This is a genomic window from Calidifontibacillus erzurumensis (assembly GCF_013303125.1).
Lineage (GTDB): Bacteria > Bacillota > Bacilli > Bacillales > Bacillaceae_J > Calidifontibacillus > Calidifontibacillus erzurumensis.
In genome coordinates this window covers 1-57,671 of sequence record NZ_JABTTE010000020.1, presented here as the reverse complement: position 1 = coordinate 57,671, position 57,671 = coordinate 1, and the positions used below count along the sequence as shown (strand labels likewise).

At 34.7% G+C, this 57,671-nt stretch carries 42 protein-coding genes and 1 pseudogene (1 of these 43 running past the window's edge); 20 read left to right on the top strand and 23 right to left on the bottom strand.

The window, feature by feature from the left end; translation table 11 throughout:
- Positions 1–781, bottom strand: a protein-coding gene (locus tag HR057_RS13305) for an IS3 family transposase (RefSeq protein ID WP_407926128.1) whose coding sequence is annotated in 2 segments (ribosomal slippage) — positions 1–547 and positions 547–781 — 1,137 coding nt in all (it extends 355 nt beyond the left edge of the window). Because the reading frame shifts where the segments join, the coding sequence is not laid out codon by codon here.
- 171 nt (positions 782–952) lie between these two features.
- Here HR057_RS13305 and HR057_RS13300 point away from each other — a divergent pair.
- The 6 genes from HR057_RS13300 (at position 953) to HR057_RS13275 (ending at position 7,014) form a co-directional block, all read left to right on the top strand.
- Positions 953–1,993: a glycosyltransferase gene (locus HR057_RS13300; protein WP_173731932.1), complete on the top strand. Its 1,041-nt coding sequence runs from the start codon at positions 953–955 to the stop codon at positions 1,991–1,993.
- A gap of 76 nt (positions 1,994–2,069) precedes the next feature.
- Positions 2,070–3,206, top strand: a complete 1,137-nt coding sequence (locus tag HR057_RS13295) for a polysaccharide pyruvyl transferase family protein (RefSeq protein WP_173731931.1) — start codon at positions 2,070–2,072, stop codon at positions 3,204–3,206.
- Between the two features lie 48 nt (positions 3,207–3,254).
- On the top strand, positions 3,255–4,793 hold the full coding sequence (locus HR057_RS13290) for an oligosaccharide flippase family protein (protein ID WP_173731930.1): 1,539 nt from the start codon (positions 3,255–3,257) through the stop codon (positions 4,791–4,793).
- A 25-nt stretch (positions 4,794–4,818) separates the two neighbouring features.
- On the top strand, positions 4,819–6,228 hold the full coding sequence (locus HR057_RS13285; RefSeq protein ID WP_173731929.1) for a Coenzyme F420 hydrogenase/dehydrogenase, beta subunit C-terminal domain: 1,410 nt from the start codon (positions 4,819–4,821) through the stop codon (positions 6,226–6,228).
- A gap of 250 nt (positions 6,229–6,478) precedes the next feature.
- The gene (locus HR057_RS13280; RefSeq protein WP_173731928.1) at positions 6,479–6,616 is read left to right on the top strand and encodes a hypothetical protein; all 138 of its coding nucleotides are present in this window, start codon (positions 6,479–6,481) and stop codon (positions 6,614–6,616) included.
- A gap of 2 nt (positions 6,617–6,618) precedes the next feature.
- Positions 6,619–7,014, top strand: coding sequence for a type II toxin-antitoxin system death-on-curing family toxin (locus HR057_RS13275; RefSeq protein ID WP_173731927.1), 396 nt, complete (start codon positions 6,619–6,621; stop codon positions 7,012–7,014).
- A gap of 146 nt (positions 7,015–7,160) precedes the next feature.
- On the opposite strand, the gene HR057_RS13270 is transcribed toward HR057_RS13275, so the two are convergent.
- A complete protein-coding gene (locus HR057_RS13270; RefSeq protein WP_173731926.1) occupies positions 7,161–8,516 on the bottom strand; it encodes a hypothetical protein in 1,356 nt (451 codons plus the stop codon).
- Between the two features lie 488 nt (positions 8,517–9,004).
- Between HR057_RS13270 and HR057_RS13265 the strand changes: the two genes are divergently transcribed.
- The gene (locus tag HR057_RS13265) at positions 9,005–9,589 is read left to right on the top strand and encodes a hypothetical protein (protein WP_173731925.1); all 585 of its coding nucleotides are present in this window, start codon (positions 9,005–9,007) and stop codon (positions 9,587–9,589) included.
- A 3,233-nt stretch (positions 9,590–12,822) separates the two neighbouring features.
- On the opposite strand, the gene HR057_RS13260 is transcribed toward HR057_RS13265, so the two are convergent.
- The 3 genes from HR057_RS13260 to HR057_RS13250 form a co-directional block, all read right to left on the bottom strand.
- Entirely contained in the window at positions 12,823–13,578 is a 756-nt protein-coding gene (locus HR057_RS13260; protein WP_173731924.1) for a methyl-accepting chemotaxis protein, read from the bottom strand.
- Between the two features lie 117 nt (positions 13,579–13,695).
- On the bottom strand, positions 13,696–14,511 hold the full coding sequence (locus tag HR057_RS13255; RefSeq protein WP_173731923.1) for a HAMP domain-containing protein: 816 nt from the start codon (positions 14,509–14,511) through the stop codon (positions 13,696–13,698).
- A 222-nt stretch (positions 14,512–14,733) separates the two neighbouring features.
- Positions 14,734–15,318: a MerR family transcriptional regulator gene (locus HR057_RS13250; protein WP_173731922.1), complete on the bottom strand. Its 585-nt coding sequence runs from the start codon at positions 15,316–15,318 to the stop codon at positions 14,734–14,736.
- Positions 15,319–16,554: 1,236 nt separating this feature from the next.
- Between HR057_RS13250 and HR057_RS17135 the strand changes: the two genes are divergently transcribed.
- The 5 genes and pseudogenes from HR057_RS17135 to HR057_RS17115 all read left to right on the top strand — a co-directional run bounded on the left by HR057_RS17135 (position 16,555) and on the right by HR057_RS17115 (position 22,944).
- Positions 16,555–17,961, top strand: a complete 1,407-nt coding sequence (locus HR057_RS17135) for a PAS domain S-box protein (protein ID WP_230474448.1) — start codon at positions 16,555–16,557, stop codon at positions 17,959–17,961.
- Entirely contained in the window at positions 17,961–19,211 is a 1,251-nt protein-coding gene (locus HR057_RS17130) for a putative bifunctional diguanylate cyclase/phosphodiesterase (RefSeq protein WP_230474451.1), read from the top strand. Before HR057_RS17135 ends, HR057_RS17130 begins: the two co-directional genes overlap by 1 nt.
- Before the next feature lie 258 nt (positions 19,212–19,469).
- Positions 19,470–21,392, top strand: coding sequence for a FapA family protein (locus HR057_RS13240; RefSeq protein WP_173731921.1), 1,923 nt, complete (start codon positions 19,470–19,472; stop codon positions 21,390–21,392).
- Between the two features lie 640 nt (positions 21,393–22,032).
- A pseudogene (locus tag HR057_RS17400) lies at positions 22,033–22,734 on the top strand (stalk domain-containing protein); the annotation flags it as partial.
- Positions 22,729–22,944, top strand: a complete 216-nt coding sequence (locus HR057_RS17115) for an excalibur calcium-binding domain-containing protein (RefSeq protein ID WP_230474450.1) — start codon at positions 22,729–22,731, stop codon at positions 22,942–22,944. The pseudogene HR057_RS17400 and the gene HR057_RS17115, both read left to right, overlap by 6 nt.
- A 254-nt stretch (positions 22,945–23,198) precedes the next feature.
- On the opposite strand, the gene HR057_RS13225 is transcribed toward HR057_RS17115, so the two are convergent.
- The 7 genes from HR057_RS13225 to HR057_RS13195 form a co-directional block, all read right to left on the bottom strand.
- Positions 23,199–23,681: a competence protein ComK gene (locus HR057_RS13225; RefSeq protein WP_173731920.1), complete on the bottom strand. Its 483-nt coding sequence runs from the start codon at positions 23,679–23,681 to the stop codon at positions 23,199–23,201.
- Between the two features lie 122 nt (positions 23,682–23,803).
- Positions 23,804–24,085, bottom strand: a complete 282-nt coding sequence (locus HR057_RS13220) for a helix-turn-helix domain-containing protein (protein ID WP_173731919.1) — start codon at positions 24,083–24,085, stop codon at positions 23,804–23,806.
- 957 nt (positions 24,086–25,042) lie between these two features.
- On the bottom strand, positions 25,043–25,669 hold the full coding sequence (locus HR057_RS13215; RefSeq protein WP_173731918.1) for a response regulator transcription factor: 627 nt from the start codon (positions 25,667–25,669) through the stop codon (positions 25,043–25,045).
- A 919-nt stretch (positions 25,670–26,588) separates the two neighbouring features.
- A complete protein-coding gene (locus tag HR057_RS13210; RefSeq protein WP_173731917.1) occupies positions 26,589–26,732 on the bottom strand; it encodes a YvrJ family protein in 144 nt (47 codons plus the stop codon).
- A 213-nt stretch (positions 26,733–26,945) separates the two neighbouring features.
- Positions 26,946–27,167: a DUF2922 domain-containing protein gene (locus HR057_RS13205; RefSeq protein ID WP_173731916.1), complete on the bottom strand. Its 222-nt coding sequence runs from the start codon at positions 27,165–27,167 to the stop codon at positions 26,946–26,948.
- Positions 27,168–27,223: 56 nt separating this feature from the next.
- Positions 27,224–27,445 carry a DUF1659 domain-containing protein gene (locus HR057_RS13200; RefSeq protein WP_173731915.1) on the bottom strand — a complete coding sequence of 74 codons (222 nt, stop codon included), beginning with the start codon at positions 27,443–27,445 and terminating at the stop codon, positions 27,224–27,226.
- Between the two features lie 245 nt (positions 27,446–27,690).
- The gene (locus HR057_RS13195; protein ID WP_173731914.1) at positions 27,691–28,908 is read right to left on the bottom strand and encodes a hypothetical protein; all 1,218 of its coding nucleotides are present in this window, start codon (positions 28,906–28,908) and stop codon (positions 27,691–27,693) included.
- A gap of 259 nt (positions 28,909–29,167) precedes the next feature.
- Here HR057_RS13195 and HR057_RS13190 point away from each other — a divergent pair, with 259 nt between their 5' ends.
- From HR057_RS13190 to galE, 3 genes are all read left to right on the top strand, one after another.
- Positions 29,168–29,683, top strand: a complete 516-nt coding sequence (locus tag HR057_RS13190; protein WP_173731913.1) for a sigma-70 family RNA polymerase sigma factor — start codon at positions 29,168–29,170, stop codon at positions 29,681–29,683.
- Between the two features lie 598 nt (positions 29,684–30,281).
- Positions 30,282–31,163, top strand: a complete 882-nt coding sequence (locus HR057_RS13180) for a stalk domain-containing protein (RefSeq protein WP_329955886.1) — start codon at positions 30,282–30,284, stop codon at positions 31,161–31,163.
- A gap of 434 nt (positions 31,164–31,597) precedes the next feature.
- The gene (gene galE / locus HR057_RS13175) at positions 31,598–32,623 is read left to right on the top strand and encodes a UDP-glucose 4-epimerase GalE (protein WP_173731912.1); all 1,026 of its coding nucleotides are present in this window, start codon (positions 31,598–31,600) and stop codon (positions 32,621–32,623) included.
- Positions 32,624–32,998: 375 nt separating this feature from the next.
- Here galE and HR057_RS13170 read toward each other — a convergent pair whose 3' ends face one another.
- Positions 32,999–35,260, bottom strand: a complete 2,262-nt coding sequence (locus HR057_RS13170; protein WP_173731911.1) for an S-layer homology domain-containing protein — start codon at positions 35,258–35,260, stop codon at positions 32,999–33,001.
- A 320-nt stretch (positions 35,261–35,580) separates the two neighbouring features.
- On the bottom strand, positions 35,581–37,479 hold the full coding sequence (locus tag HR057_RS13165; RefSeq protein ID WP_173731910.1) for an S-layer homology domain-containing protein: 1,899 nt from the start codon (positions 37,477–37,479) through the stop codon (positions 35,581–35,583).
- Positions 37,480–38,226: 747 nt separating this feature from the next.
- On the opposite strand from HR057_RS13165, the gene HR057_RS13160 reads away from it, so the two are divergent.
- The gene (locus HR057_RS13160) at positions 38,227–38,853 is read left to right on the top strand and encodes a hypothetical protein (protein ID WP_173731909.1); all 627 of its coding nucleotides are present in this window, start codon (positions 38,227–38,229) and stop codon (positions 38,851–38,853) included.
- Between the two features lie 202 nt (positions 38,854–39,055).
- Here HR057_RS13160 and HR057_RS13155 read toward each other — a convergent pair whose 3' ends face one another.
- The 3 genes from HR057_RS13155 to HR057_RS13140 form a co-directional block, all read right to left on the bottom strand.
- The gene (locus HR057_RS13155; protein ID WP_173731908.1) at positions 39,056–39,463 is read right to left on the bottom strand and encodes a carboxymuconolactone decarboxylase family protein; all 408 of its coding nucleotides are present in this window, start codon (positions 39,461–39,463) and stop codon (positions 39,056–39,058) included.
- A 262-nt stretch (positions 39,464–39,725) separates the two neighbouring features.
- A complete protein-coding gene (locus tag HR057_RS17110) occupies positions 39,726–41,750 on the bottom strand; it encodes a thiamine pyrophosphate-binding protein (protein ID WP_230474447.1) in 2,025 nt (674 codons plus the stop codon).
- A gap of 28 nt (positions 41,751–41,778) precedes the next feature.
- Complete coding sequence (locus HR057_RS13140) at positions 41,779–43,395, bottom strand: ATP-binding protein (protein ID WP_173731907.1); 1,617 nt, start codon at positions 43,393–43,395, stop codon at positions 41,779–41,781.
- Between the two features lie 748 nt (positions 43,396–44,143).
- Here HR057_RS13140 and HR057_RS13135 point away from each other — a divergent pair.
- Complete coding sequence (locus HR057_RS13135; RefSeq protein WP_173731906.1) at positions 44,144–44,818, top strand: uracil-DNA glycosylase; 675 nt, start codon at positions 44,144–44,146, stop codon at positions 44,816–44,818.
- A gap of 175 nt (positions 44,819–44,993) precedes the next feature.
- Here the strand turns inward: HR057_RS13135 and HR057_RS13130 are convergent, their stop codons facing one another.
- Positions 44,994–45,215, bottom strand: coding sequence for a YgaP-like transmembrane domain (locus HR057_RS13130; RefSeq protein ID WP_173731905.1), 222 nt, complete (start codon positions 45,213–45,215; stop codon positions 44,994–44,996).
- Positions 45,216–46,236: 1,021 nt separating this feature from the next.
- Between HR057_RS13130 and HR057_RS13125 the strand changes: the two genes are divergently transcribed.
- Positions 46,237–47,922 carry a putative bifunctional diguanylate cyclase/phosphodiesterase gene (locus HR057_RS13125; RefSeq protein WP_173731904.1) on the top strand — a complete coding sequence of 562 codons (1,686 nt, stop codon included), beginning with the start codon at positions 46,237–46,239 and terminating at the stop codon, positions 47,920–47,922.
- A 1,040-nt stretch (positions 47,923–48,962) separates the two neighbouring features.
- Here HR057_RS13125 and HR057_RS13120 read toward each other — a convergent pair.
- Entirely contained in the window at positions 48,963–49,466 is a 504-nt protein-coding gene (locus tag HR057_RS13120) for a DinB family protein (protein WP_173731903.1), read from the bottom strand.
- A 528-nt stretch (positions 49,467–49,994) separates the two neighbouring features.
- On the opposite strand from HR057_RS13120, the gene HR057_RS13115 reads away from it, so the two are divergent.
- Positions 49,995–51,392, top strand: coding sequence for an L-cystine transporter (locus HR057_RS13115; RefSeq protein WP_173731902.1), 1,398 nt, complete (start codon positions 49,995–49,997; stop codon positions 51,390–51,392).
- Positions 51,393–51,641: 249 nt separating this feature from the next.
- Here the strand turns inward: HR057_RS13115 and HR057_RS13110 are convergent, their stop codons facing one another.
- The 4 genes from HR057_RS13110 to HR057_RS13095 all read right to left on the bottom strand — a co-directional run bounded on the left by HR057_RS13110 (position 51,642) and on the right by HR057_RS13095 (position 56,413).
- On the bottom strand, positions 51,642–51,968 hold the full coding sequence (locus tag HR057_RS13110; protein ID WP_173731901.1) for a Zn-ribbon domain-containing OB-fold protein: 327 nt from the start codon (positions 51,966–51,968) through the stop codon (positions 51,642–51,644).
- Entirely contained in the window at positions 51,969–53,102 is a 1,134-nt protein-coding gene (locus HR057_RS13105; RefSeq protein WP_173731900.1) for a thiolase domain-containing protein, read from the bottom strand.
- Positions 53,103–53,235: 133 nt separating this feature from the next.
- Positions 53,236–54,543, bottom strand: coding sequence for an MFS transporter (locus HR057_RS13100; RefSeq protein WP_173731899.1), 1,308 nt, complete (start codon positions 54,541–54,543; stop codon positions 53,236–53,238).
- A 298-nt stretch (positions 54,544–54,841) separates the two neighbouring features.
- A complete protein-coding gene (locus HR057_RS13095) occupies positions 54,842–56,413 on the bottom strand; it encodes an AMP-binding protein (RefSeq protein ID WP_173731898.1) in 1,572 nt (523 codons plus the stop codon).
- A gap of 329 nt (positions 56,414–56,742) precedes the next feature.
- Between HR057_RS13095 and HR057_RS13090 the strand changes: the two genes are divergently transcribed.
- Positions 56,743–57,351: a TetR/AcrR family transcriptional regulator gene (locus tag HR057_RS13090; RefSeq protein ID WP_173731897.1), complete on the top strand. Its 609-nt coding sequence runs from the start codon at positions 56,743–56,745 to the stop codon at positions 57,349–57,351.
- Positions 57,352–57,671 lie beyond the last annotated feature (320 nt).

Sequence of the window (57,671 nt, the reverse complement as noted above, 5' to 3'; positions counted from 1 at the left end):
ACAATTTCTGTTGTCATGGTACGAGAGAATTTATATCCGACCACTTTTTTTGTATGTAAATCAAGAACGGACGCTAGATAACACCAACCATCACGAAGCGTATGGACATATGTAATATCAGCTACCCATTTTTCGTTGATTGTTGTTGTACTGAAATCTTGATTTAATACATTTTCTCGTTCTTCTACGGGTTTTTGTGTTGGTGTTGGGCGGAATTTTTTTACAATACATGATTGGATGCCTGCTTGTTTCATCAAACGTTGAACTCGATTGATACTGCCTGTATAGCCTTCTTTTTTAAGTATTTCAAAGATTTTAGGGGCCCCATAACGACCCTTACTTTCTTTATGGATTGCTCGAATTCGTTCAAGCAGTTGTTCGTTGGAGACATGATAGCTATTCGGCTTCTTGTGAAACGATTGATAATACGTACTTTTAGGCATCTTTAAAACACGACACATCATTTGGATTGGATGATGTTCGCTTTCTTTTGTAATCAAGTCAATCAGTTCTTGCTCATCTATTTTCTCGCGAATATGGTCATAGCCTTTTTTAAGATTTCGATCTCCTGTTTTAATCGAAGATTTTCCTTTTGAATGGCTTCTATATCAGCCAAAGTTAATTCCTGTTCACATTCAATTGGAGAGAGTTGCTTAATCCATTTATAAATCGTTACTTCTGAAACACCATATTCGCTAGAGAGTTGACTGACTGGAGTGCCTGAGCGATAAAGCTCAACTACTGTTTGTTTAAATTCTTGATTATACCGTTTTTGACTCATGATTCGGACACAACCTTTCGTTAGTTTAATATTAATGACTTAACCAAGTTGTGTCCATAAATCTATACTACATCTAATTTTTCTAAAAGTTTACTATTGAAAATAATCAAATTTGTTAATATCATAAATTATTTTAAACTTAAACATAAATAATAAAAATAGGAGATTATTATGACTAAAATTAGTATTATAGTCCCTATCTACAATGTTGAAAAGTACCTTAGACGCTGTATCGAAAGTATTCAAAAGCAAACACTAAAAGATATTCAGATCATCTTAGTCAATGATGGATCAAAAGATAATAGTTTAGCAATTTGTAAGGAATATGGGGCAGTAGACGAACGAATTGTAGTAATTGATCAACCAAACGGTGGAGTTTCTTCTGCTAGAAATGCTGGCTTGGAAGTTGCTAAAGGTGAATATATAGGGTTTATTGATCCTGATGATTGGATTGAAGCTAATATGTATGAAAGTCTTTACAAGCAAGCAAAAAATATTGATGCAGATGTATGTATGTGTGATTACATTATTGAAAAAAACGGGAAGTCAGTACCTATTAAAATGAATATAAATAAAGATAATCTAGAAGGGGAAGAAATTATTAAAAAAATAATTGCCAATATGATTGGAAGTTCCAATTTAAATAGTGGAAGCCAAACAATCATGGGAAGCGTGTGGAGGATCATTGCAAAAAGAGACCTTCTAGAGAAGAATCAATTAAAATTTAAAGTTGGTATTCCGCTTATGGAAGACCTTTTATTTTGTATAGAAATATTACTAAAAAGCAAAAAAGTAGGAGTTAATAGAGGAGCATATTACCACTATTTACAGCATGGTCATTCAGCTGTTGCTTCCTATAGGAAGAATATGTTGGAACTTCAATTAAAAGTGTATTATTTTATACAGGAAATATTGAGCAAAGAAAATATATATCCTATTGTTAAAGAAAGAATGGATGTTAGGTATGTTAGTATGTATTTAACTGCTATCGCAAATGAAGCAAGAAAAGAAAATAAAAAAAATATAATTGATAAAGTTGCATATATAAAAGAATTGTGCAAAGATCCGTTATTAAAAAATATTTTAAAAGAAATTAATACAAATGGATACACTTTTAGAAAAAAATTGATATTAAAGGCAATAAAAAATGAGTTTTCTTGGTTTTTATACTTCTATTATAGTGCATTACTGAGGCTTTTGAAAAAACAATAAAATCAAATTCTAAGACAAAAAGCGAAAAAAGCTTCCTTTTATGGGTCAAATTTAGAAAGATTAAGGAAGGTAAAGCATGAAAAAAGTTGCGATATTAACGATAAATGATTATTCCAACTACGGAAATAGACTACAAAATTATGCCACACAAGAAATATTAAAATCAATTGGATTTTCCGTTGAGACAATTATTCATGAAGTTGTTAAACCGAATCCTTGGCATAACGTAAATAAATTTTCTAGATTGAACAAAATCAAAGAAATGTCAGTGGCAGAAATTTTATCAAAAACAACAATAAAATTATCGAATTATTTTAACAAAAGGAAACTTTCTAATCTCAGAGAGAATAGAATTCAAAGTTTTAAGGAATTTACAAATACCTTTATTAAAGAAACAAATTTCTCAATTTCGGATAAGAAACTTCCAAATGACTTATCCAATCAGTATGACTTCTTTATTACAGGAAGTGACCAAGTGTGGAATCCTTATTTTCGTTATGGTTCATCCATTGATTTTTTAGCCTTTGCACCTCAAGATAAGCGAATTGCATATGCACCTAGTTTTGGGATTTCACAAATTCCGCCAGAATATGTAGACCGCTATAAACAATGGTTGTCTGATATTCCTTATTTGTCAGTAAGAGAACATGCAGGTGCGAAAATTATTAAAGATTTAACTGGACGAGATGCAGTAGTTTTGGTTGATCCTACATTGATGTTGACAAAGGAAAAGTGGCTTTCCATTGCAAAGCCTGCTAAAACAAAGCCTAAGAAAAAATACTTATTGACCTATTTTCTAGGTGGAATACCGAAAGAGTACAACAAAAAAATAGATCGCATTGCGAAAGAAAATGAATTGCAAATAATTAATTTAGTTGATATAAAAGACCCGGAAACTTATATAACAGGCCCAAGTGAATTTATCGATTTTATTCATTCGGCGAGCATTTTTTGTACGGATTCATTTCATGGTGTCGTGTTTTCAATATTAATGGAAACTCCATTTATTGTTTTTGAGAGAGCAGGGGATTTGCCATCAATGAATTCCAGAATTGAAACGATATTATCAACTTTTAAATTAGAAGCAAGGCATGTGCAAAACATTCGCAAGGAGGAGATTTTTGAAGCGGATTACACACATGTGTGGCCCATTTTGGAAGCTGAGAGAAAGAAGGCTTTTGATTATTTAAAAGAGGCTTTAAATGTACATTAAAAATTGTTAGAATACACCACATTTTTAGTAGAAGGAAGTTGTTGTAATGTGAGTCAACTGAAAGCGGGGGCAATTCTATCCTACGTTTCCACTTTTATAACGATAGGGATTGCTCTTTTATATACACCAATTATGATACGATTACTGGGCCAATCGGAGTACGGTTTATACGCGATGATTGGCTCTATTTCTGCTTACCTTAGTATTATGGATTTAGGTCTAGGCAATGCTATCGTTCGTTATGTTGCAAGGAATAGAGCGATTGGAGATAAGGAATCGGAAGCAAGGCTCAATGGAATGTTTTTATTTTTATATTCGATTATAGGTGTCTTGACGATACTTGTTGGTGTTGTTCTTTATCATACAGTTCAAAAAATATTTGGAGAAAGTCTAACCGCAGCTGAACTAGAAAAAGCAAAGCTTATGGTTGTCATCTTAATTATAAATTTTGCCCTTTCTTTCCCTTTATCGATATTTGGCTCTATTATGCAAGCATATGAAAGATTTATTGTAGTAAAGGTTGCAAGTATTGTTCGGCACTTATTGAATCCTTTATTAACCTTGCCTTTATTATATTGGGGATATGGTGCTGTAATGATGGTTTTAGTGACTACGGTTATCAATATCTCAATTCTTTTTTATAATGTTTTTTACTGTTTTAAATATATAAAAATAAAGATTCATTTTGGTAAATTAGATTTTCAATTGTTGAAAGAAATTCTTGGTTATTCTTTTTTTATTTTTTTAGGAATTATAGTTGATCAAATTAATTGGAACACTGGTCAAATTATTTTAGGAGCAGTTTCAGGAACGATGGTAGTCGCAGTCTTTGCGATTGCTTTACAATTTGTAAAACTCTATTTAACTTTTTCTACAGCTATCAGCGGGCTTTTTTTACCAAAAGTATCAATGATGGTTGCGAAAAATGCAAGTCATGAAGATTTTACAAAATTAATGATTAAATTTGGTAGAATACAATACATCATTTTATCCTTTATTTTGTACGGCTTTATTTTATTTGGGCGTCCTTTTATTGAATTATGGGCTGGGAAAAATTACAGCAGTGCTTATTATATGGTATTAATTATTATGATACCTATTACGATACCACTTATTCAAAATTTAGGGCTTTCGATTTTACAAGCAAAGAATTTGCAAGGGTTTCGCTCAGTTGTATTAATTTTGATTGCTGTTTTTAATGTTATCATTTCAATACCGTTGGCTAAACTGTATGGAGGGATCGGTGTAGCGATTGGTACAGGGGCATCATATCTAATCGGAAATGCAATTGTAATGAATTTTTATTATTTTTATCGAATTGGAATTAATATCCCTCTCTTTTGGAAAAATATTTTAAAAATGTCCATACCTGCATTCTTTTCATTAGTTGGAGGATTTTTGTTAAATATTTTTATACCACAGGTAAGCATTTTAATGTTAATTTTGAAAATTATACTTTTCTCAATTATTTATTTTACATTCATGTGGTTTTTTGGATTTAATTCATATGAAAAAGGATTACTACTACCTATTTTAAAGAAACTGAAAATTATAAGGGTGATAAAACCAAATGGTAGTATTTCATGAATTAAGATGACAAGGATGTGTCCTAATGAAAGAACAGTTAGATGAATTAATAAATACGGTGGTAAAAAATGATTATTGTATAGGCTGCGGAATTTGTGCATCAATAGAAGGGTCACCTTTAGCCATGAAATTAGATGAGAACGGTAAATATAAGCCATTAATGAATATAAAAGATTGCATGGATGAAATAAATATCGACTTTCTTTCAATTTGTCCATTTTCTTCACATAGTATAAATGAATCAGAGCTAGGGAAAAAATTATTTGATGATTATGAAGGAATTTCATTTAATGAATACACAGGTTATTATTTAAAAAATTACGCTGGATATGTTAAGGAAGGGGATTTTCGTAAAAAAGGCAGTTCCGGTGGAGTGGGCAACTGGATTGCATCAAAGCTTTTACAAGAGAATTTAGTTGACGGCATCATTCATGTGAAGCCGGCAAACCAAAAGGACGAAGTATTGTTTAAATACCAAATTTCTTGTGATAACGATGAATTATCTAAAGGCGCAAAATCCAAATATTATCCAGTAGAAATGTCTCAGGTTCTAAAGTTCGTCAAGGAAAATGAAGGAAGGTATGCATTAATTGGGATTCCTTGTTTTATAAAAGGCGTACGTTTATTGGCTGAACAAGATGAAATCATACGTGAAAGAATCAAATTTTGTATTGGATTAGTATGTGGACATTTGAAAAGTGACATGTTTGCAAAATCAATTGGCTGGCAATTAGGAATTGAACCGAAATATTTAAAGGGAATAGATTTTAGAAAAAAATTAGAAAATCGCTTGGCAAGTGATTACGGTGTTGAAGTCATTGGCGAGAAAGATGGGAAAGAAGTGATACTTAATTCCCCAACACGCCATTTATATACAACAAATTGGGGGCATGGATTATTCAAATATAATGCATGTGAGTTTTGTGACGATGTTTTAGCGGAAACTGCTGACATAACAGTAGGGGATGCATGGCTGCCGGAATATACAAAAGATAGTATGGGAACGAATGTAATAATTGTCAGAAACCCGGTTATTCAACAAATTATTGAGAATAATAAAAATAAATTATGGATCGATGAAATTAGTGTTGAAAAAGTTTATCAGTCCCAAGCAGGGGGATTTCGACACCGTAGAGAAGGACTGGCATATCGATTATATCTCAAGGACCAAAATAATGAATGGAGACCACCCAAAAGAGTAAAATCAAACAACAACCTTCCTTCGAAAAGAAAAAGAATTTATGAGGAAAGAACAAAACTTTCACAAGAAAGTTTTAAAGCTTTTAAAGCTGCAGAACAGGTAAACAACTTCCAAGTTTTTATAGATTATATGGATCCAATGATTAAAAAATATAATAAACTCTCAGCACCATCAATTGTAAGAAGAGTACTTTCAAAGATTAAAAGAGAAATACTAAGGAGGATTGGAAGATAGATTTCTGCATTGGGACATCTTGAAATTGTCGAATTGAAGAGCTATAAATTTTAGAAATTAAGTTTTTATTTTTTTTCTTTGCAAAAATTGTGGTGACACTGTAATTATCTTCATTTTTCTGTGTGACTTTTCATTTTTAGTAAAATCATATAAAATAAAGTAAAGTTAGCTAGAGTCTAGTTTAAAAATTCTTAGATTGGACAACCTATCATATATCAGTATATAAGTAATGTTTATATGGAGGTGTCCAATGAAAAAAAAGGGGAATGATGAAATGAACGGAGTACTAAGACCTCAAACAACTGATCGTAAAAAGAAGATTCTTTCTAGCTTTGCTAAAGCTGTAAAACAAAACGATAAAGCTCTTAAAAAACTTAGTAAAAATTAGATATGAATATAGAGTACCTTACAGTAGAAGATGTAGAACAATTACATGATTTAACCTTAGAAAAATACGGTGGATTACCCGGTCGTGAAATAGGTAAATTAGAAGGTGTTTTAGCTCTGCCAATGTCTGGATTCGGGGACATCGAAAGATTTCCTACCCTTGCAGAGAAAGCGGCTGTATACCTTTATTATTTAGCAATAGGACATTGTTTTGTTGACGGTAATAAGCGCACAGCTTATTTGTCTACTTTCACATTCTTAGACCTCAATGGATTTGATTTAATTGTTGAGGACGAGGAATTATTTCGTTTTATGATTCTTCTTGCAGATAATGATACAAGGCCTCCATTTGAAGTTGCTGTGGAATGGATTGCTTATCATATGTTCAAAAGAGAATGAAAAGGTCATTTTGCATAAAGCGAAATGGCCTTTTATTGTTAAAATGCAATCACAGTATATGTTTAAAGTTACCTATTGAGGCGAAGTAGATTATAGATTTTATCCGTATCCCCCGCTGCCATGCAGTACATGGTAGCGGGATTTTATTAAGATTTTTGTTTTAATATGTTTCCATCCTGATCAAAAATAATCCACTTAAATTCTTGTTCGTTATTGTAGTATTTATAAACACTTTTGAATGTTGGAAATTCATTATTAATAAAGTGATTAATATTTTCATCCTTAGAAAGGATTAGACAAAGATATGCAGTATTGTTTGTATCGTACATTAACCAGTCAAAATAATAGAGCTCATTATTGAATTCATAATGAACATGTCGCCGGTTTTTCCACCCTTGCAAAATAAAATGTTGTGCATACTTTATTTTCATTAACTCATACATTAAGTGGGATTGGTAAAAACCTCGATCATGTAGGAGTTGCAAATAGTAATCGCATTTTGTTAGTAGGTCATTATCTGTTGGGTTAGCAAGAAATTCGAATAATTCTTGAGCATATTCCCCAAGCCAGCCCCTACTATTTATCATCATTAATCCTTTGGTTTTCGAATAATCAAAAGCCTCTTTGTCCATAAAACTATAAAAAAGAATAGGAGTAATCCGTGATCCTGTCGTATTATTTTTGAGTCTTGCACTTTGCATTTCAATTCTTGAAACAAAACCCTCAATGTCTTCTAGGTAGGTTTGGCGGTGGAAAATAGACTCAATAAATACAAATGAAGGTATCTTTGTCAATTGATTGCTTTCAAATTTTGCTTCATAGTGACCATATAAATAAGTAAAACCTACTACATCCCATAAATGACCATTAAAATCCACCCGCCTTTGATTTGTATTAAATACTTGGCTTTGGTTCCATGCAAGAAGATTTGTTTGCTCTAGCCACCTTATAGCATCTAAAGTAAAAATTCTATTTATCATATGACGGCGAATTGATCCAAAATTAATTTCTTTCTGCCCAAAAAACCTCTTTGAAGCTTTTATAAATGAAATATGGTTATATGTTTCTACATTATCAATAATAGTAAGTTCTTTTAAATCACGAAGAGTTTTGTCAGTAGTTTCGTTTTTAGGAAAGAAATTATTATTTGTAACACTAGCAGCTATTTTATATGCCTCGTCTTGCAATATTTCTCCTTTATTATGAAGTAGGCTTGAAAATACACGATTTAACCCTTTGCGGTGTTGTTTTAAAAAATTTGGCAGTATGTTGGAAATATTATGGTGTTTTAAATAATATAAAAATTGTCCATGTCGAAAAGAAACTGGTTTAGTAGAAAGGATTATTCCTTTGGCATTAGCGCGTTGTATAATCTTTCTAGCATATACAGCAGATACTTGTAACTTATTTTGTAATTGCTCATTTAGTTCGCTCCCTAGAAGCGGACCATTTTCCTCAAGTATTAATTTGCAATGTTCTTCAGGAGAAAGTTTTTTTTCCATAATGTTTAATCCTCTTTCAATTAAAAGAAATAAATTTGTCACTCTTCTTTTATTATAATAAAAATAATAGACATATTCTATAAATTTCAATTAGGTTTATTTTTAGTAAAAAATCTTATTTTTCTAGGTGTCACACAATCTTTTAAAATTTGACATAGAATTAAATTCAGATTATAATAAAAATTAATTTAAGGAAAGTTTTTCCTTTTTAAAAAGTAGAATTTGAGGAGGTGATAGAATGGCAAAAACAAAAAAAGGAAAAAAGATTGTACCAGTTAAGCCTCATGTAAGAAAGGTTGGTAATACTACTGTGAAAGTAAGAGGGCATCGTCGTTCAACACCAAATTAAAAAGCCCATTGTTGGCAGAAACAATGGACTTCATGGAATTCGGGAAAAATTTCATCCCATATATGTATTTCGTTTATTAATAATATTGGATAAAAGATCCCGAATTCCTCCTAAAAAAATTAAAAAGGAGGAAAATTTTTTGGCAAGTAAACCAATAAATTCTTTTTACCCAATTTATAAGCTTTATTATGGAAAGACGTCAAATGCTACTCAAAAGCAAAGAAAAACATTTGGAATGGCAATTAATAATGCAGAAAATATAATTTGTCAAGCGTTCGTTCATCAATCTTGCTTACCGATTCAAAAATTCCTTGATTTAGAACAAAAGAATGGATTAACTACAAGTTTTTTGGAAAACTTTCTAGGGATTATTGGTGATGATCAAAACCTTTTTCGGGAACTTAAGCACGAGCAAAGAAAACTATTAATTCCAACACCTGGCTGTCGGTATGATAAATTAAATGTAAGATATGCATATTTGTATGATAAAAAGAATAGTCGATTAATAATTTTAACTTATGGAAAGAGCCAAAATATTGGTGAAGAATTTGGTATAGTTAGAGTTTTATGTGATAATTTCAGTGAAGTTCCATTACCAGCATCAATTCAAAATTATGAATATTGGGATTTATCAGAGGGTAAGATTGAAACAGTTGCTTCAAATGATGTTATTGAAATAAATATCCAGAGGTTGGATTCTGTAATAAAGAAGTTGGCTTCATAATAATATTCCAAAAATTGGTTATAATTCTGAAAATACCAAAACTATTTGGACTTATAAAAGAAGATTTAATCCCCTCTCGTAGAGCATGGGAGGGGATCTGAAAAGGTAATACTTTTGATAAAAAGTGAACTTCTATTCGGTTTGTTTGGTGCTGTTACAATAACATTTATTGGATTTTAATTAAAGAGTTTACAAGAATGTATATCAAACTATTAACAATTTCAAATGTGACATTACGTTTAGTAGTCTCTCGGAAACTAGGGTTAAAAAAGCTGATGCTACGTTTGAAAATATCAAAAAAAGAAGGTTTTAGCTGTTTCTCATAATTATTTTCAAAAATGCATATGTCAAATAACTTTTTCAAGGGCATTTTTAATATATGGAACATACTTTAATTTTTTTAAATTTTGTAATTAATGAAATTCACATGTCCATTGTTCAATCAATATTGTCATATCGACTTGGTCATTTTTCACCCAAGCATATTTGTGTAGGTACATTGATAAAAGATTGGCTTCTATATATTAATTTCGCGTATTACGAAGCTTTTTATCTTTAAAAAGATAATCATCTTTCAGTCGCTTGTTGGTTGATTCAACGGTCGTTTTCCGTTTGTAACGTTTTTCCAAGCATTGGATCACTGAGGGATCCGGGTAAATTAACGAAGAATTTCGGATTCATAGGTATAGAAAACACGGTCGTAAGCCGAATTGGAACATGGTGTATTACACGTTACATTCCAACAAGACTTACGTTTCAAAGGGCAACACCATAAATGTCGCTTTGATCTTTACAAAATCCATCGTAAGCCATGATGTGCCTTGCTTGGAACTTTGAATCCCTTCCTTTGTGAAGGTAAATTCACTTTTTTGTTTGTTTTTTCCTGTATTACGTTAGGTTAGTTCGATGGTCGCACTTTTATCGAAGTGTTGGAGAACTTTGTAAATGGAATGGGCATCATGCGTTAAATCCAATAAGCACTCTTTGTTTGTAATTCAGGATACAAATGCTTCATTTAAAACAGTGAAGGTACAAAACATGTACTATCGTGTCGATCAGCGTAGAAAAGTTTAAATAGACCTGCAGCCATATGGGCTATCTGATGCGGTAAAAACATAAAGATTTCGCCCGTAGTAATACTGCTCACAGTAATTATCCCAACCCCAGGAAGCATCGGGATCACTGAAATAGCGTGAACAGGAATAATTAAATATCCGATTCTTACTTCAGTCGCATAATGTTTTCCGTATCTGCTTGCACTGGTACGAACGGATGTACCGTCGATTAAGCTGATTCGGATCACCTAATAAGCTTTTTCAAGTGAAGGCATAACAAAACAAGTTTTAAAAATCTGCTACAGCAAGTGAAACGGATACTTCGAAGGGATCGTGAGATGTTTCAAAAAGTGATCCGGCAGCCGTTGGACAAATTCTCCGCTATGTTAAAGGAGACCTCTTTCATTGGGATATCTCAAAAGCAGTTGAAATTGTCGAATTGAAGAGCGATAAATTACCGAATTGATTTGTAATTGTCGTTGTGTAATAGGGCATTGAAGCGGGAATTCTTATTTTTTGTTTTAAGTAAGTCTTCATTTTATCTAAATATCATACAGTTAATTTTTTGTTTATTATTCATTATTAAGGTCTACCTGTATTTATTAGCAGTTTTTATGGACAGCATTAAATAAACGTGAGCTGCAAATGTAATAATTATTGTGTGCAAAATTGTCCCTTTATTTAGTGATTGAGCAATAAATAAACATCAATTAAAGGAGATATTTAGGGAGATCAAGGTGTTATTTAAGGGAATTAATTTCCTTAATTGGAATCCAAGATGACTAAATACTGGTGCATTATAGACAGTTATAAAATAAAAAGTTAATATTGCAATATAAGTATTAAAATGGTAAAATTTTCTTAAATAAGGCTTAGGCCTCCTTTAATACTTTTTTAGGTTTAATGAGTATAAGTTAAAGGAGGCTTATAATAATGAAATTAAGTTTGAAATTAACAGTAAAGTTAAAAGTAAAATTTTATTTGATTGTAATATTTCTAATAACAATTTTAATTGTAGTAGCCTTAAAGTGTTAAAGGGTTTTAGGGTGCTACTGATGTAAATCCAACTAGGCGCATCTTTGTTTACCACAAATTTTGAAACGATTAGGTCATACTCGAACTTTTCAAAACTGTTTTAATATCAACAATTCAAATTATTGATACAACGTTCTTTCAGGTATTTAAAAATATAGGAGAGCCTAAGCCCAGGTACCATATATGGTACCTGGGCTTGAAAATAAAATAAATGAAATTTTCTTTATCCATATACTTCACGTTCAGCTTAGAGGTATCTTTAAAGTTTAAGAGCAAAATCCAATAAGTCAATAATCATGAACTTTACATCGTTTATTTTATGGGGCTTATTGCAGTTTTGATAATTCATTGTCATTAGTATTTATGGATCAGAACTCAACAATGTAGGAGAATAAGGACTATTAAAACACTAGCTAATTAAACGATTCTTATGGCAAATTTCAAAATACTTAAGAAGCGGCATTTTATGAAAAAATGATTGAAAGTAAAATAAATAAAAAAAACTTAATTATGTTATGATCTTACGAATGGTCCTTCAATTGGAAATTAATTTGTGGATGGATTTAGGTTCTATTTACCTTTGTAAAATTGGTTTTACTTGTACTTGCAAATATAAAAATAATTAAATATACAAATGGATTTTTACGGGAGAAAAGGCACGATAAGCAGTTTAATTGCTACCGTGCCTTTTTATATTGTAAAGGGATTTTATTAAAGTTGGCGTCACAGGAATATCTAAAAAACGAATATCTAAAAAACTTTTTGAATTTTTTAATCAAAAAGGTTTAAATTATTTTATTTTCATTGGTAAAAGCTTGCCCAGGAAGGAATATATTGTTGATTTACCAAAGTATAAATGCATGAGCCTAGGATATGTTTGCCGAACAGCAACTTTCAGGTCAACAAAAAGAATTTTATGTTGATTGGGAAATAACAGCATGTAAAATTTTTATGTAATTTATTTTTTTGCTGCTTAGCGTACAATATGTTGTTTACCTTGCAAACTTCAGCAGCTCTCCCGTTGTAAATTGCTTCAAAGAGACACAATGTAAAGTGTAATGGATATGAACATTTATCAGGAGTATTGAAAATCCCTTATTTACCGTATGATCTAAATTTTAACTGAATTGCTAAACAATAAATTTATAACTTAAATCTCAAAGTTACCCCTTGTAATTCTTGAGCTAATCGGCCTAAGGATACACTTGATGCAGTGACCTCTTCCATAAAGGCTAAATGTTCCTCTGAAGCTATTGCTACTTCATGTGCTTGATCTGATGCATCTTTTGCAATTTGTGCTAATTGTTCAACTGCAGATAATACTTCTTCTGAATTGGTAGAAATTTTTTCGGTTGTTACAGATACCTCATGAACTTGAGAGTTTACTTGTTCCATAGAATTTAATATTTGTTTAAATATGACACCAGTTTGATTGATTAGTTTTTTACCTACCATTATTTCATGAGTGCCTATACCTATTTCTTTATTTGCTGTTTCTATATCGAGTTGAATATGTTCAATTAATTGAACGATCTGATCAGCCGACCTTTGGGACCGATTTGCTAAGTTTCTTATTTCCTCGGCTACAACTGAAAAGCCTTTTCCATTTTCTCCTGTACGGGCTGCCTCTATCGCAGCATTTAGAGCTAATAAATTCGTTTGACGCGCAATATTTGTGATTACTTCTATAATTTTACTGATTTCTTCAGAGTGTCCATTTAATTGTTGGATGGCTGTCATTGCATTTTTAGCTCCGCTTTCAACTAAATTCATTTGTTGAATCGAATCATGCAGTGACTGGAAACCTTTATTGGATAATTCCACTGCCTTTTGTACAGAATCCTTAACAGAAGCTGAAGATTCAGTAATGGTTTGGATGCCAATAGATATATCCTCCATAGCTTTTGCGCATTCCTGAGTACTAAATACTTGTGTTTCTGAACCATGGGCTACTTCATGAATAGCAGAAGTTATTTGTTCTGTCGCTTTGTTTGCTTGTTCACTAGTTTTTTGAAGTTATTTCGATGCTTCTGCTACTTGTTCAGCACTATTATTAATATGGTGTAAAACCCGCTTGAGTTTAAAAGTCATATCGTTAAAAGCATTTGCTAAGGCTCCAATTTCATCTTTGTTATTTATTTTTATTGTATCTTGTGTCAAATCACCATCAGCTATTTTTTCTGCTATGATTGACATTCTTTTTACAGGATTAGAAATCATTCTGCTAATAACAAATGCTATGCCAATCCCAAGCAATACAGTAATGATCCCTAGTATGAAAAAACTTCGTTTAATATCTTTTATCTTCTCATTCGTTATGTTGCGAACTTTTTCTAACTGAGAAACTTGAAATGCAATCATCTCATCAGCTTTAGTAAGGTAAGCTTGAACAAGGGGATAACCTTTTTCTGATAAGATATTTATAAAAGTTGGGTTACCTTCTTTTTTTAAGGCAATCATTTCTTCAGCAGCCTGAGTATATTGAGTTGTTAAATGATTTAGTTCTTGCAATAACGCTCTTTCTCTTTCTTCTGTTATCAAAGATTGTAATTTTTCACTTATTTCTTCTTGCTTATTTAAAGAATTTTGATAGAGGGCGAGTGATTCATCCTCTTCAATTAATAGAAAGCCGCGGATAGCTAGTTGCATATCTTTTGAAGAAATGATTAAATCTTTGATTAAACTAACTTTTTCGACGCGGTTATCAAGAAAATTGTCATATGTCTTTATCGTCTTTTCAATTTCCATAGATGCAAACTTTCCTAAAATAATAAGTAAAGCTATAATTGCCCCAAATCCCAAAAACATTTTTTTTGAAACCGTTAGTTTCATTGTTAATGTTCACCCCAGATTTTGATCTGAATCTTTATTTTTATCAAATAAAAAAAATTAATAATAATGAATGAAGATACAAGAATTATTGCTATTATAATTATAAAAGATACTTTCGCAATAAATTTTATAACATCGGCAGACCCACTAGAAATGCTCTGTCTTGATGATTTGTCGATTCATATTATCATACATTTCATGTCAGAGTAAAGGTTACCTATATTAATCCCTATTTTTTCTAGAAATGATCCTATTATAACGACGTTCTACACTAATAGAACTTCGATTCATTAATATGCCAATCTCTTTGTAAGTAAGGCCATTTTGACGGAGTTCTAAAAGTATTTCGTCCTCTAAAGTTGTCCAATTCTTATAGGTTCTCTTCTTAGTCATATCTTGATCCTTTTGTCTTTCTTCATCTACCCAACTAGGCTCAGGGATAATGGTGTTTTTTTCAATATCAGAGAATTTTACTTTGTCTTTATGAACTTCTGCCCATTTCCAAAACTCTGAAGGATTTACAAAATAAAATACTTTTGATTTCCTTGTGACCCTTTTGATACACGGTAATCCATATTTGCGAACCCAACATTTCACAGTATTACGATCTATCTTTAAATATCTGGCCAATTCCCCCAGTGTAATGAAACCAGTATGAATTTTTGTATTTGCTAGTCCCAGTCGATTTATTTTTTGGTTAATGGATTCATACGAGCGATTGAGTTTTTTTGCAATTGTTGCTATTTTATATATACCAACGTTTTCTTTAAGATAATTTAATTCTTCTTGCGACCATTCCCTTTTCAACTTACATGAACCTCCTAATAACCTACATTTTGATCGTTTTTAAAAAATTCTGAAATTTATTCCGTAAAATTGTAGTTATAAAAATGTTATTGAATATATGCCTGAAATAGATGTTTGTTGTTTTTTCTAATTCATAAAGGTTATGTAATATATTTTGTCTGTATATTAAACATTAGGTGTTCCAAAGTCTGAACATCATTTCCCCTCCAATTTCTTTTCAAAGTGATTGTATAAACAATCTTGGAGTGAAGTGGTAAAACCTTTGAAAATTTGTTTCGTAACACTTTCTTTTCTCTTCTTTTTTTATTAGGACTTAAAAACACGACCAAATTTTAACATTTTTAAAAATTTTTTTATGTGATATATATCACGAAAAATGTCATTCTTTGTCGAAAAATCATACTTTTAACCTAAAATAACATAGGTTTATTAAATGATTTTAGTAAATTTTTAATAATATATTTAAACTGAAATTAAGAAATAAATCCTATTAAAACCGAAAACTTTAGTTTTTGTGCATGTCACCTATTTGGCTGTGCCAAGATGACTCCCCAATAATTTAATTTTGGGGATTTTTCAATAGCTATAAAAAAGAAAAACCATAAACAAGAGGGTGCTGGATATTTAGATTCTCTAAAAAAGTGAATTTTTTTAACAAAAATGGTGTAATCCTATCATTAATTGGAGATAATCTTTGAAAGTTCGGATAAATACACATTGTGTATAGGATGAGTTGTTTCCCATATGTATTGGAGTAATAATTATATATGTGCTTAGCTTTTTGATTATCGGAAATTTCTGGGATTAATTTAGCATCGAAACTATTGCCCTGAGTCATGTTCAGGGTGTAGTTTTTTGTATTCCCCAATGTCCCCTTCTGCACTTGTATGTAACGATGGTGTTCTAAGTGGTGGGTCATGCAGATTTTCTAGCATTATTACTTTTCGTAGCTTTTATGGAACAAGACCACGCACATCTCCATTAACAAAAATTTCACATTTTTTTCACGTTTTAGAAAAAAGTATTATAAAATTAGTGATAAAATAGACCTATGGTAGTATTTTCCATATTACTTTTTGCATAGTTGGAACAAATTTAATAATTTTCTACTGGTACTTTCCGTATGTTTTTTATTGATTAGTGGTGGGGATCAATATGACGGCATTCCCTTATTTGATAAAAAATTTGGAAGAAAGCAAGGGAATTGCTAGGGCGTGTTTAGGGGGAGGGAGCACCATGAATAAATCGCTTTATGTGAAACTAGCCGTATTTTTCTTACTTATTTCAACTATTGGTTCTATCGTTTACCTTATAGTCACGAATTCTATGGAAAAATCGAAGAATATTAGCGTAATGATCAATAAAATTGCATATGAAAGAATGCTCACTGAAAAAATAACCAAAAAAGCAATTCAATATATTATATTAAATGATTTTAGGGCGAAAAATAGAATGGAAGCACTCATGCGTGAATTTGAGGATCGTTTTCATAGAGTGAAGGATGAAATGATCAACTCAAAATTTCTGACATCGTCCGAAGAGATAAAAACAAATATGGATTTTATTGAACGGGAATGGCATTCGTTGAAAATGGATATTGACAAGTTTATTTCCGGAAAAGAAGAGCCAAGTCTAGCCATTCGGCAAATGGAGAAAAAAAGTGATAGTCTGATTATTTATCTTAATAAAACCATTTTTTTGCTTGAACAAGAAGATCAAAAATCTTTGCGAGGTCTTACACTAGAAAACATTTTATCGCTTTCATTTAACATCATTCTCATATTAATAATATTTGTTATATGGCGATTGCTTGTTAATTTATCCATCAATGAAAAAAAATATCGCATCCTTTTACACAAATCACCACTAGGTATTATGATTATCAAAGATCGTAAATTTAAATTTTTGAATCAATATGCTTTGCAAAGCCTCGGGTTTAAAAATGAAAAGGAAATCATAGGGAAATCTGTTCTTTCATTTATACATCCAAACTATCATGATCTTGTATTGGCACGTTTTCATACGGTTTTAGAACAAAAACTACCTGTAGACATCGCAGAAGAAGAATGGATCAATGCGAATGGGGAAACGATTACTGTCGAAGTGTTATCTATACCTTTCCACTTTATGGGCGATCATACGAATTTAACAATTTTTGTTGATATTACAGAAAAAAAACGATCCAGCCACTATTTTCAAGAGCTTATTAACATTAAGGAAGCATTGGAAAAATCAAGTATCGTTGAAATTATCGATGAAAAAGGGATTATTAAATATGTAAATGATAAGTTTTGCAAAATTTCGAAGTACGAACGTAGTGACGTCATTGGGAAATCGTATCAACTTACGAAATCCGATTTCCACACTGAACAATTTTATAATGAATTATGGGATACGCTGAATCAAGGAAAAGTTTGGGAAGGAGAAATTCAAAACAGGGCTAAAGATGGTACGTATTACTGGGTTCAAACGATGGTGATCCCTTTTATCAATAATATCGGCCAGCCTTATCAATTTCTCATTATTAAAAATGATATTACAGACAAAAAAGAAGCTCAAAAAGAAATCCAAGAATTAGCAACAAAAGATCATTTAACGCAATTGTTAAATCGTCGAGCATTTGAGGAAAACTACAGGAATTGATGAATGACAAGGTGGACTCAGCGGTCTTCTTTTTAGACTTAGACCGGTTTAAATATATTAATGATTCATTAGGCCATAGTACAGGGGATATTCTCCTAAAATTAGTTGCAAACCGTTTAAGAACATTAACAGATTTGGCCCCATTTGATTTGGATATCGCTCGCTTTGGTGGGGACGAGTTTGCGATGTTAGTGCCGTGTAGTAATAAAAAACTGATCGCAAATTTTGCAAAAAATATTATGAAGGAAATTAGCCTCCCATATAACATTGACGGAAAAGAATTGTTTATTACGTGTAGTATAGGGATTAGTTTTTACCCTGACCATGGTAATGATCTTGGAACATTAATGAAAAACGCTGATATCGCCATGTATTGGGCAAAACATAATGGAAAAAATGATTATTCCATTTACCAAAATTATATGACAAAAATACCAACCGAAATTATGGAGTTGGAATTGGAACTTCGCAAGGCTGTGGAGAAAAAAGAATTTGAACTTTATTACCAACCCAAAATTGATTTATTTACTAAAGAAATCGTCGGTTGTGAAGCGCTCATCCGTTGGAATCACCCTTGGAAGGGGATTGTTCCACCTTCTAAATTTATACCTTTAGCTGAAGAGACAGGGCTTATAGATTCCATTGGGGAATGGGCACTAAGAGAAGCTTGTCAGCATAGTAAAATATTACAAAATGCCGGATTTCCGGAATTGCAGATGGCAGTGAACATATCTGTTCATCAATTTAGGCAAGAAAATTTTGTTGAAATGATTCAAAAAGTGTTATTGGAAACACAGCTAGAACCGAGATTATTAGAGTTAGAGATAACAGAAAGTTTTTCCATGGTATCCAAAAAAGAGAAAATAAAAAAACTCTATGAATTAAAGAAACTTGGCGTCAGTATTGCAATTGATGATTTCGGTTCCGGATACAGTTCTTTAAAGTATTTAACGAAATTGCGTGTTGATACATTAAAAATTGATAAATCGTTCATCGATGAAATTGGTAAATCAAATGATACTGCAACTGTACTAATGGTTAATGCCATTATTTCTATTGCAGAATCTTTAAACTTAGAAGTCGTTGCCGAAGGTATTGAAACAGAGGAGCAAATGCATTATTTGGCAGCTCATCATTGTGCTGTTGGGCAAGGGTATTATATTAGTAAACCATTGCCGTTCGATGAGTTTGTACAATTTTTAACGGATTATCGAAAGAATTCTCTAAAAAACGTAAAGGACGCAGGTTAATAAGGGGTACCGATTTAGTTTCCGATGTAAAGGAATGCGAAAGGCGTAGGTTAGATCGAATCCTGCTTCTCCGCTCTGAGAAAAGGCGCAACCTAGTACGTAAATGGGATTCGACGAGCCCCGCCTAATGAAGATATTTGATTGAAATATTTTTTTAAGGGATATGGGGTTCATGTGAGATAAAATCAATGCAAAAGAGCAATAGATTTTGTACAATTTTCTTAATCACTTTTTAAAATTTTTAGGGGGAAAAATTATATGCACTCTGAAAATGAATTAATAAGTCTTATTAATTCATTATTGAACGAAGAGGAACATTCCGTAAAAAGTATTGATCATGATCAACTTAAAGAACCATTCATCAAAGAGAACGTTCATGATCCTATTGAAGAAGACGGTTTTATTGAAGTTCGGAACAACCGATTATTTATAAAAGATCCTGATATAGGCGGACGTATTCCTGTTCTTGTTTATAATAAAGAATTAAATATTTATATCAATGGAAAAAAGATGACAAAAGATACCCCTGTAAATAGTCTCGATGAAATTTATTGGGAAATAGCAAAACAACAAGAACCTTTTATAATTACTGTTTCAAAAGATAAAATGAAAGTATTTTTTAAATTGTCACCTGAAACAGCTTCAGATTATCGATTAAAAAACAAAAGTCGATCTGTAAGATTTTTGTTAGAAATCGAAACGGTTCGAAAAAAGATTGATATTAAAGGGGTCCTTTCATCGATTATTGAGAGTCTTAATGAAAAGGGAATTAAAGCCGATTTAAAAATGGACGTCGTTTATAAGGAACTCATTGATCCGACATTTGAGGAAATTGTGATTGCAGAGGGCACTCCACCTATCAATTCCAAAGATGCTTCGATTGAACTATTATTTTCAGAGAAAAAAGAAGAAAGTTTTGAAGAAGTTGAGGGGCGAATTGATTTTCGAAATCGTGTGAAAATCCCTTCCGTTGATGTTGGCGATTTAATTGCCATTCTACACCAGCCAGTGGAAGGACAAGCTGGTATGAATGTTTATGGAAAAAAGATCTATCCAAAGCCTCCTAAGAAAATCATTCTGAGAGGAAAATCAAACGTCAAAATAACGGACGATGGGAAAGTTTATGCTTTAAGTAAAGGAAGGCCATCCATTACAGGGAAAACGGTGAAATATATTGATATCTTGCCTTACTATGAGATTTTTAATGATGTGAACATGTGGACAGGAAATATAATCTTCCACGGTGATGTCATTGTCCATGGAAATGTGACAGAAAACATGAGAATTGAATCTTTAGGAAATGTCATTATTTATGGAAATGTTTATTCCGCCACAATCATTTCTGCTCAAAATATTACTGTAAAAGGTGTAGCTATCAATAGCAGGCTGTACGCAGGAAGGCATGGGGTCTTATTTAGCCAGATTTATGAAACGGTACAAAAATTAGAAGTAGATATGAAAAAAATCCTAACAGCCTTTCAGCAAATTATGAATGTTGTTAAAAAAAGAGGACTGTCGATTCGAAAAACGTATATTTTCTTCTTATTGATGGAACAAAAGTTTAAAAACACAGTCAATGATATAAATAAGTTGTTAAAAATTATTTCAGAGATGGAACGTTTAAATATGAACATTCCAATCCAAATCAATATTATGAAAAAAATTTTATCGTCAATTTTTATGAATCGGGGAACTTTTCTAGAGACCAATTTGCCACATGTTCTTAATTGCCTTCTTCTTGCTTTTAAAGACGTGTCCATTTTCTGTGAAAATTCAATCAAAGAAGACAGCAATATAGAAGTCGGCGAATCCGATTTTTCTGAAATAAAAACGAACGGAACCGTCAGGATTAAGAAAAACGGGGTTATTCATTCCAATATTTTTGCCGGCAAAGATTGCATATTGGAAAAAAATGCAGTCGTAAGAGGAGGAAGAATTTACGCATCAAGACAAATCATCGGCGGCATCATCGGCTCGAAATCAGGAGACACCCCTCACTTAATCGCGAAAAAACGAATCTATGCGAAAGAATTTTATCATGGAAGAATTTCTCTTAATCATCAAACCATCATTGTGGATGAATTTTTAAATAATGTAGAATTTTCAATTGATCCAACAACAAAAACAATCTCTTATAATTCGTTGGACAATAAAAAAGATACAAATAGGAAAGATATTTAAAGGAAATTTGCAGCTTGCTCATCATTGTGGGGGATTCCAGATCCAATTGACAATGAATTCTCCCCATGTATGATAGGCAGTATGTCTTTAGACTACCGTTGGGAATAGACAATGACAGGGCTATTCTAAAGCAAAAATTGAAGGAATGAAGGGTTTTGTTTTATAAAAAAGACTCATCTGATTATATGATGATCAGGTTGTAAATTCATTTACGCTATTTCAATGAAAGGGCATATCCATATAGGAATCTTTTAAAAAACATTGAAGAAAGGGAGGAGAGCGTTCAGATGTCGAAAGTACGACGTTCTGGTCAGCTCTTAATTTCCTTTTAATTTTTTATGTTAGATACAAAAAGAACGAACCACGCTATATGAGTGTTTTTTTCCTCACGTTAGGCGAACCAATATAATTTGATTGGCCTCTATGATCCCCGGCATTTTGCAAAATAGAAAAATAAAACTACACGGATCAGCCATCACTAATAAACTTCGACTTTAATAGAATCTAATCACCTCCTGAAAATACTGGTAAAGCAGGAATAAGAATGACGGTTGTCAGAGCAATATGAAAACCCTATGATTGTGTCAACAGGAGGGATTAGGTGAAAAAACTATTCATTTTACTCATATCATTATTTTTAATGGTTCCGGTTGTATCAGCGGAGCAGCCGATTACCGTCTATATCGATGGGAAAAAGCAAAGTTATAGTCAACCGCCAGTTATTCAAAAAGGAACAACGCTTGTACCATTACGCGGCATATTTGAAAAACTCGGTTCTAAAGTTGATTGGAATTCAGGTACAAAAACCGTAACGGCTGTTAAAGGTAATACAAAAATTGTTTTAAAAATTGGCTCAACAAAGCCGACCGTTAACGGTGTTACTAAAACAATAAGCATACCAGCCCAAATCTTAAATAGCTCAACAATGGTTCCATTGCGTTTCGTGAGTGAAACGTTGGGAGCTAATGTTCATTGGGATGGGGCTGTAAGAAAAATAACGATCATTTCATCTAACGGAATGGCGTCTCTTTATGATGTAGTTTTAGAATTTCCGGCTAATTTATATCCGGAAACGGCAGCTCATATAAAAGCTGCAATCGCTAGAGGTGAATCAGCGATCTGTACAATTGATCCCGATGGAGCAGAGGAAAACCGCAAAGAATCACTAAAAGGCATCCCGACAAAAGCTGGCTTTGATCGGGATGAATGGCCGATGGCGATGTGTGCGGAAGGTGGAGCAGGGGCTGACGTTGCCTATGTAACTCCGAGTGATAATCGTGGTGCAGGGGCTTGGGTTGCAAATCAGTTGGAGAAATACCCAGATGGGACTAGAGTATTGTTTAAAATTGTAGGCCAAGTAACGGCAACACCAAAGCCAGCTACACCAAGTAAGCCGTCTGTTGATTTAACGAAAGATGACTATAATTGTTCAGACTTTAAAACGCAAGCAGAAGCTCAAGCAGTGTATGAAAAATCTCTGAAATTGTATGGAAAAGATGTTTACAAACTTGATAATGACGGAGATGGACGTGTTTGCGAAGGGTTGAAGTGATTGTTGGTGAATGAAAGAATGCGGTTATTAGGTTATATATCCACAGTTTACACACAATTTATCCACAAATTCTAATAACTCTTCTTAATTCTGTATAAAAAAGAAGGCAAGAAGTGTCGGGTAGATGTACGAAAAGTAAATTATTTGGAAAGACCATATTAAATGAAATAAAATCGAAGCAACTTCTCACTGATCTTGGCGTGTGGTGGGGAGTTGCTTCTTTTCATAATAAATATTAGTTAACAAATTTTATCCTATATTAAAGGTACCTTTGAAAATTTCAGTATGCATAAAGCTGTACGTTGCATTTGTTTTTCCAAAATGAACCGAGATTCATCTAAAATGATTTCTTGTCCATTTTTAAATGTAATAATCGATTGCACCACTTGGTGTTCGGTAGTCTTGCGTGTTGATATGTATTTAACATGATGGTAAAAAATCCAACTGCATTCAAAAGATTTCGGAGATTGCGTTGGGAACGCAAAGATTTGATCGATTTGGTCAATGGGAATGGGTACTTTTTGGCGGGCACCAATTGCATGCATAACGGCAATACGTCTTCCGTCATAGGTAGAGCCACCTTCTATGCAAGCTTCTTTAATAATCTGAGTCGGTGTTTTTCGAACGTAGATTTGCTGGTTTTCTTCGAGTATAAGCGTGGAGTAATCAATATGAGCAACAGATAATATTGCCATAGTACTTTTGTTTACTTCATAATGATCAAATACTTTTATCATGGCTAAACATCTCCTATTTTAATATATTTTGATCGTTTTTATATAACAGTTAATATATTAAAATAATTTAACTGATGTTAGGAAACGGTTTCAAAATATAATAAAATAAAAACTTGAAAAACTTATTTATGTATGTGGAAGTTGGTTCCGTTTTTCTTCAGTATTTCTATTTGCATATAGACATCTTTGAATATTTCGTCGATGCTAATGCCGAGACCAATAAATAATTGAAAAATAGTATGTACGGAAGGAAGTTTTTCGCCTCGTTCAATTCTCCCTAAATAATCCTCGTTTAGGTTTGTTAATGATGCAGCTTTTTTTATCGTAACTTTTTGATCCATCTCCAAACGTTTTTGTCTCAAATTTTCACCAAAAACTATTTTGAAGAAATGTTTATCGTCCATTTTATCCCCCCATTTCACTATTTCTATATACCTATTATGTATGAAAATTTTAAAAATTTCCACGTCCAATAGGTCGCTTTTTAAAAATTTTTTAACAATTGATAAAATTTTTTGTCGGTAATTGAAACTTTAGAATTTATAAATTGGAAACTTTGGAAAATTCCGTCGAGATTCGATTGTTCGACAGCCGCCTTAATAGGATTTAAGCCCTGTGAGAAAATTGGTAGGAGAAAAGATACTATTTGTAGTACCCTTACAAAAAAAGATTGCAAACGGAGCAGAAATAGACGTTTTATACACGGTGCAGGAAATAGATGTTTAGTTTCTCTACTTGAATAGGCGGGGGCAAGTGCCAAGCGGAAAATGGTAAAAGAATTGTACATTGATTTTAGGCAAAAAAATAATCCAAGGCAGGATATAAATATTATTCTTTTTCAAAACATCTAGAATATATTCAATATCATTTTTTGGTTAATTAGCCTTAGGTAAGTGGTAAGTTTGTTGCGGCAATTCCATAAAATATGTTAATGTAACTGTAAAGAATAATAAACCACTATTCCTAAGAGACAAATCAAACTACCATAAAAAATAGTTAGGGTTTGTTATTGGATGAGCCAATAACTCCCTAACTACCTGTTTTTTTTCAATTAATGATTAGATATTAAAACTAAAGTATCTATTGATAGATGTTGTCCCTTCAATAAATTAAGTTGGATTTATTGAAGGAGTAATACTAAAGGAAGGCATGTGTTACTCATCCAATCATGTATTGGATAGTGGTATATTTTATAAAATATAATTCCTTCATGATATAAGTAAAGAAATGGTTGATGATATATATAAAGAAATGATTAATGATATTTATAAAGAATTGATGAATAATCATTAAATCAGTAAAGATAACCGCTTACAATTTTTAACATAAAATATGTTTTATCTAGTCTTTAGGCATTGAATTCATATAACAGGTAAATAAAGAAGTCCCATTTCCATTCCCTTCATAACTGCACCAACCCTTGAATTGACGCCTAACTTCTGGAAAATAGATGAAATATGGTATTCAACAGTCCGTTTACTTATATGTAACTCTTTCGCAATTTCTTGGTTATTTTTTTCTTTAGAAATTAGATGCAAAATTTTTATTTCCGTCATCGTTAGCGTATTTAGTGGATCATCGGTTATGAAATAATGGTTTGGCAGTAGTATATTCCCTAAATAGCTTTGTCTGATAGCATTAATAATCTTTTCAAAAGAATCAACTTTTAACAAAAAGGCACTGACACCCAAATTGTAAACCATTCGAACACATTCACAGCATTTAATATTTGAAAAGACAATAATTTTTACAAGATCTTTATAAGCCTCTTTGATATTTTTAATGAAATCCATTCCTCTACTGTCATTAAAAAATGGATCGATGACAATCACATCAGGTAATTTCTTTTCCAGCGCTTTATAAGCGGTGTCTACGTCATTTAGTTTGCTCGTTACGTTGAAATCTTCTACTTTGCCTAAACATTCTCCTAAAGCTTCTAATATGAAAGGATAGTTATCTATGATCATTATTTTGATCTTTCCGTTCATTTGAGCACTCCTCCATCTTTATTGTCAGCTTCTCAACTGACAACCAATTTTTTATTTGGCATTAGAAATGATGGGACACTCTCTTTCTATTATGAACTCAAACTACTAATTAGGAAATACAAATACATCTAATAATGTATAATTATACCATTAACATACTAAAAATAAATAAAAATTACCAATTTTGTAACAATTTTAGATAAAAATACCTATTACTTTTGGACTATACCAAAATTATTTTTGATACTTTTTTATTACAAAAGTCTTAAAAATAAATAATTATAAGACTTTATTCCTGATATTAGGTTTTTAATAAAGTAAAAATGAGTCGTTAAGAGTAGAACTTTGGATATTAAATCTAAATTTTTTCGTATTAACTAAAAAGTCATGGCGAAGAGGAGAGGTTATTTCTTTTGAGTGAAATTTGTTCAAAAATGCGTCTTAGATTTTAAAGGAAATAGGTTAGTATGTTTAAGTAAAAATAAGGGTCACCGAGGCGGAATGTTTTTTCAGACTATGTGTTCCGTTTGAAGGTGCAATATAGTGGGCAGTGTTGAATATTGGAATATTCGGGATAACTGGAAAGATGACCATTAACAGAGCAGATAGCGGGGCAACAAATTATTTCAAAAAGAAGCATATTAACATTTCAAGCACCTGCTATAATCGCAGTATTTTTTATCTAGAACAAATGAAATCTAAAAAATCCAAACCTCCAATCTGGCTCAAAAAGCAAACATTCACTCAACCCGAACCTCAATATCACTATTAAAATGAAAATATATGGAAACCTATTGAACTTTGTTATTGCCTATGTAAGATTGTGTGGGAGGTAGGACAGTTAGTATAATGGCTTTCGCTGCGATGTATTAGGAACAGTAAAACCGTCCAATCGATCCTAGTTTCTTGTTTACCCTTGTTATTCAGGAATGCTCATTTTTTCAGGAAGTTGCAAAATGGATTGGTTTAGCGTATCCAACTTCGCTTCAATGCGATGGAGCAAATAAAACGTAACGACAACCGGAAAACCGTAGTCTTGAATAAATGGCAGCAGTTGTTCCAAAAGGTTTCCTCCTTTCCCGTGGATCACTTGGACGGTTCTTGTGTTCCATTTTCCGTTTGGATCTACGTAAAATTTTTATTCGAATCCAGCTTTGGCCTGCTATGGTCACCATCAAAATTCAACTGGATTTCTTTATTGCTTCACTGAGATTGCCCCAGTGCTCTGTTTTATTATTTACTTGAAAAGGGAGCTTTGAAGCCCCCTTCTCTTGATTTAAGCTCCTAATTCTACTTCCGAGACATTGCGCTCCACGATTCGTGCCCCTTTTTTAGCAACGAGGTCACCGCCAGATGTTGCGAAAATATTGGCGGCAATAATGGTATCCATCGCAGATGACACAGCTGCTGGATCTACCGGTTCAATCGGATTATCGATGGAAATGGTGGATGTTTTTCCCTCGAAATTAATAAACTGCATTTCTAACTTTTTGCTCATTTGGTTTCCCCCTTTCTAGCAAACTAGAGTGTCTTCTATTTGATTTTTCCAAAGATTTAGCCTGCAACAATGTCATAGTTGTTTGTCCGTTGTACACGCATCAACTCATGCTGCTGAAGGTCTGCGATGGCAAGGGCAACATTTTGGATGTTTTCAGGCGTTGCCGTTGTTTTCAAGTTGTTAAAAGTTTTCGTTTTGTAGATTGGATTGCCATCCAAATCCATCCCTTGAAGAAATTCCAAACGAAGTTGACTGTCGACTAGAAATTCAGAAGCCATGCTCTTCACCTCCCTTCACCCTATAAATAGGCTGTTTTGCGAAAAAAGGGGACAAAGATTTTTAAAAACTTTTTGCAAGAGAGCTCTTCTGAAAATTTTAATTGTCCATAGGAAGTGAACTAGCAAAAGGGAGCTCCAGAAAAATGATCATATCATGGGTTGAAGTAAAAGAGGGGAGGGTTCAGTGATTCATCATGCGGCCGCACTGAATAGCTCCTCAACCTAGACTATCCTAACCAACTATTTCAGCTTTCTAAAAGCTCTTTAAAGATTGCAAAATAGTATTTTCCACGATTGGCAGCTTGACTCCCAAATTCAAGTACAGTTTGCTGGTTTTTCTGAAAAGGCAAAATCGTTTCTTTTTTACCAATTTGTTGTTCAGGATGTGATGAATTACCATCTGGATTACAAATTGGTTCTTCATAGAATGACAAGTTTGTCCTCAAGTTCGATAAAGATTGATCTTGAAAATGAGTATCTGGGGTTTCAACTGGAAAGCCCATTTCATATAACTCTTCAAAATAAAGGTCTTTAAATTTTTTTGAGACAGTGCCGTAGAAATAAGCGATCGGCTTTTTAATCTCTTTTGTTGATTTTAGTTTTCGAATGAGTTGTTTAAAAGCATCGATGGCAATGTTTAGCACTTGTTCATGTTTCGTTTCCACGTTGTTTTTGTAGGCAGCGATTAAAACCATTCTCCAATATTCTTCAATGGTCTTGGCATTGTTAAAGAAAATTTTTACCCATTTTGCGAAAGACGCAGGAACATGATCGTTTGTATATGTATAGTCTAACTGTTCAGTTTGACGGTTCGTTTCTTGGTTCAATAATTTGGGATTTTTGCGCTTTATTTCTCCATTTGGATCTAATAACTTCCAGTAAGAAGGCCGATCATCTATCTCATTTGCTTGTATTTCGTTTTTGCTTTCTGTGCATTTGTCTGTTGTAGAAATTGCTTGTTGTGTGTGTTCGATTTTTACATCTGCTTTCATGTCACTTGGACGCTTCTTACGTTTATTAAAAATATTTTTAATAGTTTCTAATAAATATTTAGTTTTATTTGGCTGGTTCAATTTCTCCTCATCCGGTAGTTCATTAGTTGGAAATCGATTAAATACATACAAGTTGCTAGATTGGGACCCGTCATTTCTTGAAGTTTCATAGACTGTTAAAATTCCAAGTTTTTTTGCTTTGCCAATCATTCGTTTAAATGTTGAGCGGGAAATCCCATTGCCGTGATATGCTTCATGAATCGCCTTTAAGACAGTGCCGATCTTTGCATTTGCCACTCCAGGTACTTTAGCCGCAAACCGAGCGAGCCACATTAAGCCGATGAGTTCTCCTTTTGTAAAGTTCCGTTTGTGTTTTTCGCACCACTTTTCCATATGGATGTTAAATTTTTCCAGATTGGAAAATTGAGAGTATTGTTGGAATTGTTCAATTACGCCAGATTTTATCTTCATAATTTTGCACCACCCTTTCACCTTAGAAATAGTGAGTTTGAGCAAAAAAGGGGCATGGGTGTGAAAATTTTTTACTTTTTTAAGTTTGGGGTAGGGTTCACCTTGCCAAACATTTCAAATCGGTGTAGGAAACTTTAAATTTGGCAATGCATGATCGTTTCTTTTTTGAAAAATGGAGATATGACGAAAGGGATTTATTTCCGTACAGTTGAAATACCGCGGAATATTGGAAGGTGCGCATCTTCGAAAGGACGTTTGAATGGGCATTCAACATATGTCGATAGAAGATGTGTTAGTGAATTATGAACCGCTTGTTAAAAAACAAATTCAAGCACTTGGTATTTATAAAAACAAAGAAGATTTTTATCAGTTGGGAATGATTGGTTTATGGGAAGCCTATATGCGTTTCGACGAGAAACAAGGAACGTTTCCGTCCTTTGCTAAACGTACTGTTCGTGGAAAAATGCTCACACAATTAAGTAAAGATGTTCAGTTAGAGATGGGTTCGGTGGCTTTTACTGAAGAAATGGAAGAAGTGATCGCTGATACAAGAATTGATGATCCTTTAGAACGCGAACTCGTTTTATCTTATTGTCAAGGATTGAGTAAAAAGCAATTAACATGGGTGATTCAAAGTATTATTGAAAATAAAAAGCTAAAAGAGATTGCTAAAGATGAAGGTGTTTCTGTTGAACGGGTGAAAAGCTGGCGTAAACGAGCGTTGAAAAAGATATTGAAAAATTATGAGAAGATCCATGGTCAATCGTTTTTGTGAAAATGGGAGGTGCCGATCATTTGAATAAATGACTTTATGAAAGGTTGAAGTATAAATATTAGTAGACTTATAGCAAACAGTTTTTTTATAAGTGATGAAGAGTAAGGGAAGCTAAAAGATGGATCACCATTAAATAGGGATTTGTCAGTAGAAATTGTAATGGGGGCAGGAAACATCGACCCAATATAAGCTTAATTAAAGCCGTATTTGTCTATATACGAAACCAAAAGGGGGGGCAAAAGTCGTAATTCTGACATTTGAACCTCCTCTCTTTTGATCCTATGAAATTTTTGGACGGAATCTTAATATATTCGACGAAATATTTGGTGAGGAAAAATAGTGATAGGAAAGGTTCGTTTTCAATCTGAAGATTAGTCTTCCTAATCTATCAATATTGATATTTTCTTGAGATTTTGCGCTAAAATGAATATATAGCGTGACTTATTTATTTAATAGGTGTTTGTATGTTGGTAAACGAATAAAAAGGTGCCAAAACAAGGTCCAAGTTACCTATAGGATTTTTTGCGGATTACCCCATTTTAATACATCAGTTTTAAAAGTTCTTCACGTTTTTCTACATAATTTAGGAGGAGATATTGTGAGAAAAATAGGATTTCTATTGTTCGTTATGTTGTTCGTAATTCCGCAAGTGTTTTATGCCAATGATCAAATCTCGGTTTATATCGATGGCCAAAAACAAAGTTACAGCGAGCCACCGGTTATCAAAAATGGTTCAACGCTTGTGCCTATGCGGGCAATCTTTGAGACACTAGGGGCTGAGGTGAATTGGAATCAAGCGGAGCATACAATTTTTGCAAAGAAAGATTGTATCGACGTTGTTTTAAAAATCGGGTCAAATTCAGCGATTGTAAATGGTGTTAAGAAGGACATTTCTGTACCAGCTCAATTGATAAAAAATAAGACCTTTGTGCCTTTACGATTCATCGCACAATCACTAGGAGCAGATGTCAATTGGAATGGTTTAACTAGAACGATCACGATCCAATCAAAAGATTTGAATTGTGGAAAAGGTTCCGATAATGGCGTTCCAGTTAGTGAGGATCAGCGTTTATCCAATGATAGCGGAATTGGTGATTTTGAAAGAGAAGTATTTCTGTTAGTGAATGAAGAAAGAAAAAAAGCAGGTCTTCCTGGACTCGTATTTGATGAAGAGTTGAGTGTTGTCGCTGAAGAGAAAAGTAGAGATATGGCAGAGAACGATTATTTTGACCATCAATCTCCAACGTATGGCAGTCCGTTTGAAATGATGGAGTTTTTCGGTATCAAATATCGTACTGCAGGTGAAAATATTGCAGCCGGTTATCAAACCCCGGAAAATGTTGTAAAAGCTTGGATGAACAGCCCCGGCCACCGTGCAAATATTTTAAATAAAAATTTCAAGCAAATTGGCATCGGCTATGTAAAAGTGCCAGGCAGCGAGTATGTTACATATTGGACGCAAATGTTTCGAGCAGAGTAGAAATGAATATGGAAAAGGTTGGTTTGTTATGCTTGGTAAAATTATATTTCCCAAACTGTGCCATCAAATCATCAACATAAATGACTATCCCATAGTGCTCTAGCTAAATAGCCAGTCTTTGATAGAAAAAATTGCAATTTCTAAGTGGGGGAGTGCTTCCTTTTTAATGCACTAGTGCAAAAGTTTTAGTAAAATAAGGTTAGGAAATTTATTTCCATTTGCTCTGTTTTGCTATCAAGGCATGTCCCCCTTTTTGTTTTTATATAATTTTTTGAGAAGTACATACACTTTTGTGGGGCGACGATAGTTTTCGTATCTAAGTAGGAAGCGTGACCGCAATGTGCCGAATTTTATGGAGGAAAAAGTAATAATAGGTGAAAGTACAGACTTGAGCCATCAAAAAAGAAGTTTAAAGATTTAGAGGAGGAATGTTTTTGGCTATTTTAGTAACTGGCGGAGCAGGTTATATCGGCAGTCATACTTGTGTGGAGCTGCTTGAGGCAGGCTATGATATTGTAGTAGTCGATAATTTATCTAATAGTAAAGTTGAATCATTAAATCGAGTAAAAGAAATAACAGGAAAGGACTTTCCCTTTTACAAAATTGATCTTTTAGATAAAGCTCAGTTAGAGGTTGTTTTTTCTGAACATCAGATTGATGCTGTCATTCATTTTGCAGGGCTGAAGGCTGTAGGAGAATCTGTGCAAATTCCCCTTCATTACTACCATAATAACATAACAGGAACTCTTGTACTTTGTGAAGTAATGCAAGCGTCTGATGTTAAGAAAATCGTATTTAGTTCTTCTGCAACGGTTTACGGGCTTCCTGAACGGGTGCCGATCTCGGAAGATTTTCCACTTGGTGCAACAAATCCTTATGGTAGGACAAAATTAATGATTGAAGAAATTTTACGCGATCTTTATCAGTCGGACAATCGTTGGAGCATTTCGCTGCTTCGTTATTTTAATCCGATTGGCGCCCATGAAAGTGGTAGAATCGGCGAAGATCCAAATGGAATTCCGAACAACTTGATGCCTTATATTACGCAAGTAGCCGTTGGAAAGTTGCCGGAGCTGCGTGTATTTGGCAGTGACTACCCAACGGTAGACGGCACAGGTGTCAGGGATTATATCCATGTTGTTGATTTGGCTAAAGGCCATTTGAAAGCATTGGAGAAAGTGTTGGCGGGAACTGGTATTGATGCCTACAATCTTGGCACAGGCAAAGGTTATAGTGTGCTAGAGGTTGTTGCAGCTTTTGAAAAAGCCTCTGGTCGAAAAATTCCTTACAAACTTGTTGAGCGCAGGCCGGGCGATATTGCCAGCTGCTATGCCGATCCGACGAAAGCGAAAAAAGAATTAGGCTGGGCTGCCGAAAAAGGAATAGACGAAATGTGTGTAGATTCGTGGCGTTGGCAAAAAAATAACCCGAATGGATATGAAACGGAAGCAAAGGTGTAAAAGAAGGTAAATTTTTTGCACAAGTCTTTTTTAAGAAGAAATAGAGTTTTTCTAAATTGATAAAAAACCGATATTTTTTCGGAAAAAAGTTCAACAGATTTCTGATCGAAAAATCGAACACAAGCACAAGGTTACTAAGTCTACGAAATCGTTAAGGCTTTCCAAAAGCAAGTCTCCCGCCTGAAAGAGAAAATCGTGGTCCAAGTTCAGGTAGGGGATGAATTTCAGCCTACTAAGAGATCCTTGGTTGTAATATGTATAAAGAAAAAAGCTCGATTCGATTGTTCTTTTGTCACAAAGAATTGAGACCATATCGATTAACAAAGCATAGAAAAAAGCAGCCAGCGGCTGCTTTTTTGCAATTTTATTAATCTATTAATTTTCAATTTTAAATTGAATTGTATAATTGGTAGTTCCACCACTATTCGTTAATTCAGCTCCAACTGTTAAAGTGCTATTATCGCTGTCTCCGTCTAATTGCGCAAGAATTGGGAAGATATTTGTTTTAAATCCAGATGTACCTCCCATTGCATTAATGATTTTTTGTAAATCGATCACAGCCGCATTAAAAATTTGATCACGTGGCACGTTGGAAACAGCTAAGATACCAAACACTTTAATAAAATCATTTTTAGTAAATTTCTCTAATATTACATCATAATCTCCTTGCTCATAAGCTTGCCATAGAGCGTCTTTTTCATTATGGCTATTAATTACACCTTTTAACAAATCTTTCGTATCCTGATCCTTCTTAATTTCGTCTAAAATTTTGTCAAAGTCAATAGCTTCATAAACCTTTGACTTACTCACATTAGGATTTTCTAGTAAAGTCTTAATCGTACCAAAGTTGAGATTATCTACATCCATTTTTGAAATATCTATTAAGTTTATTGTATTTGTGCCTTGTACTAATTTAAAATCTCCTAATGTACCTAGATTTGGTATATTTATTTTGAAACTGCTGGCTTGGGTTACATTAAGAGTTGCTGAGAAAAGATCATCTTTATTATCATTAATATCTTTTAAGTTTACACTGAATGAATTACCAGGCTGGTTGATTTTGTAATTGCCAATTGAGATTTCTGCGATCGTTGCTTTTGGAGTGACAGTTCCGCCACCTCCACCACCGCCTCCACCACCAAATACAGGTACGTCAGGGTTTTGTTTGTCATTGATTTTAGTGATGGAATTTTTCACTTCATCATAGTTTGTAATGATATCTTTTACATCCACATTTTCTGGAATGACGAGATTTTCAATTTTTGTTCCAGGAGCTAGCGTTATTTTTACTGGTTTCACTAATTCAAGATTACCAATGCTTGTTCCGTCAATAGAGATTTCTTTTGTTGTATCAACAACTACATGTTCTACTTTGACCTGTAGATTTAGTTTTTCAACGTCACCTGTTACAGTAAGTTTAGGAAGAACAACATTTTCATCGCCCACAATGGTAGCATTGCTCGAAACGACTAAGTCTTCCACTGTTGAATTTCCTGTTATTTCTACTCGAACCTCTGGTTTTCCTACTTCTACGTTTTTAAATTTACCATTTAAGACGACTGTATTGCTATCCCCACCATTAATGATTGTTTTGCCTGCAACGGTAAGGTTTTCAGAGTAAAAATCGTGCTGCACTTGGTTCGTAATTTCAAAATCGCCGCCAACTTTAACATTTTTAACAGTAACAAAGTCTCCGGCGATGATTAAGTTGCCGTCAATCGTCTGATTTGCTCCGTCTAAAACAATGTTTCGGCTGAATTCTTTTTCACCGCTTTGGGCAGCTTGTCCACTCGCTGTAATTTTTAAAGATAAGATTTTTGTAATTTGTTGGTTTGAAACAGAGAAAGTGACAAAGGCATTTTTTAAGACTGTGCTATTGGCAGCATTCAAGATGCCTTTTACTTGATCAGAAATTTGATAAGTTACGCCATTAATTGTAACTCCTTCGTTTGTGACAGCCTCAATTGTACCTGTCTCTCCTTGAGCTAATAGACCTTTACTGTCAGCACGATGTAAAAATACAACTGCTTCCGCCCGCGTTGTATTGTCGTTTGGTGCAAATGTTGTTTCTGTTTTACCAGCAACTAGTTTTGATTGATAGAGAGCTGCAACAACTTCTTTGTACCATGCATTTTCAGGTACATCTTTAAATGGCAAAGGAACAGAAGGGTCAGCTGAAAGGTTGCAAACTCTAGTAAGTAAAGCAGCAATTTCAGCACGTGTAATTTTTTTATTAGGTTGGAAGGTTCCGTCTTCATAACCTTTTACAAGTCCCATATTAGCAAGTGCTGCAACGGATTTATAATACCAAGCATTTGTATCTACATCTTTGAAGTTTGGATTATTTACAGAACTTGTATCTAAGTTTAATATTTTTACGAGAAACGCTGAGAACTCTGCGCGTGTAACAGCTCCATTTGGTTTAAAAGTACCATCAGGATACCCGCTGACAACACCTTTTTTCACAAGGTCTTGTACTGCTTCAAAATAGTAGGCATCTTTTGATACATCTTTAAAAGAATTTTCAGCTGCATCTGCCACAAAGCTTCCACTTACTGGTGATACAACAACTGCCGCAGATACAGTTGAGGCAATCAATTTCTTTGGATCTAATTTTTTTGAAGATTTATTGCCCATTTTACCAATCACTCCTTTTTATTCTTTGGAATAGCATTCTATTTTTTTTCTACTAGAAAAGCTGTAGAAATTCAGAATATATGTAAGTTTACTTTGCGATTCCAGGAAGTCTCAAATTGTTCAAGTTTTGGGAAAATCAATACTTATTCAGGATTATACCATAAAATAGTATAAATGTAATATGTATTCTAACATATTCTACCTATATATATTACTAAAGGTCTTGCATAAAAAAAACAATGCTCCCCAATATATGAAAGGGGAAGCATTGTCGTGTTTATTATTATCTAAGTAATACGAATAAGGGCCTACGATGGAATCTATTCCAAGAATTTGGAATAAGGTCCTACTAATGAATCGAATGTATCTTTCACAACTTTTGCATGATCTTCTGAATAGCCGTTACTTTTTAAATCATTTACTAACTCATTATAAATATTGTTAAATGAGGATTCATAATATTTATATTTCTCTTTTCCTTGATTTAAAGCTTCTGAGAATTCTATTTTATTATAGACAAAGTCGGTTAACAGATTGTTAAAATCAGTTTCTGCTTTATTTTTTAATTGTTCAAAATCATCTTTATAACTATTTAGGATGCTATCGGCAGATGGTTTTCCAACCGCACCACCTCCGCCGCCTCCACCAGGTGTTAAGCTAGGATCTTTGTATTCAGGGTTCGTTTCATTATTTGTTTTTTCAATATTATTTTTTCTGTCATTAAAGTTCGTAATGACATCAGTTGCTTGTATGCCGTATGGTAATTGAAGGTGACCGATGGCTGTATCGAAGCCTAGGCTAAATTTTGCACCTTTTTCTACTTTTAGCTGTGCAATTTTATTTTTGATTTGTAGGGCAAGATTGGCATTTTGCTTTAATTGCAGTTCTTTTATGAATGCATTTCCTTTAATTGTTGCTGCTTGATTATTTTGGACTTCTACCATTTCAAATGGACCGTCAAGTTGAACGTCATTTGAACCGTTTTGAATGATCGTTTTTTGGATTGTAGATTGTTCGTCCGCTGCAATATGGGCATTTGTATGAATATTTAATTGATTAATCGATGTCTTTCCTTTTGTTTCGATTCGCACGCCTTTTTTATTGACGGCAACGATGCCAAGTTTTGCATTTTTGAATACAACCGTATTGGAATCACCGCCGCTTACGATCGTTTGACCTTTGACTGTTATATTTTCAGAATAAAAATCATTTGCAAGGTTTGGTGTGATTTCTAAATCTCCCTCAATGGTCACATTTTTGATCGTTATATAGTTGGCATTTACTTTCAATGTGCCAGCAATCGTATTTCCTTTTCCGTCTAAAACAAGGTTATTGCTGAACTCTTGTTGACCGTTTGCAGCAGGTTGTCCACTTGTGTTTAGTTGCAAATATGTAATTTTCGTAATGGTACCATTGTTTTCTTCGAGCTTGATTTCAGCATTTGCTAATATTTTTGCATTCTCTTTGTTAAAGATACCGGATAGTGAAGCAGGGATTTTATAGGTAGTACCAGCAATTGTTACAGTGTTGTCTTCATTTATTTCAATTGTAGATTTTTTAGTTTCGTCACTATTGTTTTTTGCTTCGTTTACTTTTTGAATGAATGCAGCAATTTCCCCGCGTGTAACTGGATCGTTTGGTGCAAATTTAGTTTGTGATTTGCCTGAAGTAATATTGTTTTTATAGAGTGTTTGTACTGCACCAGCAAACCAGCTAGTTGGCGGTACATCTGTAAAAGGTGTTTGTTCACCTTCAATATTTGCTTGTATTCCGTATGCTTTTACGAGCATGCTTGCCATTTCAGCGCGGGTGATCGTTTTGTTTGGCCCAAACGTACCATTTTCATAACCGCTGATGCCGCCTGCTTGTGAAAGTGCCATCACTGGTTCATAATACCAATCACCTTTTTTGACGTCTTTAAAATTGGTAGAGGTTTCTGTTGGTGCTTCAAGGCCTAAATCATAAGCTAGCATTTTGGCAGCTTCTGCTCTTGTGACAGCTTTGTTCGGTTTAAATGTGCCGTCGTTATAGCCACCGATGACACCTTTTTCTGATAGATGCTGCACTGCTTTTTCATAGAATGCTCCTGAAGGAATATCTTTAAATTTAGATGCCGCTTGAGCATTCTCTGAAAAGAAAGGCGTAGCGGCTGCAGTAATGAAAAAGGCAGAAGCAACAGTTGTCGCCAATTTCTTTTGAAAATTCTTTTTATTTTTCATTGAATACCTCCTGAATGGTAAGATTTGATCTATAAGTAAAAAAATAGAGTAGGGGACGAACAATTCGTTCCCTCATCTTTTTACTATTCTACCAGATTTTATATAGTAGGAAAATTGTAAGTGTATACGAATAGTATAAAAGATTGATTCCTTTCGGTCTGTGATATTCTTGTTAATATTTTTTGCAGAGGGTAATTGATAGATTGGAAAAGTATTGACAACAAATAGTGATAATGCTTACAATCTTGGGACAGGAAAAGTTGGCGTGTGCTAGACTTTGCGCTAAAGATATAATTACGATGTTGGAAAATGTAGAATAAGCAATAATTGGTTATACCATTAACAGTAAGGTTTAAATGTACTTTGTTGAAGAAATATTGAATAAGCCGTTGATAGGAAATAGGAATTTTTTACGTTAGAAGATTTTATAAAATAGCAGTAATGATGTGCGAACACCGATAGGGAATAGATGCGTTTTGATGAGAGAAATTGTAGAATTGCAATAGCAGCGATACGACGAATGAGTAGAAGTAAGTGCTTTTGCCGAACAATCAATAGCTATGACTGCGCGATCTATCACAGTAATAATTTAAAAAGATTGTAGGGATCAATAGCAACGGTCACACGATCGATGATAGGGAATTGGGTTTATGTTTCTAAAAAGGAATAAGAATTTGGTATCTATCATTATGTGTTGGAAAATGAACCATTGTGTGCTTAAAAAGTTGAGGCGGGGGAGAGTAAACGATGAAAAAATTAATTTGGACAATACTGATTTTATTAGTTTTGGCAATTGGTGGCTCAGCCTATTATTTTTTAAAGGTAAAAACTTATGATATTAGTCAAGATAAGGAACTTGAAGCCATCACTGAGGAAAATTATGAGATTGCCTTGCCTACGGATACGAATAGTAATACTTCAGGAGAAAATGATCCAGTGGAAGGAAATACGGAGGAAGACAAGGAGAGTATTGATTCTGGAAATTCGGATGGCACTAGCCAATCATCAGCGAATCAAAAGGCTACTGTAGCATCTATTAAAGAAAAATATCGTCCTGCGTTTGAAAGTTTGCAAGCGCAAGCCAATAGTAAAATCAATGCGTTAGTAGCACATGCGATTCAAGAATATAGAGACATGAGAGCGAGCGGAGAGGAAATTTCTTATTCTTATTTTCTAACAAAGTATAAAACAGCAGGAGAAGCGTTGGAAGCGAAAACAGATCAAGCTTTTGAAACGATTTTCTCCGCATTGCAGAAAGAGTTGAAAGAAAACGGTTTTGATCCGAACGAAGCAAATGATGTGCGTGATGCTTATGAAGCAGCGAAAAAAGAAAGAAGAAAAGCTTTATTGTCAAGTGCATTGGAGAAATTTTAATAGAGTTGTGGCGGGGCTTTCCGAAAAGTAGAAAGCCCTTAATGTTTATATACGAATGTAAAAAAGGAAAGAGGGGCGCTGCAACATTTTAGCCCCCCGATAAAAAGCAATAATTGATTTTGATTTTCACGCTGTCAATAATTGACTGGCTGACTTTCGGTACTCGATAAAAACCAATGGTTGATTTTAATCCATTTGCGCATCATTGATTGTTATGGACGTACTGGCTTGCCTTATTATGAAATGTATCATCGTTTAGTACTTCTTCATACATTTGCATCGCTCTGATTGCTTTCGGGAAGCCGGCATATGGAACGCAATGGATGATAATATTCTTTATTTCGTCTTCTGTTAGTCCAATATTGTGAGCGGAGTGAAAATGCACTTTAAGTGCCTCGATTTCTCCTTGTGATATAAGAGATGAAAGGGTAATGAGCACTTGGTCTCTCTTTGACAAAGCTTTTAAAGAATATATATCTCCAAAAGCAAATTCAGTAATAAAGTTGGCTAGTTCCAAAGAAGTATCTGCCAATTTTTCAACGGCTTTTATTCCAACTTCGCCTGAAATGGCCCGTAAATTCTCTAGTCCGCGTTCTTTTCGAGTAGTCATTTTTCGTCACCTTCCAACATAAGACGATAGCTTGAACAAAATTTCATCAATAGTCGACAAGAATCCTTTCAATCTATCGATTAAAATTTACAAAATTTTACAGCATAAGAGCCAAAACGAGGTGGCCATGAACAGAATCGATCAATTCTGGCAAGTGTAAATTCATATCTTTGATAAATGAGAGTGGTACACAAATGCAAAATCATGTTTTTTTACAGCAAGCAGGAACCTGCCATTTGAGAAAAACCACGAGTTCCGCTATTTATTCTTCTCTCTTTAATGTTGGCGGTATTTCATCAGGGTCAACCATAATTTCAATGATTGTTGGCAATTCACTTTGCAAGCCGTATTGGGTTGCTTTTTCAATGTCTTTTTCATTTAAGCAGCGGAAACCTGGGCATCCCATTGATTTTCCAAAAGAAATGAAATCAACCGCACTTTTATACATCGTATAGTCTGGGCAGTTTAGCCAATACTTCATACCAGTCTCAACCATATGTAATCCACTGTTATTGAAAACATAGAATAAAATCGGGGCACGATGTTCCACTGCTGTCAAAATTTCAGTTCCGTACATGAGCATGCAGCCGTCTCCAGTGATGCACGCAACAGGCTGAGTTTCGTCATTCGCACCGATTTTCGCTCCAATGGCATAGCCAATACCGTTCCCCATAGAGATAAAACGGTCATCAAAATAGAACGTATCTGGCTCGTAAACATCAAAATGTTTGACTGCGAAGTAAGCATGACTGCCAACATCAGCAAAAACTTTCGTATTCTTAGGCAAAAGTTTTCGAATGACTTCGATTGCCTTCGCTGAAGAAATATAAGTTTCTGGCTTATGTTGTTCTATTTGTTCGTTTGTATTTTCGGTGAAAGCCTTTTCAAATGATTCGGAATGCACTTGCCCCTGTTCGTGGAGCATGCTGTTTTCGATCTTTTGAGAGGCTACTTTTTCGACTGTTGCAACAACTTCAGAGAGGACGCTTCTATTGGCATTTTGCATAAGACGTGCATTTTCATTATTCTCGTTAATGAATGTTGCAGTCGTATTGCCTCTGTCAGGAGCAATTGCAATGTGATCTGTAAGGGCATTGTCATCGTTTTCTACTTTTACTGTCCTATATTCGTTTTCATGGGCAGTTGCAATAGTTCCCAAAAGGGTAGGGTCAAAGCTGCCTTCTATAGTACTTACCACACGTTCAAATGGGTCGTTCTCTTTGATTTCGACATCTACAGCAGCTGCAACTTCAAAGAGAGCATTTTCATTTTTCTTTTGCAATCCTGCTTCTTCAGCCATTTGCAAAATTTTGTGAAAATTACTTTTTAAATCGCCCGGTACATACAAAGTAGGTCGGGGGATCGATTTGCCGACAAAAGTAGGATCATAATCAAAATGAATGACTTTTTCAGGATAAAACTTTTCTTTAAATCCTGCTAAAGCCATGTCATGTAAAGATGAACCTGCAACGATCATGACATCAACGCCAGATTCTAAATAACGGTCTGCTTCAATAGAGCCGCCAAGCCCATATACCCCTAATGAAAGCGGGTGGGTTGTAGGAAATGTTCCTTTGCCGCCTCCTGTTGTAATAACTGGTATATTCCATCTCGTTGCAACCTCGAAAATCTCTTTATAGCTGTTCGATGTACGTACGCCTTTTCCTAAAAGGAAAACCGGCCTTTGCGCTTCGTGTATGAGGTGCAATACTTCCTCAAGATTTGCTGCAATCGTATGTTGTACTTTAGGAAAGTCTATGTTAAAAGGCGTAATTTCTTCAAATAAAACATCGAGCGGTAGGGAAAGGTGAACCGGTCCTTTCACACCTGTAAAAGCACGTTCAACCGCATACCTTAAATGACTTTCAAATGAATCTCCTCGTTCGACTCTAGCGCTGTATTTCGTCACAGGCTCGAACATTTTCACTAAATCTGCTCCAAAAATAGAAGAATCTTGACTGTATGATTTGCCAATCTTTCCTGCCGACATTTGTCCAGTAATAAATAACACTGGTGCTTGATGCGCCATAGCTTGTCCAGCTGCAGTAATCATATTCGTTCCGCCTGGTCCTGCTGTTGCAAAAGCAACACCTAATGTTTTTCTTTCTAGGGCATAGCCTCCAGCTGCATACCCTGCGCCGGTTTCGTGTTGGTTTAATACAAATTTGATGCCTTGCCTTGTCATTTCTTTAATAAGCGGCCCTACAGGTCTTCCGGGAATTCCGAAAATATGCATCACATTCCAGGTTTTTAATTGTTTCATTAACATTTCTAAAACTGTCGCCATTAAAAATCCCCCCGTGTATAAAAACAAATTAATTGTCCTCTTGGACTGAAAAAGGCAATTTGATTGTAAAAATTGACCCTTCATTTTTTTTCGTTTCCACGGTGATTTCTCCATGATGATTTTTAATAATTCGATGACAAACAGATAAGCCAAGGCCTGTCCCAGATTGTTTTGTTGTTACGAAAGGTTTAAAAATATTAGCAAGTACTTCTTCATCAACTCCTGAACCTTGGTCAATTACGGAAATTTCGATCTGTTTAGTTTCATTATTTTTCATTAAAGTAACGTGAATTTCACCACCTCCGCTCATTTCTTCAATAGCATTTTGCAAAAGATTGATTAACACTTGTTTGATTTGATTTTTATCAATATTTATGAATATTTCTTCTTCATTGTGATCTGTAAAAAAGATCGATACATTATGAAGAATCGCTTCGCTTTTCATGAATTGAATCGTTTCTGAAAGCAAAGTTTGGATATGAACTTTCGATTTGCATGGTGCTTCTGGTTTAGAAACAAGGACAAAGTTGTTAATAAGCTCTTTTACTCTTTCAAGTTCTTCGTTAATGATTTTGAAATAAAGGTTCGCATTTTCACAATTACAGTTTTTCTCTAACAATTGCAAAAAGCCGCTAATCGGTGTTAGAGGGTTTCTAATTTCATGGGCAAGGCCAGCGCTTAATTGCCCGATGATGGATAGTTTTTCATTAGCAATGACTTGTTGTTCAAGTTCATATCGGTCGGTTATATCTCGAAATTGGCAAAAGACACCGATGAATTGATCGTCATCGTAAATGGGCAAGGCATCGAATAAACAAACTTTATTTGATTTATCGATATGAAAATGTAATTCGATATTTTCATATTTGGTGTTATCGGTTAGAACGTTTTCAATGTAATGGAAAAATTTATTGAAAGCATCTTTGAATAAATAAATATGATTGCCAATGACATCATTTTTTGTGCAGCCTGTGTAGTTTTCAGCTGCTTCATTAAAATCTGTGATAATCCCGTTATGATCGATGATAATAATTCCATTTTTTGTTGAATTCAAAATAACTTGATTGAACAAATTTAATTTTTTATTTTTTTTATTTAATTCGATTTCTCTTTCAATCGCATCTGTCACCGAGGATACAAGTCCTAAATGAAAAGCTGAAGATTGCTCGACTTTTGTCATTAAAGTGATCGTTCCAGAAATTCCTTCTTCCAATGTGAATTTACAACTGGAACAGCAGTAATTGTAAAGAGCTTTATGGTAATGTTCTTTTCCTTTTACTTGAATGGGCTGGTTATGGTTGAGACATAGATAAATAGAGTTGGTCCCTGTATATTGTTCTTGGAAGCTTACACCTTCCTTAATTTCGATATTTTTCCTCATATCTTCATTGCCCATTACTTTTAGAACATTACACTCATCATCGGTGATAATAACGACTGCTGGTATGTCTTTTAAAAAGAAGAGTAGTTTTCTTACAAAAAAATCTGTCAAGCGAATCAAGTTGGCATAAACTTTTGTTTTCTCTTCAAGCTCTTTCGGTGACAACAGGTGTCTTTGCTGTGGTAATATGTCAGGATTCAGACGATAATTATTTTCGCAATTATACTTAGAGTTTAATAAATACCAAGAATCTGTTATCATCATTTATTTTTCCCCTTTTTCGCTCTATGGAAATACCACCAGTTATAGAATAATAGCAAAAGTAAAAAGATTGTGTCGAAATTTGCTTTTATTCCAAAAATAGTAATATAGTCCTATTATTACTAATTATTGTAAATTTTTTTGTGTAGTTTGTCTATGTGAAAAGTTGTTAAGCTGTTTTTGAAACAGATTATTGGATAGTTGAATGGGTTGGTAAGGTATTTGGGTTTTTTGCCGTGTTGTATGACAGATGGTTCGTCATGTAGTAATACAGTAGGTGGTATAGGATGCTAGGTAGTTGGTTATTACGATGGGGAAGTTAGCGAGGTAATTGGCTGGGGGAGGGGCTGCGCTAATTTTTTGGATACAAAATAGCTTTTTGAACACTGGCCTACCAGGTATTTCGCCTGCCGTCAATAAAAAGGATTGGCGGTTCTGTTCTGTAGGAGGAGTGGTATAATAGGGTATATGACTGTAAAATATGCTTGTTAAGGATTCTGAGTAGTTTCTACGAATTAAATAACCAAATCTTTTAATGTTTCATAAACGAAAGAATAACGATTAAGGAATAGTCTATGAATGGTATACTAGTGTCATAATATAATGCTAGTTTTTATTGAAATTGTGACTAAAACTTTTAAACGAAAGGGTTCGCTCTTAAAGTGGCTAAACTTTTTCAACAAAAGGGCTTGCTCTTTAAGCGGTTAAACGTTTGAAACTGAAAGGTAGATATGTGGAGGGTCGTTTGCACATGGCAATTTTGAAAAATGATTGGGCGCCACTCCTTGAAGGGGAGTTTTCCAAACCTTATTACCAGCGGTTGCGGCAAATTTTAAAGAAAGAATATGAAACGCAAATCGTTTATCCGGATATGTATGATATTTTTAATGCTTTGCATTTTACTTCTTTTGAAGATACGAAAGTTGTCATTATAGGACAAGACCCATACCACGGCCCGGGCCAGGCTCATGGGTTAAGTTTTTCTGTCAAACCAGGAGTGAAAATTCCTCCGTCTTTACAAAATATTTATAAAGAATTGCACGACGATCTAGGCTGTTCAATTCCGAACCATGGCCATTTAGTGGAATGGACGAAACAAGGTGTGTTGTTGTTGAATGCGGTGTTAACTGTTCGGGCCGGATTGCCGAACTCTCATAAAGCGTTAGGATGGGAAATGTTCACGGACAAAGTGATTGAAAAATTGAATGAGCGAAAGAAGCCGGTTGTTTTTATTCTTTGGGGGCAGTTTGCACAGCAAAAGCAGCAGTTGATTACGAATCCGTGGCATTACATTATTAAATCACCACATCCAAGCCCTTTTTCAGCAGCACGGGGATTTTTTGGCAGCAGACCATTTTCTCGAACGAATGCTTTCTTGCGGGAAAACGGTATGGAAGAAATTAATTGGCAGATTTCAAATATTTAAGATGGACTGATTGATGCGGATATAGTTATACCAACTTTAGAAATGTGCTCAAGTTGGCTTTTAAAATAAAAGGAGCAAGGAGAGGTTAGAAATAATCCTCTCCTTTTTTGTTTCATGTTTAGCTAATCAATACCGCCTGTTCAATGTTTACCATTGGACGGGCATTTTTTCGTTGTTAGGCATTTTTACAACATTGTTCTTCTTTTACACCAAAGGCTTTAAAAAGAAAAGAAATTAGGCAAATGCCTGTCAATGAAGAAATAATCAACATAAATCCTATAAATGCACTAAGATAAAGCCAATTCGTGTTAACAAACAAGCCTAACAGAACACTCCCTAGAACTAAAATTCCTGCAATTAAGTTAACAATAGATCCTTTTGTAGGAAAAAGATGCATATATAAAACACCCCCTAGAGTATTTGTATAAATGTATTCGACAAAAAGCTAGTCATTCCTGTTTTTTTGTAAAAAAATGAGGAAAATTTTTTTAAGAGTTGGAGGCGAAAGAACATGAAAATAAGATACATTCAGGGTTGTGAAAGTTGTTTACGTAAGGTCATGAGTGTTTTTGGATTAATTTTTTATTTGGAGCTGAGGATCGCGGACGGAATTAATTTGTTAAATAGATTGGTGTGCAAGTAAATGAATTCTAGATGTTTCATTTAGGAACCAATTGTGAACTTTTTGGGTAAGGGTAGAATTGAATTCACTTTGTTATGGGAGAAAAAATATAAAATTTTTTAAGAAAATAGCAGGAGTCGCATTAAATATTATAGAAAAATTATAAAAAGTTTCTTTTTATTTATATAAGTCTGGAACAAGTTTTAATCAGCTTCAGCCGCTCATGAATGATCGGTGTATGTTAAATATGTACAAAAAAGGAGAAAAAGTTGAAAAAGTTGCTACATGAAATGAGAAGTGATTGCCTGAAAAATCGCTCCTTAAAAGATTTGTACTTTTCAGAAAACAACAGTGGGTTTGATAAAGTGGATCTATGAAGAGAGAAGCGATTGTCTAAACAATTGGACCCTAGAAGTTTAAGGGGTTTTTTATTGAAAACGGTATTCTTAATTAATAAGGTAAGGTTTTGTCTTAAAACTAGATCTACTGCTTGAAATAATTCCCTTTGAGAAATAGAGGAATACTTAAAAACAAGGGTCAAATATAAATAAGGTAGGAGTTTACTAAAAATAAGCTGAGAGATTTGCTCTCATACATGATTTGTGTTTTTTATTAAATCAAGCAGCGAAACATAAGAGACTTACCTTAAAATACATAATCATTATGAAGGGGGAATCACCCGAGATTTTACCGACCATTTGATAGGATTCACAGAAAAATTATTTTAGCATGCTATTTTATATATTTTTAGAGTTCATGACATATTAACGGCTCAAACGTCAAAGGCGGTGACAGAATGAATAATGGAAATCATTCATTTAAAATGAAAAATGAGTTATTGGCTGAAGTCTATAATCATATGGTTTATGGCATGTGTGTTACTAATTCGAAAAATAGAATTTTATATGTTAATCAAGCTTATACGAAATTAACTGGTTATAGTGAAGAAGAAGTAAAAGGAAAAGATCCGAAAATCTTAAGTTCTGGGCTTCACGATAAAGCTTTTTATAGAGAAATGTGGCGAAGCATTCGTCAAAAAGGAATGTGGAAAGGAGAGATTTGGAATAAAAGAAAAAGTGGTGAGTTATTTCTTGAAGAAATTTCGATCTATGTCATAAAAGATCAAGACGGTCGCATCAAAAACTATGTATCTGTATTTCTTGATATTACAGAACGTAAAAAACTAGAGGAACAGCTGAAGTTTTTAGCGTACTATGATAATTTAACGAAATTGCCGAATAGAACTTATTTTTATCAGATCTTAAACGAAACGATGAAAAAAACTACCGATACAAAGTCCATGTGTGCCGTCATTTTTCTCGATTTAGACCGTTTCAAAGATATCAATGATACACTTGGTCATGGAATGGGTGATCAATTGTTGAAGATGGCAGCTAAACGATTGACGAAAGTAATAGGCAGCCATGGAACCGTAGCCCGTTATGGCGGCGATGAATTTGCTATTATCCTTCATGACGTACCTTCCAAATTTACCTGCATGCATGTTGCAAACAAAATTATCAAAAGCTTTTCTAATCCATTTGCATTACATGAATTTGAATTTTTTGTAACACCCAGCATTGGTATAAGTTTGTTTCCGCATGATGGAAATGATGCTGAAAGCCTTGTAAAAAATGCTGACTCCGCAATGTACCATGCCAAGCAAGAAGGAATGAATAATTACAAATTTTATAAGAAAAAATTTATGAAAAAATCGGTTGATCGATTAATTCTCGCAAATGATTTGCGAAGGGCAATCCAAAAAAATGAGTTTCATTTATGTTATCAGCCTCAATTTTCATGCAAAACTGGCGAACTAATTGGTATGGAGGCTTTAATCCGTTGGCATCATCCGAAAAATGGAATCATTTCTCCTAATCTATTTATTCCGATAGCTGAAGAAACGAGAATGATTATTCATATTGACCAATGGGTTTTGAAACAGGTGTGCAAACAAATTAAAGATTGGATTGACATTGGCTTTCATCCGCCAAAAATTTCTGTAAACCTTGCGATGCCTTTGTTTCAACATAAAAATTTGACAAGCATTATTGAATCTATCTTATCGGAAACGGGCATTGATCCATCTTATTTAGTGATTGAACTTACCGAGCGAATTGTGATGGATAACCCTGATGTTGCTTTGGAAAATATTAAAAGGCTAAAAGCAATTGGGCTTAAAATTTCAATGGATGATTTCGGTGTCCATTATTCTTCTTTAAATTATTTAAAATTATTGTCTCCTGATTATTTGAAAATTGATCGAACGTTTATTAAAAATGTTTTAATGGATCAAGACGATCAAGCGATTGTAAAAGCGGTGATCCAGTTAGCTCACCATATGGGATTAACTGTTATTGCAGAAGGTGTGGAAACAGAAGAGCAATATCAATTTTTAAAAGATTATGAATGTGATGGGGTTCAAGGTTTTTATTTTGACCATCCATTGCCATCTAAAGAAGCCGTGAAATATATTTTATAAGGAAGTTTTTGGAGATTATCATACTTCATGTACAAGTACAAAACTGGTATTATAATCTAATTTTTATAAAATATTGGAAAAATAGTAGGGAGAATTTTCATAAATTTCGATATCAAGTATTTTTGTAAAAATTAGCCGGTGGCGGTGAGAACGTATTTTTAAGATCGCGCTTCGTACTTTAATTTCAGCAATATGTTTTTAATTTTGGTTTGGTTTTATTGTTTTGGAGAAAAGTGGTTGATTCTAAGAATTGTAATTTTTTGTGTCTTTCATATTTGTTTGCAGTTCTTAAAAAAGTTATGGAAGACGTTCATGGGAGAACACGATTTAGTACTTTACGACATCGAAATGGTTGAAAGTCAGTTTAAACAATCGTTTGTATTTCTATGTTCATAGATTTTCGGTTTGTTGAAGGTAAGGAAAAGGAGGCCAGGATATAACATCTTTGGCCTCTTTAATATGAATAAAAAATGTGCGATGATCGCACGTTGGTTCTCTTGCTTCATAGATCGGTGTAAAGCCAAATGAGCTAGATTTCGCATCTTTGGGCTTTAGATCCAAATATGGGGCAAATGAGTTGCACTTTCCAAAAAGATGCATTTTTAGGCTCTGGTTCCACGCGCCTTTTAAGATTGTAGGAATCGCATCCCAAGTTTTTTGGATGATGCATAATCAGGGGTTTTCTTTTGCATATTTAATAGTTGAGAGAATGCATCTAACGCTTTTGAGTCAACAATTTGCTCATCAACAATTTAATTTTGATTAAATAGTGCCGATCTGCATTTTGGGCGTTAATATTTTAAGCAAGGCTGCTTTTTTCCCAAATTACTTTTGCTGTCATTCGGGCATTTTTTTTAAGGTGGAATTTTGATTAGCAGAAACCATTGGGATTTCTTTGCACTCCATTTTTAACTTTCTGATTTCGTGGAACTTAAACTAGCAGTAACCATTGTCGATCAAGAAACGGACCTCGATTTAATATTAAAGAGGTAGATTTTCGACCGGTTGAGTCAGGTAGTCGCAAGCTTTCCGCCCCACCATTAAAGTGGCGGGTTTTCGACACCAATGTGAATCCAATCTTCTTTTGGCGGTCCATAAACTCCAAAAGGTTTTAATCCTGCTTGGCGTATTAAGATTGTAGCTTGTCCCCGATGATGAATTATATGTTTAATGAGTCCCATCAAAATTTGCGCATTTGTTTCTTCTCTTCCAAATGCAATTTGAACTTCCTTCAATGTTTCGTCTGTCCATTGTTCTTCAATGGCTTTTGCTGCAGAAGAACTAACTTGTTTAAATGTCTCTACAATTTCTTTAGCTGAGGTAGGGACATTTTCTGCATTTTTGACTAAATCTATTTTTAACCCGAAATGAGCTAAATAATCTGGAATATTTGTTGTTAAATGCCAAACAATTCTTCCTAAAGTACGCCCTTCTGGGTAAACTTTTTGATTTAATGATTCATCAGTGAGACCCTCCAAAACTTTTTGAGTGAACATTGCTTCCCAATTCCACTCTCTAATAAAATCCGCAATCGTTACATACATATTTAAAACCTCCTATTGTCTTCACTCTAATTTTTTCTTAGGGGACTATTATAAAACATTTGTTCGATTTGATTCAAATTTTTTAATTATGTCTGTCATTAACCGAACTAGTCTTGTACGTATTGTTTTCTTAATTTTGTTCTTTTATAGCTGTATTAGATCCGAAACATTTTGCTAATTTTAGTCCGTCTATATATATTTTTTGGCACATATATCTCGGGATTGTTTTGTCTTTTTGTTTAATTGCAAGTTTTAGACTTGGGATATGAAAAAATAAGGGAAGGGTGGGAAGCATTTAGGAAAAGTCGAATTCATCGCCTTCGTGTTCCGATGTGGGAAATGAAGGAAGGGTGGGAAGAAGTCTGTCTACATTATTTTATATCGCAAATTTTTCCCTGTTGGCGGAAAGGGCTATTTAAAATTAAAACCGGAGATAATCTTTTTTAAATCCGATTATTCCAATTGACATTTATATATTAAATGATTAATATTTTATAATATATGAATATAACAAAATATTAACAAAATATGGAGGAATTTTTAGTGGACACTGTTTTTATTGTTATTAATATAGCAGTTTTCTTCTTGTTGTTAGTAGCTTTATTTTTTATGCAGAAAAAACATGTCTCATTTTCAAAGCGTGTTTTTGCTGGATTAGGTTTAGGGATTGTTTTTGGTTTTATTCTGCATCTAATTTATGGAACACAATCAGACGTAATTACAACTTCAATTGATTGGTTTAATATTGTGGGAAGCGGCTATGTGAAGCTTTTGCAAATGGTCGTTATGCCGCTTGTGTTCATTTCAATTGTTGGAGCTTTTACACGTCTAAAAGTTACGAAAAACATTGGAAAAATCAGTTTTCTAGTTATTGGTCTTTTGTTATTTACGACTGGTATTTCAGCTGCGATCGGCATAGGGTCAACGCTTGGATTCGGTCTTGATGGCGTTCAGTTGACAGAAGGTGAAGCGGAGGCAGCACGGAATGCTGAACTTCAAGAAAAAGTTGTTTCAGTAGAAGGTTTGACGATTCCGCAGCAAATTCTTCAAATGATTCCAAACAACCCGTTTGCTGATTTAACGGGAGCGCGCCCAACATCAACAATTGCTGTTGTGATCTTTGCAGCTTTCATTGGTGTGGCTTATCTTGGAGTGAAAAGGAAAGAGCCGGAAAGTGCAGAGTTTTTTGCAAAACTAGTTGATTCTATCTATTCAATTGTCATGCGTGTCGTTACGTTAGTATTGCGTTTAACACCATATGGAATTTTTGCGTTGATGACAAAAGTGGCAGCAACAAGCAACTATGAAGCGATTGCGAAGTTAGGTACATTCGTCATCGCATCTTATGTGGCATTAATTCTTATGTTTGTTGTGCATTTGTTGTTAATTTTATTTGCAAAGTTAAGCCCGGTTCATTATGTGAAAAAAGCATTGCCAACGTTGACATTTGCTTTTACATCTCGTTCCAGTGCCGGAACTTTGCCATTAAATATTAAAACGCAAACGAAGGATCTTGGCGTTTCAGAAGGGATCGCCAACTTTGCAGGTCCATTCAGCCTAACAATTGGCCAAAATGGATGCGCGGGCATTTATCCAGCTATGCTTGCAGTGATGGTAGCACCAACAGTAGGTATTGATCCAACAAGTCCGTCATTTATTATTACGCTTATAATTGTTGTGATGATCAGTTCCTTCGGTGTTGCTGGCGTCGGCGGTGGAGCAACTTTCGCATCCTTAATTGTATTGTCTGTTATGAACTTGCCAATTGAAATTGTCGGTTTGTTAATTTCAGTAGAACCGCTTATTGACATGGGACGTACAGCATTGAACGTAAGCGGAAGTATGACAACAGGCGTCCTCACAAGTCGCATCGTCGGCGAATTCGACGAAAATGTTTATACAAGAAAAGAAATCGTAGAAGCATAACCAAAGTGCCAGAGAAGGTGCCAGAGACGGTACATGAGAGGGGTCAGGCCCCGCCCTGTAGAAGGTGCCGGAGACGGTAGAGGAGAGGGGTCTGACCCCGCCCCGCAGATGGTACTCCAGAGGAGGCAGGCACCCCTGGGGAGGAGTACCGGCAGAAGTGGAAGTTGGGGGTATGACCTCTGCGGGGAGAGGGGCCGGCAGAGGTGCCTGACTCCTCTGGAGTAAAACCGCAGTCTGGGGGTTCAGGGATCAAACCTCTGTTGGGGCAATTTTTTGAAACACATATAATTGCCCCTCATTTGCAACGCAATTGACTTCATCATTGATGTTAACCTTTTCTTTTATCCGTCCGGTAATTCGGACACCATCTTGTAAATCAACTAATGCAACTGTGTAAGGGGTGAGGTGTGCTTGTTCTTTTGCAGCTACATGAATTGTTGTAAAGGAATAGACTTTGCCTCTCCCACTAATTTTTTTCTGTTCGAATTCTGTGTGATGGCATTTAGGGCAAAGCCACTTCGATTGCACGAATTTTTTTCCACAATGAACACATTCATGAACTATAATTTTCTCCAATCAACTCACTCCTTCCAAAATATGAACGACTGAATAAGCACCAGTTCCACCTAAGTTTTGAGCCAACCCAATCTTAGCCCCTTCGACTTGATTGCAGCTGTTTCCGCGAAGCTGTGAAACAATCTGGATGATTTGAGCAAGCCCGGTTGCTCCAATTGGATGACCTTTTGAAAGGAGGCCGCCGCTTGTATTCACAGGGATTTTCCCACCATGCTTTGTCAGACCTTGTTCAACAGCTTTCCAGCCAGTTCCTTTTTCAAAGAAACCTAGCTCTTCGATGGCTAGAATTTCTGTCATTGAAAAACAATCATGCAGCTCTACCACATCGATGTCTTCAGGTCCCAAACCTGCTATTTCATAGGCTTGACTAGCCGATTCTCTAACAGCAGGCAAGCTTAATAAATCTTCCATTTCCTGCATCTGTGTTATTCCTGTTGCTTGAGCTGAAGCTCTTACGACAACCCCGTTTTCTCCTTTTGAAAGCACAACCGCAGCAGCTCCATCCGTTGTAGGGGAACAATCAAACAAGCCTAATGGATCGGTAATCATCCGAGCTGACATGATTTCTTCAATAGTAGTAGGACTCCTAAATTGTGCTTTTGGGTTGTTCATTGCATATTCGCGATTTTTTAGAGCAACCATTGCTAAATGTTCTTTCGTTGCTCCAGTTTCGTAAAAATAACGATTGGCCACAGTTCCGAAAAATCCCGGAAACGTTAAACCTGCAACTTTTTCATTTGAATCGTTATCCATTGCAGCATTAATGGCTTTTGTTGTTTCTTCTGTCGTCGTATGTTTCATTTTTTCAACGCCTGCGATTAAAACATTTTCATACTCGCCGTTTTTTACGGCTAAATAACCTTGGCGAAAAGCAATTCCACCTGATGCACAAGCACCTTCTACTTTAAATGCAGGCACAGTGCCCAGACCAAGTTCATTGGCAACAATCGCCCCTAAAATTTCTTGGTTACATAAAGAGCCAGACATAAAATTCCCTATATATACAGCGTCAATCCTAGGGAAATTTGCATCTTTTAAAGCTTCAAAGCAGGCCTCCAACAGCAATGTTTTTAACGGCACTTCATGTTTTCCAAATGCAGTCATGCCTACTCCAACAACACTAACTTTGTTCATAAGGTTGTCTCCTTTAAAAAATTTTTACTGAAGGGAAGGGGATTTCCGACTAGTGGAGATCCCCATTAAAATGCTCACGCTTTAAAAAATTTAAGCACTGATGTGGTCATCAAGATAGCAACTTTCTAAACCATTAAATGACACGCTCTTTTCCTTTTTCATAGTTTTCTATAGTATCTTCATATTTTGATATTTTTCTAGTATCAGGAACAAATAGTGCGAGTACAAGCGATATCGCAAGTCCTGCCATCATAAAGCCTCCGAAAACAGCTGGTGATGGTCCATATTTTTCTGCCATTGGCGTCCAAATCATAGGTCCGAAACCGACAATAGCAGCTGCGATTTGATAGCCAAATGATAAGCCGGTATAACGGACTTTCGCTGGGAAAAGCTCAGAAAAGATCGTTCCTTGTGTTGCAAAAATGGAAGCCCAAACAACTCCGAGCATTACTGCCTGCCCGATATAAAACCATGTTGGACTTTTTCCAGCCATTGAAAAATAAGGAATGGCAAGCAAGAGCAATAAAACTAAACCAGTAATATAAATGGATTTTCTGCCGATAAAATCAGATAAGTATCCGATAATTGGAATCGTAAGAATCATCGTTGCACATCCAATTGTTAAGGCTGTTAATGCAATTTCCTTTGAATATCCTAAATAAGTTGAAGCAAAAACAAGGACAAATGACATTAAAAATACATTGAAGAAACCGTCGCCAAGTTTTAATCCAATTACGTGAAATACGCTTTTTCCATTTTCACGGAATGTTTCTACGATTGGGAACGAAGCAATTTCTCCTCTTTCTTTCTGTTGCTTAAAAGCAGGGGTGTCTTCAATTCCGCCGCGGATCCATAAAGCTAATCCGATAAGAACCACACTAAATAGGAAAGGAATTCTCCAACCCCAAGCTATAAACTGTTCTTCTGATGTTAAATAGCTGATAAATGTTAAACTAAACGAACCGAGTACTAAACCTAATGGTACCCCTAACTGTGGGATTGACCCGTATAGTCCGCGCAAACCTTTTGGTGCATATTCAGTTGCCAATAAAATGGCACCACCCCATTCGCCGCCTAGAGCAATCCCTTGGATAAGCCGCAAGAGCACCAGCAAAGTAGGAGCAACAATTCCAATTTGTTCATAAGTAGGGAGGCAGCCAATCAAAAAGGAACTTCCGCCCATACCGATTAACGTCAACATTAGACTAGCTTTACGGCCTAACTTATCGCCAAAATGGCCAAAGATAATACTGCCGATTGGTCTTGCTGCATACCCGACCCCAAAAGTTGCAAAAGCCAACAATAGGGCAATGGCAGGATCTGAGCTAGGGAAGAAAAGGGTTGAAAATACTAAGCCTGTTGCAGTTCCGTATAAATAAAAGTCATACCATTCAATTACTGAACCAGAAACACTAGCAAACAAAATACGGCTCTTTTTCATAAAATAGACTCCTTTCTAATATGTTTTTTATAGATGATGAAAAATTTGTTTAATTTTATATATTCCGAAAATAATAGACACTTTTCTGTTTCCAAATGTTGAGGTACTATTTTTGTACAAATTCAACCATTGAGAAACATAAGCAAATTAGCATTTAAGAGACCTGCGCAATCCAATCATTAGTAGGAATTTTTAGTATCATAATCCAGTGACCTTCATTTGAGAATCCAGCCTATTTAATCATTGAGAAATAAGGGTAATTCAACATTTAATAGTCTTCAAAACTCAAATCTTTTAATTACACGGTGGCTGCTTTTTCTAGATGCATTTGCCTTATGATGTGTTTTTGTATTTTTCCTACGGCTGTCCGTGGAAATTCATTGACAAACACAATTGAATTTGGAACTTTAAATTTTGCCAAACGATTGCGGCAATATTCAATAAGCTCTTCTTCCGAAATGTTGGCGTTCTCCCGCGGAATGACATAAGCAACAATCGCTTCATCACGCATATCATCTGGAACTCCGATAACTGCTGATTCATAAACGCCAGGGTGGTCTGCGAGTACACTTTCAACCTCATTTGCAGCCACATTTTCACCAGCACGCTTAATCATATCTTTTTTTCGATCAACAAAGTAAAAATATCCATCCTCACCTAGACGACCATTATCTCCGGTGTATAACCATCCGTCAATTAATGTTTCAGCTGTCGCTTGTGGATTTTTGAAGTAGCCCTTCATTAATGTTCTTCCTGGAACCCCTTTTACAATGATTTGCCCCGTCTGTCCGGTAGGAACTTCATTACCATCATCATCAACGATTTTGACTTCATAACCGATGGTTGGTCTACCAATGCTCATATTTTTACGAACTCCATCTATTGGATTCATGAGTGGTACGCCAACAGTTTCTGTCATTCCGTACATTTGCAATAGAGGTACATTAAATTTTTCTTCAAACTCTTTCAGTTGTTCTTCTGAAACTGATTGAGCAAACCATACAACCCTCATGTCATTGTTTCGATCTTCCGGGTCATATTGTTGTGCCAAAATCATCCTAATTGGTGCGGCAAATAAAGAACCAACGGTTGCTTTGAAGTTTTTCGCTTGTTTAAAATACCTTGAAGCGCTGAACCGTTCGGTAATGGCGATACTTGCACCGACAGTAAGTGCCGACATCGTTGAGTAGTATTGCGCATTACCATGGAATAGTGGAAGCACAATGAGCTGCCGATCATCTGGCGTTAGGCGAATCGATTTTGACATTAATTCTCCTGTAAAAATGTAATTGGCATGCGTGATTTGTACGCCTTTAGGTTTGGATGTTGTGCCAGATGTGTATAACATAGCTGCAACATCTTCCGTGTCCAGCGGTACATTTGGCATGTCGCTATTCGCATTTGCCATTAATTTTGCTAAATCAAGGTGTGCATATGTTTCTCCACTATAGCGGGCAAGCAAGATCTCACGCAAGTTTGGAAGCTTTTCACGTATACTTGAGAATTTTTCCAAGTATTGTTCTTCTGTTATCAATAGAACAGATTCGGAATGTTCTAGAATATACTCCATTTCATCCGCAGTCGATAAGATATTCGTTGGCACCATGATTGCGCCAATATTGGCCAATGCAAACCACGAAACCATAAATTCTAAGCAATTTGGCAAATGTAAAGTGACATGCTGTCCTTTTTTAACACCTAAATTGGTAAAAACATTGCTTAAACGATTTACTTGGTCCGCAAATTCTTGATAGGTTAGTTCGAATCTTTGTTGCTTAACATCTTCAAAAAGAAGAAATGTTTTTTCTGGATACATATTCGTTTTCTCATACAATAAGTCGCGCAATGTTCTTTTTCCGATAATATCCATAGTTTTGCAAATCCTCCTTCAATAATTAATTGGTTTTAATGAATAGAAATGTAGCGCTTACAATTGAAAGTATAGGGAAATAATGGTAAACTTACTTTACTGACCGAAGTCGCAGACTGTAGTCACAAACTGTAGTCTTTGAAAAACATTTTAGGTAATTAAAACGTTTTCGTCAACAAAAAAATTTAAGAATTTTATAAAAAATATTGATTACTATATTCGTTTGAATTTAAAATGAATGGAGCTTTTATTCGTTGGAGACGTAGGATTTTAATTGGGCATACGGCATTCTAGGGGAATGAGATATTGGAAAAAGGAGGATCTAGTATATGACATCGTTGACACCAAGGCAAGTGAAAGCCCAGCAAACAAAGAAGAGAATTTTAGAAGTTGCTTTAGAGCTTTTTAGTAAAAAAGGTTTTGACCAAGTGACTGTGGATGAGATTGTCAGTGCATCAAATACATCAAAAGGTGCCTTTTATGTGCACTTTAATTCCAAATATGAAATCTTCTTAGAGAAATTTAAGGAGATTGATGATTTTTACGAAAATTTTATTGAAACATTGCCAAAAGATATGAAATGCAGCGAAAAAATTATGAATTTGGTAAAATCTCAAATGCTTTATTTAAGAGATGATTTAGGAAGAGATTTATTGAGAACCGTTTATATGAGCGCCTTAATTCCAAACCAGCCAAAAACATTGTCAAACACTGATCGCAAGCTCTTCAAGATTATTCATTCCATTGTTCAAGAAGGACAAGAAAAAGGAGAGTTCACCAATCATTTTTCTGTTAAAGAAATAACGATGCTCATTACACGCTGTATGCGCGGCACTTTATATGACTGGTTAATCTTTAATGATGAAAATTTCGACCTCATAGAAGAAAGCCAAAAATTCCTCCGCCCAATCATTGTTAGCATTCAAAATGAAAAATAAAAGCCGGAGATGGTACCGGAGAGGGGTCAGGCACCGGATGGTAGATGGTGCCGGAGACGGTGCAGGAGAGGGGTCAGGCACCGCATGGTAGATGGTGCCGGAGACGGTGCAGGAGAGGGGTCAGGCACCGCATGGTAGATGGTGCCGGAGATGGTGCAGGAGAGGGGTCAGGCACCGCACGGTAGATGGTGTCGGAGACGGTACACCAGAGGGGTCAGGCACCGCACGGTAGATGGTGTCGGAGACGGTACACCAGAGGGGTCAGGCACCGCATGGTAGATGGTGCCGGAGACGGTGCAGGAGAGGGGTCAGGCACCGCA

Bases quoted from the DNA above. Each gene is read 5' to 3' on its own strand.
- HR057_RS13260 (WP_173731924.1), bottom strand. From the start codon at position 13,578: ATGGAGGATATATCTATTGGCATCCAAACCATTACTGAATCTTCAGCT.
- HR057_RS13225 (WP_173731920.1), bottom strand. From the start codon at position 23,681: ATGATAAAAGTATTTGATCATTATGAAGTAAACAAAAGTACTATGGCA.
- HR057_RS13135 (WP_173731906.1), top strand. From the start codon at position 44,144: ATGGCAATTTTGAAAAATGATTGGGCGCCACTCCTTGAAGGGGAGTTT.
- HR057_RS13105 (WP_173731900.1), bottom strand. From the start codon at position 53,102: ATGAACAAAGTTAGTGTTGTTGGAGTAGGCATGACTGCATTTGGAAAA.
- HR057_RS13140 (WP_173731907.1), bottom strand. From the start codon at position 43,395: ATGATGATAACAGATTCTTGGTATTTATTAAACTCTAAGTATAATTGC.
- HR057_RS13240 (WP_173731921.1), top strand. From the start codon at position 19,470: ATGCACTCTGAAAATGAATTAATAAGTCTTATTAATTCATTATTGAAC.
- HR057_RS13090 (WP_173731897.1), top strand. From the start codon at position 56,743: ATGACATCGTTGACACCAAGGCAAGTGAAAGCCCAGCAAACAAAGAAG.
- HR057_RS17135 (WP_230474448.1), top strand. From the start codon at position 16,555: ATGAATAAATCGCTTTATGTGAAACTAGCCGTATTTTTCTTACTTATT.
- HR057_RS13190 (WP_173731913.1), top strand. From the start codon at position 29,168: ATGGGCATTCAACATATGTCGATAGAAGATGTGTTAGTGAATTATGAA.
- HR057_RS13255 (WP_173731923.1), bottom strand. From the start codon at position 14,511: ATGAAACTAACGGTTTCAAAAAAAATGTTTTTGGGATTTGGGGCAATT.
- HR057_RS13295 (WP_173731931.1), top strand. From the start codon at position 2,070: ATGAAAAAAGTTGCGATATTAACGATAAATGATTATTCCAACTACGGA.
- HR057_RS13125 (WP_173731904.1), top strand. From the start codon at position 46,237: ATGAATAATGGAAATCATTCATTTAAAATGAAAAATGAGTTATTGGCT.
- HR057_RS13165 (WP_173731910.1), bottom strand. From the start codon at position 37,479: ATGAAAAATAAAAAGAATTTTCAAAAGAAATTGGCGACAACTGTTGCT.
- HR057_RS13280 (WP_173731928.1), top strand. From the start codon at position 6,479: ATGAAAAAAAAGGGGAATGATGAAATGAACGGAGTACTAAGACCTCAA.
- HR057_RS13130 (WP_173731905.1), bottom strand. From the start codon at position 45,215: ATGCATCTTTTTCCTACAAAAGGATCTATTGTTAACTTAATTGCAGGA.
- HR057_RS13300 (WP_173731932.1), top strand. From the start codon at position 953: ATGACTAAAATTAGTATTATAGTCCCTATCTACAATGTTGAAAAGTAC.
- HR057_RS13205 (WP_173731916.1), bottom strand. From the start codon at position 27,167: ATGAGCAAAAAGTTAGAAATGCAGTTTATTAATTTCGAGGGAAAAACA.
- HR057_RS17130 (WP_230474451.1), top strand. From the start codon at position 17,961: ATGAATGACAAGGTGGACTCAGCGGTCTTCTTTTTAGACTTAGACCGG.
- HR057_RS17110 (WP_230474447.1), bottom strand. From the start codon at position 41,750: ATGGCGACAGTTTTAGAAATGTTAATGAAACAATTAAAAACCTGGAAT.
- HR057_RS13220 (WP_173731919.1), bottom strand. From the start codon at position 24,085: ATGGACGATAAACATTTCTTCAAAATAGTTTTTGGTGAAAATTTGAGA.
- HR057_RS13160 (WP_173731909.1), top strand. From the start codon at position 38,227: ATGAAAAAATTAATTTGGACAATACTGATTTTATTAGTTTTGGCAATT.
- HR057_RS13215 (WP_173731918.1), bottom strand. From the start codon at position 25,669: ATGAACGGAAAGATCAAAATAATGATCATAGATAACTATCCTTTCATA.
- HR057_RS13200 (WP_173731915.1), bottom strand. From the start codon at position 27,445: ATGGCTTCTGAATTTCTAGTCGACAGTCAACTTCGTTTGGAATTTCTT.
- HR057_RS13170 (WP_173731911.1), bottom strand. From the start codon at position 35,260: ATGGGCAATAAATCTTCAAAAAAATTAGATCCAAAGAAATTGATTGCC.
- HR057_RS13115 (WP_173731902.1), top strand. From the start codon at position 49,995: ATGGAGGAATTTTTAGTGGACACTGTTTTTATTGTTATTAATATAGCA.
- HR057_RS13275 (WP_173731927.1), top strand. From the start codon at position 6,619: ATGAATATAGAGTACCTTACAGTAGAAGATGTAGAACAATTACATGAT.
- HR057_RS13120 (WP_173731903.1), bottom strand. From the start codon at position 49,466: ATGTATGTAACGATTGCGGATTTTATTAGAGAGTGGAATTGGGAAGCA.
- HR057_RS13095 (WP_173731898.1), bottom strand. From the start codon at position 56,413: ATGGATATTATCGGAAAAAGAACATTGCGCGACTTATTGTATGAGAAA.
- HR057_RS13155 (WP_173731908.1), bottom strand. From the start codon at position 39,463: ATGACTACTCGAAAAGAACGCGGACTAGAGAATTTACGGGCCATTTCA.
- HR057_RS13195 (WP_173731914.1), bottom strand. From the start codon at position 28,908: ATGAAGATAAAATCTGGCGTAATTGAACAATTCCAACAATACTCTCAA.
- HR057_RS13285 (WP_173731929.1), top strand. From the start codon at position 4,819: ATGAAAGAACAGTTAGATGAATTAATAAATACGGTGGTAAAAAATGAT.
- HR057_RS13100 (WP_173731899.1), bottom strand. From the start codon at position 54,543: ATGAAAAAGAGCCGTATTTTGTTTGCTAGTGTTTCTGGTTCAGTAATT.
- HR057_RS13270 (WP_173731926.1), bottom strand. From the start codon at position 8,516: ATGGAAAAAAAACTTTCTCCTGAAGAACATTGCAAATTAATACTTGAG.